Here is a 57671-nt window from a genome sequence, read left to right as displayed (position 1 = left end):
CACCGAGGTCTGGTTCATGAGCCGCATCGCGTGGGTGATGCCCTCGGGCTGCTGCAGGATGCGGCGGAAGGTGTCGCGGTTGACCGGGTCGCTGCGAAACTTGCTGTTCATCAGGCCGCGCACGTTGTAGAGCGCGCGCAGGGTGCGCGCCGACAGGCCCTTGATGCCGATGGTGGTCTCGTACAGCAAGAAGGTTTCGAGGATGGCGTGCGGCTCGCGCGTGTACAGGTCGTCGCTGGCCACTTCCAGCATGCCGGCCTTGTCGTAAAAGCGCTCGTTGATGGGCCGCAGCGGGTAGGTGTTGGGGTTCAGCCGCTCTTCGATGTTGAGCAGCAGGATCTGATTGAGCTGGGTCACGGCCTTGGCGGCCCAGTAATAGCGCTTCATCAGCGCCTCGCTGGCGCGAACAAGCGGCCGTTTCGCCGACGGGCCGCCCCTAGGCGAAACAGCCCCCTCGGGGGGCAGCGAGGACACGTCAGTGCCGAGCGTGGGGGCTCGTCTTTTGCCATCGTCGGCCTCGGCCGAATAGCCGAAGGACTCGGCCACCGCGGTCTGCAGGTCGAACACCAGGCGGTCTTCGCGGCGCCCGGCGATCAGGTGCAGGCGCGCGCGTATCAGGCTCAGCAAGGCCTCGTTGGCCTTGATCTGCCGCACTTCAAACGCCGTGGCCAGGCCGTTGCGGGCCAGGTCGTCCCAGGATTTGCCCAGGCCGGCGGCGCGCGCCACCCAGAGGATCACCTGCAGGTCGCGCAGGCCGCCCGGCGACTCCTTGCAGTTGGGCTCCAGCGAGTAGGGTGTGTTTTCGAATTTGTTGTGGCGCTGGCGCAGCTCCAGCGTTTTGGCGACATAGAAGGCTTGCGGGTCCAGCACGGCGGCCAATCGCTTTTGCAGCTGGAGGAAGTTCTTTTTGGCGCCGGCGACCAGGCGTGCCTCGAGCAGCGAGGTCTGCACCGTGACGTCCTTGGAGGCTTCCTCGACGCAGCCGGAGGCCGTGCGCACGCTGGAGCCGATTTCCAGGCCCACGTCCCAGCAGGCGCCGATAAAACGCTCGACCTTGGCTTTCAGGGTCGGGTCGGCGTCGACGTCGGCGTTGTCCGGCAGCAGCAGCAGCACGTCCACGTCCGAATGGGGAAACAGCTCGCCGCGGCCGAAGCCGCCCGCGGCCACCAGGCAGGCCGCGGCCGGAAAGCCCGCATGCTCCCACAGCGTTTGCAGCGTGGCGTCGGTGTGGCGGGCGAGTTTTTGCAGCAGGCTGTGGATGCCGCGCGAGGAGGCGCCGCTGGCGGCCAGCGAGGCGAGCAGGGCGGCTTTGCCGGCCTTGTAGTGCTCGCGCACCGGGGCCAGGTCGGTCATTGCGGTAGAGGCCGTATCAGGGGACGCGCGCGGCACGGGCACTGGGCGGGGCCGTTCAGGCGCTGACCGTGGCCTGGACCGGGCTTTGCTGCGGCACGAAGGCCGGAATCGCCGGGCTGCCGGCGGAGAGCGTCAGCACCTCGTAGCCGGTCTCGGTCACCAGGATGGTGTGTTCCCACTGGGCGGACAGCGAATGGTCGCGCGTCACGATGCTCCAGCCGTCTTTTTCCGGGCCGTCCTTGATGTCGCGCTTGCCGGCGTTGATCATGGGCTCGATGGTGAAGGTCATGCCGGGCGTCAGCTCTTCGAGCGTGCCGGGGCGGCCATAGTGCAGCACCTGGGGTTCTTCATGGAAGTTCTTGCCGATGCCATGGCCGCAGAACTCGCGCACCACGGAAAAGCCCTGTTTTTCGGCAAAGGTCTGGATCGCAAAGCCGATGTCGCCCAGCCGCACGCCGGGCTTGACGCGCATGATGCCCTGCCACATGGCTTCGTAGGTGATGTTGCACAGGCGCTTGGCGGCAATCGAGGCCTCGCCGACCAGGTACATGCGGCTGTTGTCGCCGTGCCAGCCGTCCTTGGTGATGACCGTCACGTCGATGTTGACGATGTCGCCTTTTTTCAGGGGTTTGTCGTTGGGGATGCCATGGCAGACCTGGTGGTTGACCGAGGTGCACAGGGACTTGGGGTAGGGCACATAACCGGGGGGGCCGTAGCCCAGGGTGGCGGGGATGGTGCCCTGCACCTGGGTCATGTAGTCGTGGGCCAGGCGGTCGATTTCATTGGTCGTCACACCCGGTTTCACGAAAGGGGCCAGGTAGTCCAGCACCTCGGAAGCGAGCCTGCCGGCCAGGCGCATGCCTTCGATCCCGGCCGCATCTTTGTAGGTAATACTCATACGCACGATTATCCCACCGCTCCCGGGCACGTGGATTTTCAGCACGGGGGCAAGGGGCTTTGGCCGGATGGGGCGTGAATCTGCCCGTGTTTGGCGGCACGGCCGCCCGCCGGCGTCCCAGTCACTGATAAAATTACGGGTTAACGCGTACCCCCCAAACAGCCATGAGCTGCCCACCTCCCACTACAAGGCCACCGCTACCGTGACCCTGCACCTGACGACTTTTGAGGGCGAACCCCACGGGATCAGCGCCCTCAGCGACTTCCGCGTCCAGCAACTCCTCCCCCGCCTGCAAGCCATCCACGACAAGATCGTGGGCATCAGCGCCCGCTTTGTGCACCTGGTGGCCACCGAATCGCCGCCCTCGGAAGCCGCTAAAGCCCAGCTCGCGGCATTGCTCACCTACGGAGACCCCTGCCCACCGGCCGCCGGCAAAGAGGCCGACGCCCTCGCGTTCATCGTATCCCCGCGCTTTGGCACCGTCTCGCCCTGGGCTTCCAAGGCCACGGACATCGCCCATAACTGCGGCCTGGCCGTCAAGCGCATTGAGCGCATCACCGAATACCGCGTCACGCTGAAGACCGGGTTTTTCAGCAAGACGGCCCTGAGCGCCGCCCAGCGCGAACAGGTCGCCGGCCTGCTGCATGACCGCATGACCGAAAGCGTGATGTTCGACCGCTCGGAAGCCGCGGGCCTCTTCACCGAACTGCAGGGCGCCGCCCTGCAGACCATCGACGTGCTGGCCGGCGGCAAGGCCGCACTCGAAAAAGCCAACACCGAGTTCGGCCTGGCGCTGGCCGCCGACGAGATCGACTACCTGGTCAACGCCTTCACGCAGCTCAAGCGCAACCCGACCGACGTCGAGCTGATGATGTTCGCCCAGGCCAACAGCGAACACTGCCGCCACAAGATTTTCAATGCCGACTTCACGATTGACGGTGTGGCGCAGGACAAAAGCCTGTTCGGCATGATCCGCAATACCGAAAAGCTTCACCCGCAGCACACGGTGGTGGCGTATTCGGACAACGCCTCCGTCATGGAAGGCTACAAAACCCAGCGTTTTTACGCCAAGCCAGGCTCAAGCGGCCAGCAGACCTACAGCGCTACCGACGACGTGCAGATGCACGTGCTCATGAAGGTCGAGACGCACAACCACCCGACGGCGATTTCGCCTTTCCCCGGCGCCTCCACCGGCGCCGGCGGCGAGATCCGCGACGAAGGCGCAACCGGCCGCGGCTCCAAGCCCAAGGCGGGTTTGACGGGCTTCACGGTGTCCAAACTGTTTGACGGCAGTTACGGCAAGCCCGAACACATCGCCAGCCCGCTGCAAATCATGACGGAAGGCCCGCTGGGCGGCGCAGCCTTCAACAACGAGTTCGGCCGCCCCAACCTGGCCGGCTACTTTCGCGAATATGAGCAAACTGTGGCCGGCCAGCGCTGGGGTTACCACAAGCCCATCATGATCGCGGGCGGCGTCGGCACGATTGACGCGGCTTTGACCAAAAAGATCCTGTTCCCGGCCGGCACGCTGCTGATCCAGCTGGGCGGCCCCGGCATGCGCATCGGCATGGGTGGCAGCGCGGCCAGCTCCATGGCCTCGGGCGCCAACGCGGCCCAGCTCGACTTCGACTCCGTGCAGCGCGGCAACCCCGAGATCGAGCGCCGTGCCCAGGAAGTCATCAACCAGTGCGCCCAGCTGGGCGCGGCCAACCCGATCCTGGCGATCCACGATGTGGGCGCCGGCGGCCTGTCCAACGCCTTCCCCGAACTCGTGAATGACGCCGGGCGGGGCGCGAAGTTCGACCTGCGCGCCGTGCCGCTCGAAGAAAGCGGCCTTTCGCCCAAGGAAATCTGGAGCAACGAGAGCCAGGAACGCTACGTGATGGCGATTGCGCCCGAATCGCTGCCGCAGTTCCAGGCTTTTTGCGAGCGTGAGCGTTGCCCGTTTGCCGTGATCGGTGTTGCCACGGAAGAAAAGCAGTTGGTGCTGTCCGACAAGGACGCCGCGCCGCCGGTCGACATGCCCATGAATGTGCTCTTGGGCAAACCACCCAAGATGCACCGCGACGTGAAAACCGTCCGCCACGACATCAAGCCCATCGACCTGACCGGTGTGGACCTGCAGAAAAGCGCGATTGCCGTGCTGAGCCACCCGACGGTCGCCTCCAAGCGCTTCCTGATCACCATTGGCGACCGCACCGTGAGCGGCCTCACGTACCGCGACCAGATGGTCGGCCCCTGGCAGGTGCCGGTGGCCGATTGTGCCGTCACGCTGGCCGACTACAGCGGCTTTGCCGGCGAGGCCATGAGCATGGGCGAACGCACCCCGCTGGCCACCGTCAACGCGGCAGCCTCCGGCCGCATGGCGGTTGCCGAGGCCATCACCAACCTGCTGGCCGCGCCTATCGAGTTGCCGCGCGTCAAGCTCTCGGCCAACTGGATGGCCGCCTGCGGCGAGCCCGGCCAGGACGCCGCACTGTACGAAACCGTGAAGGCCGTGGGCATGGAACTGTGCCCCGCGCTGGGCGTGTCGATTCCCGTCGGCAAGGATTCCCTGTCCATGCGAACGGTGTGGAGCGAAGGCGCTGCCGGCAAAAAAGTCACTTCACCGGTCTCGCTGATCGTGAGCGCTTTTGCCACGCTGCCCGACGTGCGCGGCACGCTGACGCCGCAACTCAACGCCACCGAGGCCGACAGCACGCTGGTCCTGGTCGACCTGGGCAAGGGCAAAAACCGCATGGGCGGCTCCATCCTCGCGCAGACGCTGGACAAAGAGGAGGGCGATGTGCCCGACCTCGACGATCCGAAAGACCTGGTCAACCTCGTCAACGCCGTCAACGCGCTGCGCAAGGAAGGCAAGCTCATGGCCTACCACGACCGCAGCGACGGCGGGCTGTTCGCCGCGGTCTGCGAGATGGGGTTTGCCGGCAACGTCGGCGTGTCGCTCAACATCGACATGCTGCTGGTCGAAGGCGACGGCATTTCCGACAGCCGCATGGACACCGGCGACAGCAAGAACTGGGCAAGCCAGGTCGGCGCGCGCCGCGAAGAACTCACGCTGAAAGCCTTGTTCAACGAAGAGCTGGGCGCTGTCATCCAGGTGGCCACCGCCGCCCGCAACGAGGTGATGCAAACCCTGCGCGAGCACGGCCTGTCCAAATTCAGCCATTTCATCGGCAAGACCCGCCCGCAGCACGCCTCGCTGGAAGTGGGCAAGGGCGAGATCCAGGTCTGGCGCGACACCAAGGCCGTGTTCTCGGCCAAGCTGCAGGACCTGCACCAGGTCTGGGACTCCATCAGCTGGAAGATCTGCCAGCAACGCGACAACCCCGACTGCGCCAACACCGAACACGCGGCCACCGGCAACCCCGCCGACCCGGGCCTGCATGTGCAACTGACGTTCGAGCCGGCCAAGGTGCCGTCGGCGCCCGCGCTCAACCTGTCGGCGCGTCCCCGCGTGGCGGTGCTGCGCGAGCAGGGCGTCAACTCGCACATCGAAATGGCTTACGTCTTCACCGAAGCCGGTTTTGAAGCCTGCGACGTGCACATGACCGACCTGCAGACCGGCCGCGCCAAACTGGCCGACTTCAAGGGCATCGTGGCCTGCGGCGGTTTCAGCTACGGCGACACCCTGGGCGCAGGTATAGGCTGGGCGCGTTCCGTCACCTTCAACCCGGTGCTGTCCGATGCGTTCAAGGCCTTCTTCGCGCGCCAGGACACCTTCGGCCTGGGCGTGTGCAATGGCTGCCAGATGTTTGCCGAGCTGGCCGACATCATCCCGGGCGCCGATGCCTGGCCGCGCTTCACCACCAACCGCAGCGAGCGCTTTGAAGCCCGCCTGAGCATGGTCGAGGTGCTGGAATCGCCCAGCATCTTCCTGCAGGGCATGGCCGGCAGCCGCCTGCCCATTGCGGTGGCGCACGGCGAGGGCTATGCCAATTTCGCCTTCCGGGGCGATGCGGCCAAGGCCATAGCCGCGATGCGGTTCACCGACAACCACGGCCAGCCCACGGAAGCCTACCCGGCCAACCCCAACGGCAGCGCCGGCGGCCTGACGGCAGTGACCACGGCCGACGGCCGCTTCACGGCCATGATGCCGCACCCCGAGCGCGTGTTTCGCAACATCCAGAAAAGCTGGACCTCAGGCGACGCCAGCGAGCGCAGCCCGTGGATGAGCCTGTGGCACAACGCGCGCAAGTGGGTGGGTTGATTGGATTGAGTCAAACCACTTGTTCGTCTTAATGCCAGGACTACAATTCGCAATATGAAATTTGATGACATTGTTCCGATTTTGCAGCGTCTGCAAGACCCCGGTCCGCTTGACCCCAACCCGGCTGACAGCAAAGCCGAGAGGGAATTCAAGGAGTTGTACATCAAGGATTTGCATTCGAGCCACGGCGACCTGGCAAAGAAGCTGGCGCTTGAAATTCAAACCTCTTCTGGCACCCGGCACGGCTACCTGTTTAGCGGAACCATTGGTTCCGGCAAGAGCACCGAGTTGCGTCGTTTGGCGCAAGAGTTGCGTTCATCCGGCAACTACGCCTTGGTCATCAATGCGCAGGATTACTTGAATCCGCAAATGCCCATCAGCATTGTTGATTTGCTGCTGGCCATGGCCATGGGCGTTTGGGAGGCTACCGCACAAGAACTCAGCATTGACCCGTGGCAAGGTGATCGCTGGAACTGGTTGAAATCAGGTTTGACAGCGGCGGTTGATCCTACAGATGTCGAAGTCGGTGGCGGCGTACTCAAACTCAAAATGTCGCTGCGCTCCAACCCCAATGTGCGCGAACGGCTACGGAAGTTTCACGAAGCGCGCCTGGACGAACTTATTTCAGAAATCAATGACTTTTTGTCTGACGCTGCGCAAAAAATCAAAACCAAACGGGGATTGGACGACAAAGCCAAAATGGTGCTCGTCGTCGATTCGCTGGAGCATTTTGGCGGGCAAGCTGCTGCCGGACAGCCAGATGAGGTGTTTTTGAGCCTGCAGCGCATGTTCAATACCTTTGCTTCCTACCTGCGGCTTGCGGGCTGGAGTGTGGTGTATTCGGTACCGCCATTGCTGAACAAGCTGGCCCCCGGTATCGCAAATGCATTCGGCGCAACCACGACTTATTTCCTTACCAGCGCCCACGTATTCCAGGATCGCAGCGACGCGATTGACGTTGACACCGTCAAGCAAAAACTCATGCCACTGGTGCGCAAGCGGATTGGTGAGACGCATGTTGCCGAGTTAATGCAAGATGCTGAAATTCGCAACATCATTGAGATGACTGGCGGTGACCTGCGTGACTTGATTCGCGCTGTTCGAGCCGCGTTACTCGCGGGTTTGGGCGACAAGAATACCTTTCCCGTCACGCAAGCCCACCTGAATCAGGTCTACAACGATATGCGCCGGCCCTACCTGCCATTGCCCGTCAACACTCAGGCGAGGCTTGCCTACGTAGCCAGTAACTTCACGCCCGAGCTAAGGGACCAGTCCGACTGGGCGCATGTGATCAGCGACCTGGCACAAAAGCGCATATTGCTGTACCTCAACGGCTCCGAGTGGTATGGCGTACATCCGCTGCTGCGCGATAGCGTAAGTCCGTCACCCTTGTCCCGTTGATAAGACGAGTAGTTTGGCTACTACCAGTCTTACCCTCACTGCAGCTCGCGGCCTTGAAGCCGCTGTGATTTTGCTGCGTGATACCACGGATTTCATGTTTTTACCGCTGTTTGTGGAATCAGAGCGCGCCGCATCGGTTGGGCTAGAGTTTCTTCAAGCCAGGCTGCATGCAAAACTGTACAAGATTGCCTGGCCGGTCAATGCGCAAGGCGCATTGAGTGATTTGCGGGCGGCCTTGTTACGCAATCTGGACGATGCCATCGCCAGACTGCCTCCCAACGCCGTTGTGGTGCTGGATGCGAGCAGCAACGTGCGCAAAGACCTGGCGCTGGAAGGTGTGGCCTACATCAACCATAGGCGCGAGCCCCTCCGAGTGGCAGGCCTACGCCTTGTGTTGTGCTGGCCCATAGCACTCAAAGACGAACTGCTATCCAACGCCCCTGATCTATGGTCCGTGCGGGCCGCCTCACCGTGGATTACCGAGTCCGATTTGGTGCTGCCGCTGCCAGGTGACTCTGAGAATGTGTCTATTGGCCTACCGAACAGCACATCGACTGGTGGTCAACTACCCCTTGCCGTGGACCAAAACTTTGCACGCTGGCTTACTTATCGCAATTTACAGGCGGCAGATTTGTCCGTGCGCGATGCACTGAGTTTGGCCAGTGCGCAATATAAGCGATTGCAATGGGCTGATGCTGCTGAGATCGCGGAGGCAATAGTCAGAGACCTGCGAGATGACAGTCGTGTTTCTGCGGCCGATGCAGCCACGATGGTGCAGGCCTTAAATCTGGTAAGCGATGCTCGCCATCGGCTTGGCAACCGCGATGGGGCGTTGCAGGCAATGCACGATGCGATCGAGCTTGCGCGGCAACTGGCGATGGATAATCCCGCCGCGCACGAGTCTGATTTGGCAAACACCCTCAATAACCTGGGCAACTGTTTGAGGGAAACCGGAGATCATGCGGGTGCGCTGCTCGCCGGGCACGAGGCGGTGGAGATTTACAAACGCCTAGCTAAAGCCAACCCCGCCGCAGTTGAGCCGAATTTAGCGATGAGCATCGACACCTTGTCCAATATTTTGAGCGACACGGGAGACCGTGCAGGTGCGCTACTGGCTGGGCGCGAGGCGGTGGAGATTTACAGACGCCTAGCCAAAGCCAATCCCGCTGCGTTTGAACCGAATTTGGCGATGAGCATCAACAACCTGGCCAATACTTTGAGTGAGACCGGAGACCGTGCGGGTGCGCTGCTGGCTGCGCGCGAGGCAGTGGAGATTTACAGGCACTTAGCCAGCGCCAATCCAGCCGCATATGAGCCGAGTTTAGCGACGAGCATCAATACGCTGGCCAATACTTTGAGTGACATCGGAGACCGTGCGGGTGCGCTGGTGGCTGCGCGCGAGGCGGTGGAGATTTACAAGCGCTTGGCCAAGGGCAACCCCGCCACCTATGAGCCTGATTTGGCAGGGGCCCTCAACAACCTGGGTAACCGTTTGAGTGAAACCGGAGACCATGCGGGTGCGCTGGTGGCTGCGCGCGAGGCGGTGGAGATTTACAAGCGCCTGGCCAAAGCCAATCCCGCAGCCTATGAGCCTGGTTTGGCAGTGAGCCTCAATAACCTGAGCAACCGTTCGGGGAGAATCGGAGACCATGGGCACGCGTTGCTGGCTGTGCGCGAGGCGTTGGAAATTGACAAGCGCTTGGCTAAAGCCAACCCGGCTGCCTATGACCTTAGTTTGGCAGGGAGTCTCAACAACCTGGGCAACCGTTTGAGTCAGACCGGGGATCATGCAGCTGCGGCACCTGCGGCGCGCGAGGCAGTGGAGATTTACAAGCGCCTAGCCAAAGCAAACCCCACCGCCTATGAGCCTGGTTTGGCGAGAAGCCTTGACAACCTAGGTCACCATTTGAGGGAAACCGGAGACCATGTGGGCGCGCTGCTGGCTGCGCGTGACGCGATAGAGATTCACAGACGATTGGTCAAAGCAAACCGTGCCGCCTATGAACCTAGTTTGGCGGGGAGCCTCAACAGCTTCGCCAACCGGTTGGATAAAACCGGAGACCGTGTAGGTGCGCTGCTGGCTGCGCGCGAGGCGGTAGAAATATACAAGCGCCTAGCTAAAGCCAACCCGGCTGCGTATGAGTCCGATGTAGCGATGAGCCTCACCAACCTCGCCAATATTTTGAGTGGCATCGGAGACCGTTCAGGCGCGCTGCTGGCTGCGCGTGAGGCGGTCGAGATTTACAGGCGTCTGGCCAAGACCATCCCCGCCGCGTATGAGCCGTATGTAGCGTTGAGTCTCAGCAACTTAGCTGATTTCTTAAGTGACACCGGAGACCGTGCCGGTGCGTTGGTGGCTGGGCGCGAGTCGGTAGAAATTCGCAGGCGCCTAGCCAAAGCCCTCCCCGCCGCGTATGAGCCTAAATTAGCGATCAGCCTCAACAACCTGGCCAACCGTTTGAGTGAAGCCGGAGACCATGCTGGCGCGATTGCGTCTTATAAGGAAGCGCTGGGTTTGTATGAAAGAGCCAATAGCCGACAGGCCGGGCTATTTGCCGCCGACATTGCCAAGATTCGCAAATCTTTGAGTTCACTAACTTCCGCGTAGTTTTTCTGAAAACGCTATTAATCAGCAACTAAAAAAGTGGAACTATGGCACAACGCCCGCAAGTGGGTGGGCTGATTCTTTAACGGGCGGGGGCCGGCGGTGCAACCGCCGCGCCTTCAATCCCATGGCGCGCCAGTGCCGCCGCCACAAAGCCTGAAGACTTCATCTCTTCGACAAAACCCGTCAGGTAGCGCGCGCCGGCGTCTCGGCCCTTGGGCAGGCCCATGGCCTGGTTGATCACCATGAAGCGACCCGGCAACAGGCGCACGCCCGGCACGCGTTTGGCGTCGGCTTCCAGCTGCTGCTTGACGCCGGCTGCGACCTCGACGTTTTGCGCGACCATGACGTCGGTGACCGCCGGTGAGGTCGGCGCCTTCACCAGCTTCGCGGCTTTCAGTTCACGGGTCAGGTAGAGGTCGTAGGCGCTGCCGTTGCCGACCACGACGCGATTCGCCGCCTGGTCCACCTCTTCATTGCGCTGTAGCGGCGAATCCTTGCGCACCAGGTAGGCGCCTTCGATGATGACGTAGGCGGGCGTCTGCAGCATCTCGGCGCCGCGCACCGGGTCTATCGCCACAAAGGCGATGTCGACCTGGGCATCGCGAACCGCTTCGACCACCTTTCCGGCCGAATTGAAGGTGACAAGCTCCACCGGCACGCCCAGGCGTTTGCCTAGCTCGTTGGACAAGTCCACCGAGACGCCGCGCGGCGAGCCGTCCGCCGTGCGAACCGCCAGGATGGGGTTGCCGAAGTTGATGGCGGCCCTGAGTTTGCCGGAAGGCGCCAGTTCGGCGACGGGCGCGGCGGGCCGGGTCGCGCAGGCGGCGAGAAAGGCGGTGGCTGCAAGCGCCGCCGCCCCGAGGACAAGAAGGCGCCGCATCAGAAGTCGAACTTCTGGCCGGGCTCAACGACCAGCATGCGCGCTGTGCCCGGTGCGGTGCCGAGTGCGGCATTGAACTCGGCCGGCGTGCCGCGCAGCTGGGGCGTGGTGCCGTAATGGATGGGCAGTGCGAAGCGGGGCCGGATCATGTCGCGCACCGCCATGGCCGCATCCACAGGGTTCATCACGAAATGGCCGCCAATGGGAATCAGCACCAGGTCGGGCCGGTACATGTCGCCGATCAGGCGCATGTCGCCGAAGACGGCGGTATCGCCCATGTGCCAGATCTTGAAGCCGTTTTCCATTTCAAGGATGAAGCCCACCGGCTCGCCGCCGGGCTGCACTTCGTCCTTGCCCGTGGTCGGGTTCTTGTAGGCCAGTTCGGAAGAGTGCTCGGCGTGCACGGCCGTGATCTTCACGCCGGTCGGGCCGAAGGGCATGATGGTGCCGCCCTTGCCGAAGCGGGGCGACAGCTCGGCGGGCAGTATGCCCAGCGTGGTCACGGTCTGGTTCAGGCCCGCGGGGCCGTACATCGGTGCGTTGTTCAGCTTGGCGAGTGCGGGCGCATCGGCGAAATGGTCGAAGTGCGCATGGGTCACCAGAATCAGGTCCACCTTGCCCAGCGCCTCGATGTTGCGAAAGTTGGCCGGCGTTTTGGGGTTGGACGTCAGCCACGGGTCGATCATGATGACCTTGCCCGTGGGCGTGGTGATGCGCGCGGCCGCCTGGCCCAGCCAGAGCACCTCGGTCTTGCCGTTCTGCGCCGATGCCAGCGTGGCGGTGAACAGGGCTGCACTGAGGAGCAGCCCTCGTAAAAGCATGGCGGGAAGTGAGAAAACAAAGCGGGAAGCAGGGCGAATGGACATGGAACCTCCTGTTGGATGTGAGCCATTGGAGCGGTCCGAACCGCCTTCGTCAATCAGCAATTTACGCAAATTACCGTCGGATTGAAGGCCTCAAACAAAAAAAGCAGCCGAAAGGCTGCCTTTTTGCTTGGCGGTGGGACAAGCCCGGCCGCGTCGAGGCGGTGCTTATTCCACCTTGGCTTTTTTGCGCAGGCCGTCCTGGAAGGCCGCCAGCTTTTGCTGCTGCATCTGCTGGGCGATCTGCGGTTTGACTTCCTCATACGAGGGCAACTGCGCCGTGCGGATGTCGTCCACGCGGATGACGTGGTAACCGAACTGGGTTTTCACCGGGGTTTCGGTGGTCTGGCCCTTGCTGAGCTTGCCCAGCGCTTCGCTGAATTCAGGCACGTAGCTGGAGGGGTTGGCCCAGTCCAGGTCGCCGCCCTTGGCGCCGGATCCGGGGTCCTTGGACTTCTTCTTGGCGATGTCGTCGAACTTGCCGCCTTTTTTCAGGCTGGCGATGATTTCCTTGGCTTCGCTTTCCTTTTCAACCAGGATGTGGCGCGCCTTGTATTCCTTGCCGCCGTTGGCCGCGGCGAACTTGTCGTATTCGGCCTTCATTTCTTCTTCGGTGACCGGGTTCTTCTTCTGGTAGTCGGAGAACAGCTCGCGGATCAGGATGGTCTGGCGTGCCAGTTCCATCTGGATTTTCACGTCCTCGCTGGTCGACAGGCCCAGCTTTTCGGCTTCCTGCATGAATACCTCGCGCGCGATGACTTCTTCGCGCAGTTGGACTTCCATGTCCGGCGTCACGGGCCGGCCCGATTTGGTGACTTGCAGCGCCAGGGAGTCCAGGCGCGTCTTGGGCACGGCCTTGCCGTTGACGATGGCGACGTTTTGCGCCATGACGCCTTGTGCGCCAAAGGCCAGGAGGCCTGCAACAGCGGTAGCCAGTAAAACTTGTTTCTTCATGATGTCTTGCAGTCCTTTTGATGAATGCTTGTTAGCGTCTTTGTGATGCTTGTCGGGAAAGTGGTTGTTTGTGGTGGTTTCCCACCCTTGGCGCCGGCTTTACGTACCGGCTGGGTTCAGGGCGATTCGATGATTTCAATCGCCAAGGCATGCAGGCCCTGGTCTATGAAATTTTGCAGTGCATCATACACAAGCCGGTGGCGCGCCACCCGGGTCTTGCCGGTAAAGAGCGGGCTGGCAATACGGATGCGAAAGTGGGTGCCGAAGCCTTCGGCGTTGGCGCCGGAATGGCCGGCGTGCGCCGCGCTTTCGTCCAGCACCTCCAGCCGGGTGGGCTGAAGCCGGGCTTTTAGCTGTTGCTCGATTTCCTGGGTGCGCACGGGCAGGGCGCTGGAAACGCCGGCAATCATGGCGTGGTGCCGGGTTTGATGTGCTTGTTGAGGTAGACCGCCTGCACCAGCACGAACACCAGCATCAGGCCCAGGCCGCCGAACAGCTTGAAGTTCACCCAGGTGGCGGTGGGAAAGTTGAAGGCCACCCACAGGTTGAGCACGCCCATGACGGCAAAAAAGCCGACCCAGCTGAAATTGACCATACGCCAGATCGAATCGGGCAGGGCCATCTGCGCGCCCATGATGGACTTGATGCCGTTTTTCTTGAAGACCAGCTGGCCGATCAGCAGGGCGCTGCCCATGACCCAGTAGAGCACGGTGGGCTTCCACTTGATGAAGGCTTCGCTGTGGAAATAAATCGTGGCGCCGCCGAGTACGGTGACCAGGCCCAGGCTGATCCACAGCATGGTGTCGACCTTTTTGCCGCGCGCCTTGAGCCAGAGGATTTGCGCCAGCGTGGCGACGATCACCACCACGGTGGCCAGCAAAACGGGTGCTTCGGAAGGGCCGACCACGCCGCCGGAGACCATAAAACCCAGCCAGTCGGTGGCGGTGGAAGCCGCCCATTCCTTGTGGCCCTCGGCGTACTTGAACATGCCGAAAAACAGGACGATGGGCAAAAAGTCGAAAAGAATTTTCATGTGTTGATTATCTGGCCTAAGCGCAGGCCTTTGAATGATCCCCAGCCGGGCGCGCGGCCCGGCCCCAACGCATTAGCGCGCCTCAGGCTTTTGGTTTGAAGTCGAGCGAGGCGGAATTCATGCAGTAACGCAAGCCCGTGGGAGTTGGGCCGTCCGGAAACACATGGCCCAGATGCGCGCCGCAACTGCCGCACACGGTCTCAGTGCGCACCATGCCGTGCTTGCGGTCCACGATTTCCTCGATTGCGCCCGGAACGGCTTCCTCGGAAAAGCTGGGCCAGCCGCAACCCGCGTCGAATTTGGTTTCCGACTCGAACAGCTTGGCGCCGCAGCAGATGCAGTGGTAGCTGCCGTCGGCCCAGACGGCTTCGTACTTGCCTGTGTAGGGGCGCTCGGTGGCGGCGTGGCGGGTGACTTCAAAGGCGGCCGGCTCAGCGCCTTTTTCGGCCAGCAGGGCTTTCCATTCGGCGTCGGTTTTCTGGATCTTGGCGCTCATGTTCTCGGTCCTGAGGTTGATGTTACGAACTGCAACTGATTTCGATCGATGAAGCCCAGTCGGGCGGGAAACCGGCAAAGCTGTCATGGCCGGGATGTTCTTCAAATGGGGCCTGCAGCAGGGTAAGCAAGGTATCGACTCCCGAAAAGTCTTTTAGTTTCGCGGCGCGTATGGCTTCTTCACCCAAATGGTTGCGCAGCACGAATTTCGGGTTGTTGTTTTGCATCAGGCCGGCCCGCAGCCCTTGGTCTACACCGGCAAGCCGCTGCGAATACTGCAGCGCCCAGGCGTTGAAGGATTCACGGTCGAAAAACAGGTCACGCCCCGGCTCATGGCCGCTTTGCGCCGTGAAACCGTTCAGGCGGCGCCAGAAGATGCTGTAGTCGACCTTGTTGGCGGCCAGCAGCTTGAAGGTGTTGTCGACCAGGATTTTGTCCTCTGCCTGCTCGTCCGCCAGGCCCAGCTTGCTTCGCATGCGGGCCTGCAGGGCATCGGGAAAGAGGGTTTTGTACGGCTCCAGCGCCGCCAGCGCCTGTTCCTGGTCTTCAATCAGCGGCAGCAAGGCCTGCCCCAGGCAAAACAGGTTCCAGTAGGCCATGTTGGGCTGCCGGTTGTAGGCATAACGGCCCTGGGTGTCCGAATGGTTGCAGACGTGGCCGGGGTCGAAGGCGTCCAGGAACTGGAAGGGGCCGTAGTCTATGGTCAGGCCCAGGATGCTCATGTTGTCGGTGTTCATCACACCGTGGCAAAAGCCCACGGCCTGCCAGCCCGCCATCAGCTGGGCGGTGCGCGCGCTGACGGCTTCCAGCAGCGCCGCATAAGGCTGCGGCGCCTCGCGGCACTCGGGATAGAAGCGGTCAATGACGTAGTCGGCCAGCGTTTTTAGCTGCTCATGCTGGCCGGTGTAGCTGAAGTGCTCGAAGTGGCCGAAGCGGATAAAGCTGGGCGCGGTGCGCGCCACCACCGCGGCGGTTTCGATCTCTTCGCGGCGCACCGGCGCGTCGGAGCCGGTGACGCACAGCGCCCGCGTGGTCGGGATGCCCAGGCCGTGCATGGCCTCGGAACACAAAAACTCGCGGATGGAGCTGCGCAGCACGGCCCGGCCGTCGCCCATGCGGGAGTAGGGCGTCTTGCCCGCGCCCTTGAGCTGGATTTCCTGCGGCCCGTTCGGGGTGTCTATCTCGCCCAGCAGCAGCGCGCGGCCGTCGCCCAGTTGCCCGGCCCAGACGCCGAACTGGTGGCCGCTGTACACGCTGGCCAGCGGGTCCGAGCCCGGCAGGACCTGGTTGCCCGTGAAGGCCTCCAGCGCGGCCTGGGATTCAAACCATTCGGCCTGCAAGCCCAGCTCGCGCGCCATGCCGCGGTTGCGGCCCACCCAGTAAGGATCGGGCAGGGCCTGCGCCTGCAGCCGCGTGAAAAAGCTCTCGCCCAGGCCGGCGAAGCTGTTGCGCCAGGGCAGGGCGTCACCGGTGCCGGCGGCGTCCGGTGCTGAAAGGTTTGCGGAGGTCATGGGCAAATTGTCCCCTACCTGACATGGGCCTGCGGATTCACGGGCAATCCCGCATGACCGTGCTGCCGCACTGCGGCATGATGGACCGCTTGCGGATGTTTACTTAAAAACAATGGAGACTCTTGATGCTCGGGTTAATGCAAAGCCAGCCACTGCTGATTTCCGGTTTGATCGAATTTTCGGAACGCCACCACAGCGACGCGGAAATCGTCTCCCGGCGGGTTGAAGGCGACATCCATCGCTATACCTACAAAGACCTGGGCCAGCGCGCCCGCCGCGTCGCCAGGGCGCTGGACGGCCTGAAGCTGGCCTTCAGCGACCGCGTGGCCACACTGGCCTGGAACGGCTATCGGCACCTGGAGCTGTATTACGGCGTGAGCGGTTCGGGCCGCGTGCTGCACACCATCAACCCGCGCCTGCATCCGGACCAGATTGCCTGGATCGCCAACCACGCCGAAGACCAGGTGCTGTGCTTTGACCTGAGTTTTTTGCCGCTGGTGCAGGCCGTGCACGCCAGGTGCCCGACCATCAAGCACTACATCGCGCTGTGCGACGCCGACAAGCTGCCGGCCGATTCGGGTGTGCCCAACCTGCAAAGTTATGAAAGCTGGATAGGCGCAAAAACGGCCGACTATGACTGGCCCAGTTTTGACGAGAACACGGCTTCGAGCATGTGCTACACCAGCGGCACCACGGGCAACCCCAAGGCCGCGCTGTACAGCCACCGCTCCAGCACGCTGCATGCCTATGCGGCCGCTTTGCCCGACGTGATGAGCATCTCCGCGCGCGACGCCATCCTGCCCGTCGTGCCCATGTTCCACGTCAATGCCTGGGGCATTCCGTATTCGGCCGCGCTCACCGGCGCCAAGCTGGTGTTTCCCGGCCCGGCGCTGGACGGCAAGTCGATTTATGAACTGATCGAAGCCGAAAAGGTGACCTACGCCGCCGGCGTGCCCACCGTCTGGCAGATGCTGCTGAGCCACATGAAGCCCACCGGCCTGAAATTCTCCACACTCAAGCGCACCGTCATAGGCGGCTCGGCCTGCCCGCCGGCCATGATCCATGCCTTCCGCGAAGACTACGGCGTGGAGGTGCTGCACGCCTGGGGCATGACCGAGATGAGCCCGCTGGGCACGCTGTGCACGCTCAAGAACAAACACGACGCGCTGCCCGAGGCCGAAAAAATGAAGATACGCCTCAAGCAGGGGCGCGCCATCTACGGCGTCGACATGAAGATCGTCGATGCGGACGGCAAGGAACTGCCCTGGGACGGCAAGGTCTTCGGCGACCTCTACGTCAAGGGGCCGTGGATCGTGCGCGAATACTTCAAGGGGGAGGGCGGCAACCCGCTGGTCGACGGCTGGTTCCCCACCGGCGACGTCGGCACCATAGATCCCGACGGCTACCTGCAGATCACCGACCGCAGCAAGGACGTCATCAAGTCCGGCGGCGAATGGATCAGCTCCATCGACGTCGAGAACATCGCCGTCGCGCACCCGGCCGTGGCCATGGCCGCCTGCATAGGCGTGGCCCATCCCAAATGGGACGAACGCCCCATCGTCGCGGTGGTCAAGAAGCCGGGCATGGAGGTCACGCGCGACGAACTGCTCAGCTTCTATGACGGCAAAACCGCGAAGTGGCAGATCCCCGACGACGTCGTCTTCGTCGACGCCATCCCCCTCGGCGCCACCGGCAAGATGCTCAAGACCAAGCTGCGCGAACTCTTGAAGGACTACAAACTGCCCCAGCAGTAAAACAAAAGTTCGAGACGCGTGGGATTTGGATTTCCCTTCCACCAGCATGAGCCGCGGGACTGGCTTTGCCAGACCGCAGGCGGGCGGCCCCCTCGGGGGGCAGGGAGTTACACGAAGTGAACGACCGTGGGGGCTCATCTTTGGTCACGTTCGTGACATCGGCTAGGGCATTCCCTGACGCAGTGCAGCATTTTTTACCCTAACCTTTGCCCGGTTCCCCCCGCGGATTTACCGCTCAATTCAAACAATTTTCAGGAGACAAGGGATGACAACCCAAAACCGATTTTTCGCACAGCACGCAGGCGTCGCCCTGGCGGTGTCTTCAATGCTTTACAGCGGCATGGCGCTGGCCCAGGCGCCCGCCAAGGCCGCCGCACCGGCCAAGGCCGCGGTTGCGGCGCCCGCCACCGGCGGCGCCGTCAACCTGAACCAGACCGTCAAGATTGCCTGGCTGGATCCGCTGTCCGGCCTGATGGCCGCCGTCGGCACCAACCAGCTCAAGGGCTTCCAGTTTCTGGCTGAACATTTCAGCAAGAAGAACAAGGCCGGCGTGAAGTTCGAGATCATCGGCATCGACAACAAGCTGAGCCCGCAGGAAACCACCAACGCGCTGAAATCCGCCATCGACCAGGGCGCGCGCTACGTGGTGCAGGGCAACGGCTCGGGCCCGGCGCTGGCCATCATGGACGCGCTGTCCAAGTACAACGAACGCAATCCCGGCAAGGAAGTCGTCTACCTCAACTACGCCGCGGTGGACCCTGACCTCACCAACAGCAAGTGCGAATACTGGCACTTCCGCCTGGACGCCGACACCTCCATGAAGATGGAAGCGCTGACCGCCTTCATGAAGGAGCAGCCAGACATCAAGAAGGTCTACCTGATCAACCAGAACTACTCGCACGGCCAGCAAGTCGCCAAGTACGCCAAGGCCAACCTGGCCAGCAAACGCCCCGACATCCAGATCGTCGGCGAAGACCTGCACCCGCTGGCGCAGGTGCGCGACTTCGCGCCCTACATCGCCAAGATCAAGCAGTCGGGCGCCGACACCGTGATCACCGGCAACTGGGGTTCCGACCTTTCGCTGCTGGTGAAGGCCGCCAACGAGGCCGGCCTGAACAACGTCAAGTTCTACACCTACTACGGCGGCGTCACCGGCACGCCGACGGCGCTGGGTGCGGCTTCGGCAGGCCGGGTCTATATGGTGTCCTACAACCACCTCAACATGGGCGGCGAGATCCAGCAGATCCAGGCCGAATACAAGAAGAAGTTCAACGATGACTTCTACACCGGCGCGATCTACCACGCCTTCACCATCCTGACCGAAGCCATGGCGCAGACCAAGTCGACCGAACCGGCCGTGGTGGCCAAGGCCATGGAAGGCATGCGCTTCAAGAGCTTCAACGGCGATGTCGAGATGCGCAAGACCGACCACCAGCTGCAGCAGGGCCTCTACATCGACAAATGGGAAAAAGCCGGCGGCAAATACCCTTACGATGCGGAGAACACGGGCTACACCTTTGTGCCGGTCAAATACTATGAGCCCTACGTGGCCAGCACGCCGACCTCGTGCCAGATGAAACGCCCCGGCTGATGCGCTGAGGCGCCCACCCGGCGAAGGCCCGACCAATCCTCGGGCCTTTTTCTTTATATCGGCAGCTTCCCTGCCTGTGTCCGTTTTTCTTCCAGCTTCAGGCGGTCATTGATGAATTTGGAATTTTTCACCATCTCCCTGCTCAACGGCCTGAGCTACGGCTTGCTGCTGTTCATGCTGAGTTCGGGCCTCACGCTGATCTTCAGCATGATGGGCGTGCTCAATTTCGCGCATGCGTCCTTCTACATGGTCGGGGCCTACATCGCCTACAGCACCTCGCAGGTGATCGGCTTCTGGTGGTCGCTGCTGGTGGCGCCGCTGCTGGTGTTCGTGATCGGCGCGGCCTTCGAGCGCTTTTGCCTGCGCAGGGTGCACAAGTTCGGCCACGTGCCCGAACTGCTGATCACCTTCGGGCTGTCCTACCTGCTGCTGGAGCTGGTGCAACTGGTGTGGGGCCGCTCGGCCGTCAACTACGTGCTGCCCGAAGGCCTGCAGGGCCCGCTGTTCACCGTGTTCGGCACCAACTTCCCCAAGTCGCGCGCCTTTATCATGTTCATCTCGCTGGCCATGCTGGCCGGCATCTGGTTGCTGCTCACGCGCACGCGCATAGGCCTGGTCATCCAGGCCGCGCTGACCCATCCTGAAACCGTGGAGGCGCTGGGCCACAACGTGCCGCGCGTCTTCATGCTGGTCTTCGGCGGCGGCGCGGCGCTCGCGGGCCTGGCCGGCGTCATAGGCGGCAACACCTTCGTCACCGAGCCCGCCATGGCCGGCTCGGTCGGCGCCATCATCTTTGTGGTCGTGGTGGTGGGCGGTATGGGTTCGCTGAGCGGCGCCTTCCTGGCTTCGCTGCTGATAGGCCTGGTCCAGACCTTCGCGGTTGCCATGGACCAGTCGCTGATGACGCTGCTGGCCAAATTCAGCTACACCGTGACGCCCGAGACCTTCGGCTACCCGCTGCTCAAGCTCACGATTTCACAGGTGGCGCCTATATTGCCCTTCCTGTTCCTGGTGCTGATCCTGATCTTCCGGCCCAAAGGCCTGCTTGGTACGCGGGAAGGATGAGGCCGGAAACAATGTCCACCACCTACTACCAATTCAAACCCTATAACGTCGGCCGCTGGCTGCTGTGGTCGCTGTACGCGCTGCTGCTGATCGTCGCGCCCATGATGTTCAAAAGCAGTCTGGCGCTCACCATGCTGTCGCAGGCCGGCTACCTGGTCATCATCTGCCTGAGCTACAACATCCTGCTGGGGCAGGGCGGCATGCTGAGTTTCGGCCATGCGGTGTATGCCGGGCTGGGCTCCTTCCTGGCCGTGCATGCGATGAACCTGGCCGCCAAAGGCACTTTTTATATCCCGCTGCCGCTGATCCCGCTGGTGGGCGGCCTGTCGGGCCTGTTCTTCGCGGTGCTGCTGGGTTATGTCACCACCAAAAAGGCCGGCACCACCTTTGCCATGATCACGCTGGGCGTGGGCGAGCTGGTGTTCGCCATGTCGCTGATGTTCCCGGAATTTTTCGGCGGGGAGGGCGGCATCACAACCAACCGGGCCTACGGCAAGCCGGTCTTCGGCATCAGTTTCGGCCCGCAGATCCAGGTGTATTACCTGATCGCCGTGTACTGCTTTGTCTGCACCGCCGCGATGTTCGCCTTCACGCGCACGCCGCTGGGGCGGATTTTGAACGCCGTGCGCGACAACCCCGAGCGCGTGGAGTTCATCGGCTACAACACCCAGCGCGTGCGCTATTACGCTTTCATCATCGCGGGCTTCTTCGCCGGCATAGGCGGCGGGCTGGCGGCCATCAACTCGGAAATCGTCACGGCCGAGGTGGTCAGCGGCGTGCGCTCGGGCAGCCTGCTGCTGTTCACCTTCCTGGGCGGGGCGACCTTTTTCTTCGGCCCCATCATCGGCGCCGGCCTGCTGGTGCTGGCGTTGATCCTGCTGTCGGAGCTTTCCATGGCCTGGCTGCTGTATGTGGGCCTGATCTTCCTCTTCATGGTGATGTACGCGCCCGGCGGCATCGCCAGCCTGATCATGATGAATCTGCGCGTGGCCTCCTTCGGCAAGCTCAGGGACTTGTGGGTGGGCTACCTGGGCATGGCGGTGACCGCGCTGACGGCGCTGGCCGGCGCGGCCGCCATGGTCGAGATGATTTACCACCTGCAGCTCAATGCGGCGCTGGGCCCCGAGCTCGGCTTCATGGGCGTGCGGCTCAATGCCACCAACCTCAACAGCTGGCTGGGCGCGGGGTTTGTGCTGCTGACCGGCCTGGGCCTTTTTGAGCTCACGCGGCGGCAATTCCTCACGCAATGGGGCGAAATCCAGAATGACATCGAGAAAGAAATCAAGCGGAGGGAACTGGCATGAGCGAGGCATCCTGCTCACTTGAGTTGAAGGATTTGCGCAAGAGCTTCGGCAAGACCGAAATCATCCGCGGTACCAACCTGAAGGTGCAGGCGGGCGAGCGCGTCGCCATCATCGGGCCCAACGGCGCGGGCAAGTCCACGCTGTTCAACCTCATCAGCGGGCGTTTTGAGCCCACGAGCGGCCAGGTGCTGCTCAACGGCCAGCGCATAGACGGCAAAAAACCGTTTGAAATCAACCGCCTGGGTTTGTCGCGCAGCTTCCAGATCACCAACATCTTTCCCAAGCTCAGCGTGTTTGAAAACCTGCGCTGCGGCGTGCTGTGGAGCCTGGGCTACAAGTACACCTTCTTCCGCTTCCTGGCCGACCTGGACGACGCCAACGAGCGGGCCGAAGAACTGATGGCCATGATCAAGCTCGACAAAAAGCGCGACGTGCTGGCCACCAACCTGACTTACGCCGAGCAGCGCGCGCTGGAAATCGGCATCACGATTGCCGGCGGCGCCAACGTCATCCTGCTGGACGAACCCACGGCCGGCATGAGCCGCTCGGAAACCAGCCGCTTTATCAGCCTGATCAAGGAAGTCACCGTGGGCAAGACCCTGTTGACGGTGGAGCACGACATGGGCGTGGTCTTCGGCCTGGCCGACAAGATCGCCGTCGTGGTTTACGGCGAAATCATTGCCTACGACACGCCCGAGGCCGTGCGCGCGGACCAGCGGGTGCAGGAGGCGTATCTCGGCTCCTCGGTAGCCGATGCACAGGCAGGGGGCCACTGATGTTGCACATACAAAACCTCCACGCCTTCTACGGCAAAAGCCACGTCTTGCATGGCGTGAATTTCGACGTGCAGCCCGGCCAGATCGTCGCCTTGCTGGGCCGCAACGGCTCGGGGCGCTCCACCACGGCCAAGGCCATCATGGGCCTGGTCGACTGCCAGGGTTCCATCCTCTGGAAGAAGCAGGAAATCGTCGGCAAGAAGGCCTACCAGATCGCTCACCTGGGAATCGGCTACGTGCCCGAGAACCGCGACATCTTCCCCAAGCTCACGGTGCACCAGAACCTGCTGCTGGGCCAGAAGGGCTCCGGCAAGGGCTCGCGCTGGTCCTTCGAGGACATGTACCAGATGTTCCCCCGGCTGCGCGAACGCCAGCACACCGAGGCCGGCGTGCTGTCGGGCGGCGAGCAGCAGATGCTCACGCTGTGCCGCACGCTGATGGGCGACCCCGACCTCATCATCATCGACGAACCCACCGAGGGCCTGGCGCCCAAGATCGTTGAACTCGTGGGGCAGTATTTGCAGACGCTGAAAGCCAAAGGCATTTCGGTGCTGCTGATCGAGCAGAAGCTGACGATTGCCATGGCGATTTCCGACCGCGCGCTGGTCATGGGCCACGGCAGCATCGTGTTTGACGGCACGCCCGACAGCCTGCGGGCCGATGCCTACATCCGCAAAGAGTGGCTTGAGGTGTAAAAAGCCTCTGGGGATGTCACCGCTGGGACAAAAAATAGACTGAACAGCCCATGCCGGGCCTTGTGCCGTCACAAACGCCCCCTACAATGGAAAAAGAACGGTCGTACTTTTTTGACGGCCCTCCGAACCCGGGCCGCAGCGCCAGCCGAGACAAGCAAAAACCTGAACCTCCCATCCAAGGAAAGAAGCACCGCAATGACCACCCTTTATGAAGTCCACGGCCCCGTCGCGCTCATCACGCTGAGCAACCCGCCCGTCAACGGCCTGGGCCATGCCACGCGCCTGAGCCTGACCGACAACATCCAGAAGGCCAATGCCGATGCGGCCGTCAAGGCCATCGTGATCACCGGCGCCGGCAAGGCTTTTTCGGGCGGCGCCGACATCAAGGAATTCGGCACGCCCAAAGCGCTGTCCGAGCCGAATCTGCACAGCGTGATCCGCGTGGTTGAGAACTCCGGCAAGCCCATCGTTGCGGCCATCCATTCCGTCTGCATGGGCGGCGGCCTGGAACTGGCGCTGGGTTGCCACTACCGCATTGCCGCCCCCGGCACCAGCGTGGCCTTGCCTGAAGTCAAGCTGGGCCTGCTGCCCGGCGCCGGCGGCACGCAGCGCCTGCCGCGCGTGGTCGGCGTCGAGCCGGCCCTGAACATGATCGTCAGCGGTGAACCCGTCAAGAGCGAGCTGCTGGCGCAAATCCCCGGCCAGAAGCTGTTCGACAAGCTCGCCGCCTCGCCCGAATCGCTGGCCCAGGAGGCCCTGGCCTTCGCGCAGTCGATTTCCGACACCCGGCCGCTGCCGCTGGTGCGCGACCTGCGCGCCAAACACCCCAACGGCGACGCCTACTTCCAGTTCGCCCGCAACATGGTCAAGGGCATGGCCAAGAACTTCCCCGCGCCGCTCAAGTGCGTGGACGCCGTGGAAGCCGCCACCAAGAAGAAGTTCGAGGACGGCCTGGCCTTCGAGCGCGAGCTCTTCATCAACCTGATGTGGACGCCTGAAAGCCGCGCGCTGCGCCACATCTTCATGGCCGAGCGCGCCGCCTCCAAGATTCCCGACGTGCCGGAAGACACGCCCAAGCGCGAGATCAAATCCGTCGCCGTCATAGGCGCCGGCACCATGGGCGGCGGTATCGCCATGAACTTCCTGAACGCCGGCATCCCCGTCAAGATCCTGGAGATGAAGCAGGAGGCGCTGGACAAGGGCTTGGGCATCATCAGCAAGAACTACGAAGCCCAGGTCAAAAAGGGCAAGCTCAAGCAGGACAAGTTTGAGCAGCGCATGGGCCTGCTCAGCACCACACTGAGCTACGACGACCTCAAAGACGCCGACCTCGTGATCGAGGCGGTGTTTGAAGAGATGGGCGTCAAGGAAAAGGTCTTCAAGGAACTGGACCGCGTGATGAAACCGGGCGCCATCCTGGCCTCCAACACCTCGACGCTGGACGTCGACAAGATCGCCGCCTTCACCCAACGCCCGCAGGACGTGGTCGGCCTGCATTTCTTCAGCCCCGCCAATGTGATGAAGCTGCTGGAAGTGGTGCGTGGCGCCAAGACCGGCAAGGACGTGCTGGCCACCGTGATGGCAATGGGCAAGAAGATCAAGAAGACGGCCGTGGTCTCCGGCGTCTGCGACGGCTTTATCGGCAACCGCATGATCGAACAATACGGCCGCCAGGGCGGTTTCCTGCTCGACGAGGGCTGCACGCCCGAGCAGGTCGACAAGGCCATCGAGAAATTCGGTTTTGCCATGGGTCCTTTCCGCATGGGCGACCTGGCCGGCAACGACATCGGCTGGGCCATCCGCAAGCGCCGCTACACCGAAAAGCCGGACATGAAATACAGCAAGACGGCCGACCTGCTCTGCGAAAAAGGCCGCTTCGGCCAGAAAACCGGCGCCGGCTGGTACGACTATGTGCCCGGCAAGCGCGACGCGATCCCGAACGCCGAGGTCGTCAAGATGATCGAGGACCACCGCAAGACCCTGGGCATCACGCCGCGCAAGATTTCCGACGAGGAAATCGTGCAGCGCCTGGTGTATTCGCTGGTCAACGAGGCCGCGCACATCCTGGAGGAGGGCATTGCCTCCAAGGCCAGCGACATCGACATGGTCTACATCATGGGTTACGGCTTCCCGGTCTACCGCGGCGGCCCCATGCTGTACGCCGACCAGGTCGGCCTCTTCAACGTGGTGCAGAGCATGAACCGCTTCGCGCAGAACCCGCTGGACGACGCCAAATTCTGGAAGCCCGCGCCGCTGCTGGCCAAGCTGGCCGCCGAAGGCAAAACCTTCAACCAGTCCACCTGAACCTCTCAGGCCCGTACAGATCAACGTCCCAGATTCCGGAGAATTTCATGAGCTCAGCAGTCATTGTTTCCACCGCACGCACCCCCCTGGCCAAAAGCTGGAAGGGCTCCTTCAACATGACGCACGGCGCCACCCTGGGCGGCCACGCTGTCGAGCACGCCATCCAGCGCGCCGGCATCGAGGCCGCTGAAGTCGATGACGTGATCATGGGCTGTGCCACACCCGAAGGCGCCACCGGCGCCAACATCGCGCGCCAGATCGCGCTGCGCGCCGGCTGCCCGGTCACCGTTTCGGGCATGACCATCAACCGTTTCTGCTCGTCCGGCCTGCAGACGATTGCCACCGCGGCACAGCGCGTGATCGCCGGCGAAGCCGACATCTACGTGGCCGGCGGCGTCGAAAGCATCTCCTGCGTGCAGCAGGAAATGAACACCCACATGCTGCAGGAAAGCTGGCTGATGAAGAACAAGCCGGAAATCTACTGGAACATGCTGCAGACGGCCGAGCAGGTCGCCAAGCGCTACAACATCTCGCGCGACCGTATGGACGAATACGGCGCACTGAGCCAGCAAAAAGCCACGGCCGCGCTGGCAGCAGGCCTGTTTGAGGCCGAAATCGCGCCCATCACCGTGACAGCCGGTGTGGCCGACAAGGTCATGGGCCTCTCCACCAAACAGGTCACCGTCAGCAAGGACGAAGGCATCCGCGAAGGCACGACCAAGGAAGGCATCAGCGGCATCAAGCCGGCCATTCCCGGCGGCGTGATTGCGGCCGGCAATGCCAGCCAGTTCTCCGACGGCGGCGGCGCCGTGGTCGTCATGAACGAAACCGTGGCGGAAAAGAAGGGCCTCAAGCCGCTGGGCCGCTTCCTCGGCTTCGCCGTCGCCGGCTGCGAACCCGATGAAATGGGCATTGGCCCGGTCTTCGCCATTCCAAAGGTTCTCGCCAAGCTGGGCCTGAAGATCAGTGACATCGATTTGTGGGAGCTCAACGAAGCCTTCGCCGTGCAGGTGCTGTACTGCGCCGACAAGCTGGGCATTCCCATGGACAAACTCAACGTCAACGGCGGCGCGATCGCCGTCGGCCACCCCTACGGCGTGACCGGCCAGCGCCTGACGGGCCATGCGCTCATCGAAGGCAAGCGCCGCGGCGCCAAGCGCGTCTGCGTGACCATGTGCATTGGCGGCGGCATGGGCGCGGCCGGTATTTTCGAAGTCCTGTAACCGGGCAAGCACCATGCATGAAACCCTGCTCCTTCAGAAAGGGCAGGTGTTTCCTGCCTTTGCGCCTTGCCATGCGACCAGGAGGCCGTCATGAGCCTTCGGCCCACCCTCGATTTCCTGCTTTACCACTGGCTGGACGCCGAATCGCTGAACCAGCGCGAACGTTTCGCCGACCATTCGCGCGAAACCTTTGACGCGGTCTTCGACACCTGCGAACGCATCGCGCGCGAGAAATACGCGCCGTTCAACCGCACGGTGGACACGCAGGAGCCGCATTTCGACGGCGAAAAAGTGATCCTTCCGCAGGCCACGCACGATGCGCAAAAAGCCTATGCGGCCTCCGGCATGCTCAGCGCCGCGCAGGACTATGAAGTCGGCGGCATGCAGCTGCCCTACACGGTGGAGGCGGCGGCCAACGCCTTCTTCGCGATGGCTTCGGTCAGCATAGGCTCGGGCCTGCTCACCACCGGCAATGCCAACCTGTTGATGGTGCACGGCACTGACGCGCAAAAAGAGGTGTTCGCCAAGAACGAGTTCTCGGGCCGCTTTTCCGGCACTATGTGTTTGTCCGAGCCGCAGGCCGGCTCCTCGCTCAGCGACGTGACCACGCGCGCGGTGCCCGACGGCGAAGGCTTTGAGGCCGACCCGCTGGGTGCGCGCTACCGCCTCAAGGGCAACAAGATGTGGATTTCGGCCGGCGAGCATGAGCTGGCCGACAACATCATCCACCTGGTGCTGGCCAAGATACCGGGGCCGGACGGCAAGCTGATCGCCGGCACGCGCGGGATTTCGCTGTTCATCGTGCCCAAGAAGATGGTCAACCCCCAGGGCGAACTCACCGGCGTGCGCAACGACGTGGCGCTGGCGGGCCTCAACCACAAGCTGGGCTGGCGCGGCACCACCAATACCTTGCTCAACTTCGGCGAAGGCAAATACCCGGTGGACGGCCAGGCCGGCGCCGTGGGCTACCTGGTCGGCAAGCCGCATGAAGGCCTGCGCTGCATGTTCCACATGATGAACGAGGCGCGCATAGGCGTGGGCATGGCGGCCACCATGCTGGGCATGGCGGGTTATTACGCCAGCCTCGATTACGCCAAAAACCGGCCGCAAGGCCGGCCCGTCGGTGTGGGCGGCAAGGATGCCGCCCAGCCGCAAATCCGCATCATCGAACACGCCGACGTCAAACGCATGCTGCTGGCGCAAAAAGCCTACTGCGAAGGCGCGCTGGCGCTGGAGCTGTACTGCGCGCGCCTGGTCGACGAACACCACACGGCGGGCGGGCAGGCCGCCGACGACGCCCGCCTGCTGCTCGAGGTGCTGACGCCCATCGCCAAAAGCTGGCCCAGCGAATGGTGCCTGGAGGCCAACTCCCTGGCCATCCAGGTGCACGGCGGCTATGGCTACACGCGCGACTTCCCGGTGGAGCAGTACTGGCGCGACAACCGCCTGAACATGATCCATGAAGGTACGCACGGCATCCAGGCCATGGATTTGCTGGGCCGCAAGGTGTTGATGGAAGGGGGCAGGGGGCTGCAGCTGCTGGCCGCGCGCATCAATGCCACGATTGAAAAAGCCATACAGCAGCCCGAGCTGGCGGAACACGCCAACGCGCTGGGCAAGGCGCTGCAGCACGTGGGTAGCGCCACCAAGGCGGCCTGGGCCACCGGCGAGCCGGGCGAGGCCCTGGCCAATGCGGTACCCTATATGCAGGCCTTCGGCCACACCGTGCTGGCGTGGACCTGGCTGGACGTGGCGCTGGCCGGTCTTTCATTGCCGCAGGATGCACCGCAGGCGGGAAGAATGGGGGCCATGCGCTACTTTTACCATTACGAATTACCGAAGATCGACGCCTGGCTCAAAGTGGTTGAAACCCGCGACCTGACCTGCGCCGACCTGCCCGAGGAGGCTTTTTAGTGTCATTTTTCAAACCGTCCGCCGACCCTGTTTCCAACAAGAACGTGGCGCGCCTGCAGGCCCTGATCTGGGTGCTGATCTACGGCGGGCTGCTGACTTTGGTGCTGGGCCTGTCGATGGAACGCCTGGACGACGCCATCGGCTGGTCCATGGTGGTTATTGGCGGCATCATTGCGGTGATAGGTTTTGTGCTGATTTACGTGCGGTCCCGCATCAACGTGGGGCCGTGATCCGGCCCCGGTTCGAAGTCGCCACGACGACAGCCGGGCCGAAAAGCCGCAGGATCTTGTGCCAATATGGCGAGGCCTTACGCATCCAGAGCAAGTGAACATCGCAGCCGCGGCTGCCTGACCACCCCTCAAATTCCCCTCATTCCCACCCCATCATCCCCGCCCACGCTGCATGCGCAGTGCAAGGCGGGCACCATGACAACACACCAGGAGACAGCCCATGACCCGTACCATCCAGCAACTGTTTGACCTCAAAGGCAAGACCGCCCTCGTGACCGGCGGCTCGCGCGGCCTTGGCCTGCAACTGGCCCAGGCGCTGGGCGAGGCCGGCGCCAAAATCATCCTGAGCTCGCGCAAGGCCGAAGACCTGATCGAGTCCGCCGCCGAACTCAAGGCCGCCGGCATCGACGTCGACTGGATCGCCGCCGACTGCTCAAAAGAAGAAGACATACGCGCGCTGGCCGACGAAGCCATCAAGCGCCTGGGCCACGTCGACATCCTGGTCAACAACGCCGGCGCCGCCTGGGGCGCGCCCGCCGAAGACCACCCGGTGGAAGCCTGGGACAAGGTCATGAACCTCAACATCCGCGGCTACTTCATCCTGAGCCAGCACATCGCCAAGCACAGCATGATCGCCCGCAAGTCCGGCCGCATCATCAACGTGGCCTCCATCGCCGGCCTGGGCGGCAACCCGCGCGAGATGACCACCGTGGCCTACAACACCTCCAAGGGCGCCGTCGTCAACTTCACGCGCGCACTGGGCTGCGAATGGGGCAAGTACAACATCACCGTCAACGCCATCTGCCCGGGCTTTTTCCCGAGCCGCATGACGGTCGGCACGCTCAAAGCGCTGGGCGAGGAAAAACTCGCCTCGCACGCGCCGCTGGGCCGCCTGGGCGACGACGAGGATCTGAAGGGCCTGTGCGTGCTTTATGCGTCGGACGCCGGCAAGCACATCACCGGCCAGTGGCTGGCGGTGGACGGCGGTGTTTCCGTCGTCACAGGTGGCTAATCAATTGAAAGGTTGGGAACAGTTAATGGACTTCGGCGCCGACATCCCTTTCGTCAACCACCTTGGCTTTACGCTGGAGCTGTTCGAGGGCGGCGCCTCGGCCATCGGCTATGCGCCCAAGCCCGAGCACCTCAATTCCTTCGCCGTCACGCACGGCGGCGCCATCATGACGCTGCTGGATGTGACCATGGCGACGGCCGCGCGCAGCGTCGAAAAAGACATGGGCGTGGTCACCATCGAGATGAAAACCAGCTTCATGCGGCCGGCGCCGGGCGACGGCAGCCGGCTGACGGCCAAGGGCCGGCTCATTCATCGCACCACCAGCATGGCGTTCACCGAAGCCACGCTCTACGACGCGCTGGGCCAGGCCTGCGCGCATTCGACCGGCACCTTCAAATACGTCAAACGCAAGCCCGCCGCCGGCACACCGGATGCCCCGGGCGGCGCGATTTCAACGGACTAGCGTCCGCAACACACAACAGGAGACCACCGTGTCCATCAACCAGCAAATCCTCCTCGACAACCGGCCCACCGGCGAGGCCACCGCAAGCAACTTCATGCTGGTCTCCAGCGACACGCCGGCCCTGCAGGACGGCCAGGTGCTGGTGCGCCACCACTACCTGAGCCTGGACCCGTATATGCGCGGCCGCATGAACGACGCCAAAAGCTACGCCGCGCCGCAGCCCTTGGGCCAGGTGATGATTGGCGGCACGGCAGGCGAGGTGGTGGAAAGCCGCTCGCCCAAATTCCAGCCCGGCGACAAGGTGGTCGGCATGGGCGGCTGGCAGGAGTTCAGCGTGGTCAACGCCGACCAGCCCGGCGCGCTGCGCAAGGTCGACACCACGCACGTGCCGCTGTCGCACTACCTGGGCGCGGTCGGCATGCCCGGAGTTACCGCCTGGTACGGCCTGGTGAAAATCATCGAACCGAAAGCCGGCCAGATGATGGTGGTCAGCGCCGCCACCGGCGCCGTGGGCAGTGCTTTTGCCGCGCTGTCGAAAGCGCGCGGCTGCCGCACCGTGGGCATCGCGGGCGGGCCCGACAAATGTAAATACGCGGTCGATGAACTGGGCTTCGACGCCTGCATCGACTACAAGCTGCACGCCGACGCCGCTTCGCTGTCCAAGGCGGTGCGCGACGCCTGCCCCGATGGCGTGGACGGCTATTTCGAAAATGTAGGCGGCATGGTGCTGGACGCCGTGCTGCCGCGCATGAACGCCTTCGGCCGCATCGCGCTGTGCGGCATGATCGCCGGCTACGACGGCCGGCCCATGCCGCTGGCCTGGCCGGCGCTCATCCTCACCAACCGCCTCAAGTTGCAGGGTTTTATCGTGAGCGAGCACATGGAAGTCTGGCCCGAAGCGCTCAAGGAGCTCGGCACGCTGGTGGGCACCGGCAAGCTGCGTCCGCGTGAAACCGTGGCGCAGGGGATTGAAGCGGCGCCCGAGGCGTTTCTGGGATTGCTCAAAGGCAAAAACTTCGGCAAGCAGTTGGTCAAACTCATCTAGTCTGGCGGAACAGGAGGTTGTCATGAACCCCACCCATGAAGTCTTCAACCAGCCCGCGCCGCTCGCGGACTACAACCTGTTTGAGACCAACCGGCCGCTGCGCGATGCGCTGAAGTTCAACGCGCCGGCGCTGGATACGGCCGAACTGAGCCGGTTCGGCGCCACGCTGGGCAGCAGCGCGATGCAAACCCACGCGCGGCTGGCCAATGTGCACGGGCCGGTGCTGCACAGCCATGACCGCTTTGGCCTGCGTGTGGATCGGGTGGAGTTTCATCCCGGTTATCACGAGCTCATGACGCTGGCGACGGGTGCGGGCCTGCATGGTTCACCCTGGAGTGATGAGGGCGCCAGCCCGCACGTCCGGCGCGCCGCCGGCTTCATGCTCTTCACCGAACTCGAACCCTCCACCCTGTGCCCCATCTCCATGAGCTACGCGGCCACGCCCGCGCTGCGCGGCAACACCGCCATCTATGCCGACTGGGGCCCCAAGCTGGCCAGCCGCGCCTACGACCCCGAACTCAAGCCCTGGCAGGCCAAGGCCGGCCTCACCATGGGCATGGGCATGACCGAAAAGCAGGGCGGCTCCGACGTGCGGGCCAACACCACGCGGGCCGAGCCCGTGGGCCGCGACGGCTGGGGCGAACGTTATGCCATCACCGGCCACAAATGGTTTTTCTCGGCGCCCATGTGCGACGCCTTCCTGGTGCTGGCCCAGGCGAAGAGCGGCCTCTCCTGCTTTTTCCTGCCACGCGTGCTGCCTGACGGCAGCCTCAACGCCATCCGCATCCAGCGCCTTAAAGACAAACTGGGCAACAAGGCCAACGCCAGTTCCGAAGTCGAGTTTGAGAACGCCCCGGCCTGGCTGGTCGGCGAAGAAGGCCGGGGCATTCCGCAAATTCTCGAGATGGGCACCATGACGCGGCTGGACTGCGCCCTGGGCACCAGCGGCCTGATGCGCCAGGCGCTGGCACTGGCGCTGAACCACACCTCGCAGCGCAAGGCCTTCGGCAAGCTGCTGATGGAGCAGCCGCTGATGCGCAATGTGCTGGCCGACCTGGCGCTCGAATCCGAAGCCGCCACCGCGCTGGCGATCCGCCTGGCCCGCGCTTTTGACCGCCCGGGCCAGGCGCATGAAGCCGCCATGGCGCGCCTGTTGACGCCGGTCGCCAAGTTCTGGATCTGCAAGCGCGGCAGCCACTTCGCGCAGGAGGCCATGGAATGCCTGGGCGGCAACGGTTATGTGGAGGAGGGCGGCGAAGGCGTCATGGCCCGCATCTACCGCGAGATGCCGCTCAACTCCATCTGGGAAGGCGCGGGCAACATCATGGCGCTGGATTTGCTGCGCGCCCTGCGCAAGGCCGACGCCGTGGCCGCGCTGGCGCAGGAGCTGTCCGCCGCCAAAGGCGCGCACCCGGCGCTGGACAAACTGGCCGCCGCCTTGCCCACGCGGATTGAAGAGATGGCGAGCGAAATCGAGGCGCGGCGCCTCGCGCAGGACGTGGCGCTCGCGGTGCAGGCCGCGCTGCTGCAGCAGACGGCGCCCGCGGCGGTCTTCAGCGCCTTCTGCGATTCGCGCCTGGCCGGCAACTGGGGCCAGTCCTTCGGCACGCTGGGCGCGGGCACGGATTTCGACGCCATCATCACCCGGGCCATGCCGCGCTGAATCGACATTGCACAAGAACAATCGGAGACACCCCATGAGCGAGCTGATTCTTCACCACTACCCCACGTCGCCCTTCGCCGAGAAAACGCGGCTGATGCTGGGCTACAAAAACCTGCCCTGGAAGTCCGTGATCATCCCGATGATCATGCCCAAGCCCGACGTGGTCGCGCTCACCGGCGGCTACCGCAAGACGCCCATCCTGCAAATCGGCGCCGACATTTACTGCGACACCGCGCTGATCAGCGACGTGCTCGAGCATTTGCAGCCCGCGCCCTCGGTCTACCCGGAGCCCAGCAAGGGCCTGGCGCGCACGTTGGCGCACTGGGCCGACAACACGTTGTTCTGGACTTCGATGGCCTACAACACCCAGCCCAAAGGCATCGCCCAGATCTTTGAGAAAAAACCGCCCGAAGCCGCGCGCGCCTTTGGCGAAGACCGCAAGGCCATGAGTTTCGGCATGGCGCGCATCCGCTCCACAGATGCCGCGGCCGCCTACAAGTCCTACCTGCGCCGCATCTCCGACATGCTGGACGACCGGCCTTTCCTGCTGGGCGAGGTGCCTTGCATCGCCGATTTCGCGATGTACCACCCGCTGTGGTTCACGCGGGTGCAGACCCCGGTGCTTGCGGGCATCCTCAAGCTCACGCCCGCCGTGCTGGACTGGATGGACCGCATGGCCGCGATAGGCCACGGCAGTGTCGGGGAGTCGAGTCCGGCCGACGCCATCGCGGCCGCCGCCGCCAACGCCCCCGCGCCGTTGCCGGGCGACATCTTCCAGGACGAGCACGGCATTCCGCTGGGCAGCCAGGTGCTGGTCACCAGCGAAAGCTTCGGCCCCGAACCCACCGAAGGCGAACTGATCGCCGCCACCCGCATGCACTACACGCTGCGCCGCACCGATCCGCGCGCCGGCACGGTGCACGTGCATTTCCCACGCATCGGCTATTCCTTGAAAGCGGCCAACCCGGCATGAGCGGCATCATCACCTGGCGTTTTGTCCCTTTCAGCGCGCTCACCACGCCGGAGCTGTATGAATTGCTGCAACTGCGCAGCGAAGTCTTTGTGCTCGAACAGGCCTGCGCCTTCCAGGACCTGGACGGCGCGGACACCGAGGCCATGCATTTGCTGGGCGAGCGGGACGGCCGGCTCGCCGCCTATGCGCGCTGTTTTGCCGCCGGCGTGAAGTTTGCCGAGGCCAGCATAGGCCGCGTCGTCACCCATGCCTCGGCACGCGGTGGCGGCATAGGCCACGTGCTGATGAAAGAGGCCATTGAGCGCCTGCAGGCGCACTGGGGCCCGCAAGCGATACGCATAGGCGCCCAGGCGCGGCTGCAGAAGTTTTACGAACAGCACGGCTTTTTGCAGAACGGCGAGCCCTACATCGAAGACGGCATACCGCACATCGAAATGCTGCGAGTTGCCTGAATTCCTGAGTTGCCTGGGTGACACGCGCAAGGGCCTCTCTCAGGGACAATTTTGCTATTCAAGCCATCAAGAAAGACACGCAATGATCACGGACTTCAAAGGCAAAACGGCGGTGCTGACCGGCGCGGGATCCGGCTTCGGCCTGGAATGCGCGCGGCTGGGCGCCAAGCTCGGCATGAACCTGGTGCTGGTCGACGTGCAGCAAGACGCGCTCGACAAAGCCGAAGCGGAAATGAAGGCCGCCGGCGCCCAGGTGCTGTCCTTCAAGCTCGACGTGTCCAGCGCCGCGCAGATGGAAGCCATGGGCAAAGCCGTGTTCGAGCGCTTCGGCGCGCCGCACTTCGTCTTCAACAATGCCGGCGTGGGCGCGGGCGGCCTGATCTGGGAAAACAGCCTGAAGGACTGGGAATGGGTGATGGGCGTCAACGTCATGGGTGTGGTGCACGGCGTGCGCATCTTCACCCCCATGATGCTGGAGGCCGCCGCCAAAGACCCGGCCTGGCAAGGCCACATCGTCAACACCGCCAGCATGGCCGGACTGCTGAACCCGCCCAATATGGGCGTCTACAACGTCAGCAAGCACGCCGTGGTGGCCTTGAGCGAAACCCTGTACCAGGACCTGGGCCTGGTCACCGACCAGGTCGGCGCCTCAGTGCTGTGCCCCTTCTTTGTGGCCACCGGCATAGGCATGAGCCACCGCAACCGCCCGGCCGAGCTGGGCGCGGACAAGCCCACCAAAAGCCAGATGATCCAGCAGGCCATGACCGGCAAGGCCGTGGGCTCCGGCAAGGTCACGGCCGAAGACGTGGCCAAGCTGGTGTTCGACGCCATCGCAAACAACAAGTTTTATATCTACAGCCATCCCAAGGCCATCAACTCCGTGCAGACGCGGCTGGAAGACGTGCTGCAGGCGCGCAACCCGACCGACCCCTTTGCCGACAAGCCCGAAATCGGCCAGCAACTGAAAGCCGCCTTGCGCGGTGCCTGATGCGGCGCGTTTGCCTGGCTTTGGCCGGCCTGCTGCTGGCAGGTTTGCCTTGGGCCGCTTTGGCCCAGCAGGCCACATGCCCTGACGGCAAAAAGGCCGACGGCGTGGAACGGGCAGGGAACAGCCGGCATTGCCTGGTCATTCGCACGCTGCCGCCCGCGCAGGCCTCGGCCCGCGTCACGCCCAGGGTGCTGGTCGTCTTCCTGCACGGCGACAACGGCGGGCGCACGGAACTGAAGGCCGACAGCGGCGCGGCCGCCATGCTCGCGGAAAAACTCCAGGCCGTCACGGTTGCGGTGCAGCGCCCCGGCTACCGCAGCGACCTTGGCACGTCGGACGGCCAGTCCGGCCCGGGCGATGACGACTACACGCCGCAAAACGTCGGCGTCGTCGCCGATGCACTGGCCCAACTGCGCACCCTTAATCCCGGCAAAAAAATCCTGCTGGTCGGCCATTCGGGCGGCGCGGCCACGGCGGCCCTGCTGGCCAGCCGCTTCCCCGGCAGCGCCGATGCCTATTTGCTGGCGGCCTGCCCCTGCGACGTGCCCGCCTGGCGCCAGTGGCGCGGCAACTCGGCCGGCAAGACAGGCGCCTGGACCAGCCTCTCGCCGCTGGCCGAGGCCGGCAAGATGCCGCCCGCGACGCTGATCAGCCTGGTCGTCGGCAACAAGGACGAAAACACCTTGCCCCTGTTCAGCGAAAGCTATGCCAGGGCGCTGCAAGCCCGCGGCGTCAAGACCCGCGTGACCTATGCCATGAATGCCACCCATGTGTCGGTGCTGCGCTCACCCGAGTTCTTCATGCTGGCGGGGGAATTGGCGGACGCGCTGTCGAAGTAAGCGGCCTCAGTTATTCTTGCGCTTTCGTTCACTGACGGCCGCCACCATGCCCAAACTCTTGCCCTCACTCCTTGCTGCCGTGCTCACGGCCTGCGCCTTGCTGCTCGCCGGCTGCAACGATGCGCCAGACGCCGCCGCGCAAAAAGCCGCTGCCGCCGCGCCCATCTCGGTCGAGGCCATCGCGGCCGAAGCCAAGGGTTTTGTCGCCGGCGCCCAGATGAGCCGGCGCACCGTTTACGTGTTTTTTGACGCCCAATGCCCGCACTGCGCCGTGCTGTGGCAGTCCGCCAAACCGCTCAGGTCCCAGGCCAAGTTCGTGTGGATTCCGGTCGGCCTCCTGAACGGCGCCAGCACCTCCCAGGGCGCGACGCTGCTGGCCGCTGGCGACCCGGTAGCCGCCATGGATGAGCACGAGGCCTCCATGCGGGCTGGTCGCGGCGGCATCAGCGCGGGCAGCAATCTGGATGCGCAAAAAGACGCCGTGGCGAAAAATACGGCGCTGATGAACAAGCTCGGCTTCAGCGCAATCCCGGTCATCGTCGGCACCCATGCTCAGACCGGCGCGGTGGTGTCGCGTGAAGGCTCCCTGTCGACGGCTGCGCTGGCGGACCTGCTGGGTTTGCAGGTGCCGGCTCAGTAGGCCTAGAACAACACCCGGCTGCGAATCGTCCCCGGCACTTCTGCCAGCTTCGCCAGGGCCATGTCGGAGTGCGCGGCGTCGATGTCGATCACGACGTAGCCGACGGCTTCATTCGTCTGCAGGTACTGCGAGGCGATGTTGATGCCGTTGCTGGCGAAGACCTTGTTGATCTCCGACAGTACCCCGGGCACGTTGCGGTGGATGTGCAGCAGGCGGTGTTTGCCGGGGTGGGCCGGCAGGGCGACTTCGGGGAAGTTGACGGACGAGGTGGAGGTGCCGTTGTCGCTGTACTTCACGAGTTTTTCGGCGACCTCGATGCCGATGTTTTCCTGGGCTTCCATGGTCGAGCCGCCCACGTGCGGGGTCAGGATCACGTTGTCCAGGCCGCGCAGGGGCGATTCGAAGATGTCCTTGTTGCTGCGCGGCTCGACGGGGAAGACGTCGATGGCGGCGCCCAGCAATTTCTTGTTTTTCAGGGCCTCGGCCAGCGGTTCAATCTCAACCACGGTGCCGCGCGAGGCATTGATCAGCACACTGCCGGGTTTCATCGCCGCGATCTCGGCCGCGCCCACCATCCATTGCGTGGCTTGGGTCTCCGGCACGTGCAGGCTCACCACATCGGCCTGGGCCAGCAAATCCTTGAGCAGGCCGACCTGGCGGGCATTGCCCAGCGGCAGCTTGGTGACGACGTCGAAAAACACGACGTGCATGCCCAGCGCCTCGGCCAGCACCGACAGCTGCGTGCCGATGGAGCCGTAGCCGACGATGCCCAGGGTCTTGCCGCGGATTTCGTAGGCGTTGTCGGCGGACTTGAGCCAGCCGCCGCGGTGCGCGACCGCGCTTTTTTCAGGCACACCGCGCAACAACAGGATGGCCTCGGCCAGAACCAGTTCGGCCACCGAACGTGTGTTGGAAAAGGGCGCGTTGAAAACCGCGATGCCGCGTTCACGCGCCGCGTTGAGGTCGACCTGGTTGGTGCCTATGCAAAAGCAGCCGACGGCGGCGAGCTTGCCGGCCTGGGCAAACACCTCGGCCGTGAGCTGGGTGCGCGAGCGTATGCCGACAAAATGCACGTCGGCGATCTTCGCCTTCAACTCGTCGTCGGGCAGGGCGCCGGACAGGCTTTCGATGTTGGAATAACCTGCGGCCTTGAGGACTTCCACGGCGGAGGGGTGAATGCCCTCCAGCAACAGGAATTTGATTTTGTGCTTGTCGACCGAGGTTTTAGTCATGGGAGGCGGGCGGGCAGGGAGTGGATGGGAGGGCCAGTATGACGCATGCCCAATACCCATACCGGCCCACGGTTTGGGCCGATCCGGCTAGCAATTTCCGATCAGGCCCGCTCGCACACCACCGCATCGCCCACCCGCAGCAGGCCGCCCTGCAGCACGCGCGCCGTCAGCCCGCCATGGCCGCGCATGGCGTTGTAGCCGCCGGCGCCCAGCACTTCGTCCATGCGCGAGCAGGGCTCGCAGGGGCCGGTGATCTCCAGCACCACGGGGCCCAAACGCAGCACCATGGGCTGGTCCTTGAACAGCGATTTGGCGGCCAGCAGGTTCAGGCCCGCCACCACAAGGTTGCGGCGAAGCTCCGCGGCGTCCACCGCATCGCGCCGGGCCAGGTAGGCCAGGACAGGCAGGTGTTCGGCCTGCATCAGCGTAACCTGGCGTTTGCCGCCTGGCGCGCCGGTGGCGTAACGATCGCCTTCAAGGCCCTGGCCCGCAATCGCCAGCACGCTCTCCACGGCCAGTACCGGAGCGCGGCGCGCGGGCCTCAGAAAAATCCGTTCCAGCCGGCCCGCATGCGGGAACGCGCGCGTCAGCGCGCGCAGGTCGCCCTCCGCCTTCATTCGAGCACCCGGCCCGTGGGCGGGTAGTCGCGCGACAGCACCTGCTCGTCGGTCAGGTCCTGCCCCTGCCAGATGGTGACCTCCGAGGCGCCCGCGCCCAGGGCCATTTCATGGAAGGCTCGCACCTCCACCTGCGTGAAGCCGCCGGCGGGATCGCCCTGCAGGTGGAAGAGCACGCGGGGCGCCACAGCCAGGGCACGGCCTTTGGGCAGCTTTTTGACAAAGGCCTTGAGTACCTGCTGGCCCAGCGCGAAGTCGGACATCAGCGAGCGCGGGTGGCTGAAAGGGTTGGTCACCAGCGCTGACTTGCTGGATTTGTACAGGGTCGCTTCGTCGCCCGCGCCCAGCACCTTGGGCTTGGGCCCGCGCGAGATGGCGATTTCGGGCACTTCGGAGACGTAGGCGCCTGTTTTGGCGTTGCGCACCGTCAGGCGCACAGGCGACAGGCGTATGTACAAAGGGGGTTTGAAGAGATTGAACATGACGTGAAAAATCCGGTGAACTTCGGCCTTACGAAAAGACGGCTTTGAGCGCCGCCAGCAGCCTTGTGCCCGCCAGCTTGACCCGCGTCTTCAAGCGGCGCGCCATGCGCCAGGGCCAGGAGGCGCGGGCCTGCGCGATGATCTTGTCTTTCCAGGCCTTCCAGGGCGTGTAAAGCCGCGCAAACCAGGCCATGCGCATCAGCGCGGGCTGCGTCAGCTGGAAAAGGCGGGCCGCCATTGCCGTTCCCGCCAGCTTTGCAGCAAGAATCAAGCCCAGGCCTATGGTGATGTGGCCTTCGCCGAAGAGGTAAAGCGCCAGCAGTTTGACGGGAATCAGCGCGACCACCGGCACGCCAAAGGCCAGCAGTGCGGCCCAGGGCGGCAGGCCGGTGATGAAGCGCTCCAGCCGGCTCCACCACGGCAATCTGCCCAGCGCTGCGAAGGCGGCCGCCAGCGGCTCCCAGCCCCACTCTTCAAACAGCAGGAAGAGGGCCACGGGGGCCAGCAGCAGCCCTCGCAGGATTTTTTTGAGCCTGTTCACGTGGCTTTCAGTTCAAAGCGCGGGGGGATAAGCACGGCTCCAGCCCAGCACCAGCGCGCAGCAGGCATTTGAGGAACAGGGAAATCATGGAAGGGGAGAGGGCGCGAAGGGAAACAGGATGGGCATGCGCCACAGTTTAGCGAACACTACCGGTCGCCCTGAGCCTGTCGAAGGGCTTCGACAAGCTCAGCCCGAACGGTTTCGTGCCCTGTGTGACGAAAATATCAATAGCCTTCTTTGCGCATCGAAAAAATCCGCTCATCCGACAGGCCCGGCACCACCGCAAAGCCCAGGCGCTCGTAAATGGCCAGGGCCGCATCGTTGTCGCGGTACACACGCAAAGTGAAGGCGCCGGCGCCCGTGCTGCGCGCGGCCTCGGCCATCAACAGTCCACACAGCGTGGTGCCCAGGCCCTGGCCGCGCGCTTCGGGCGCCAGGATGATGCGCGCCAGGTGGGCGACGCCGGGATCGCGCACCCAGAACTGGCAAAAGCCCAGCGCCGGGCCAGGCCCGCGGCTCATCACAAAGCTGTTGGCGCCCGGCTCGGCCAGCAACTGCGGCAGGCGTGCCGGTTTGAACGGGAATTTGAGGCGGGGGCCGGCCCAGCGAATGCAGGTGTCCGCATCGGTGATCCATTTGCCGAGTGCCGCATAGTCGGCGGCTTCGGGCGGGCGCAGCCCAAGGGGCGCTAAATCAGGGGCGGCGTCAGGTGGGGAATCCATTCAGCCATTGTGCGGCAAGCCTGAAACGGGCTCAGGCCGCGCATTGCAGGCTCAGTGCCTGCAGCGTCCGGCCGGTTTTGAGGTCAAACACCACCAGGTTGATTTGCCGTTCATGGCCGGGCGTCGCCGCGATGCTGCGAAAGACCAGCTTTTGCGGCGCAGCCCCTTCGCTTTTGTAGTCGCCCGCCTGGGTGTACTGGCGCACCACAAAATCATGCTTGAGGAACTCGCCGGCGTTCTCGCCGGCCTGCACCTTTGAGTTGTGGCCGTGCTCGGTGACTGTCCAGTAGGCCGACCAGGAGGGCGCCAATTGCAGCGCGGCCACCGGCGTGACGACGGCTTCAAACTGGTCGGGCGCCAGTTGTGTGAGCACGATGCCTGCGCGCGCCGGCTCCTTGCCGCCGGGAGGCCTGGGGCCCCAGGCGGGCAGGTCTTTGCCGTTGAGCACGGCCTGCGGGGTATAGACGCTGCGCAGCTTGTTGCGCTCGGCAACTTCATGCTGGCGTTTGGTATAGGCCGGCGCGGCAAAGCGGTCGACCCAGCCGATGTAGTCCCAATAACCAACGTGAAAGGCCTGCACCACCATGCCGGAGCCCTTGAGTGAAGACAGCCACTTGTCGGCGGGCGGGCAGGAACTGCAGCCTTCGGAGGTGTAAAGCTCCATGACGGGGGTGACGGCCGGCCCCGATGCGGCGGTGCAGGCGGCTGGCGCCGCCAAGGCATTGCAGGCAAGCGACAGCAGGGCGGCTGCGGTGATCCAGGTGGACCGGGTGATCCCGGTGTTTGCGGGGAGTGGCATGGCGTTTCCAATGGCGTTAAAACAGGCGCCGCACCCGAAAAGGTGCGCACGCCTGGATGGCCGTTGGTCGCCGGGCGCCGCGGTTTCTTACACCAGCGGCATGGTCAGGTGGTCTTTTTGCAGGCTGCTGATGCCGTTGCGCCGCTCCAGCCTGTCTTCCAGCTGGCCCATATAGGCGGCCATGCTGTTGTCGGACTGCTCCAGCCGCGCCAGCAGGGCTTGCTGCTGCTGGGCGAAACGTTCGGCCAGCACGGTGGCGGCCGCGGCTTCGCGGTGCTGGGCGGCCAGCGCCTGCACTTCAAGGTAGCTGCGCAGCTCGGTGAAGCGCGAGGCTTCGGCCTTGTCGGCGAGTTCGCGCTGGGTATTGAGTTCACGCGCGTATTTGCGGGTTTCGATGAGGTTGGCGCTTTGCATGTACAGCGTGGTGGCCAGGAAAATCACCGTCGCGATGACCAGCAGCATCAGCATCACCAGGCCCAGCGGCACCTGGATGGTGGTAAAGCCCAGGCTCAGCATGCTGGTGCGCGTGAACTCATCCATGTTGAGGGCCGCAAAGCCGGCCAGCAGAAGAATAGCCACCACCAAAAAAATTGTGCGAGTTCGCATAGCCGTCTCCCGGAAAAATGTAAGAAATTGCTTTTCAGCCCAGTCCATTATGGGAAGCAAACCCGTGTTTTGCCTGTGGGACAATGCCGACCCTTGGCGTCAGTTTGTGGGGTTCGCGGTGTGGACCCCAAGGCCTGCGACACTGAGCCCTGTTCCTTTCTTTCAGCCTTCCAGACCTTCATAGCACCTTTTCCCGATATGCAAAAAATCATCCGCCAGATCGCGGCAGAAATCAAAGTCCAGGAACACCAGATCAAGACGGCCGTGGAGCTGCTCGACGGCGGCGCCACCGTGCCCTTTATCGCGCGCTACCGCAAGGAAGCCACCGGCGGGCTGGACGACATCCAGCTGCGCGAACTCGAATACCGGCTGGGTTACCTGCGCGAACTCGAAGAGCGCCGCGAAGCCGTGCTCAAAAGCATTGAAGAGCAGGGCAAGCTCACGCCCGAATTGCGCGCGGCCATTGAATTCGCCGCCACCAAACAGGACCTGGAAGACCTGTACCTGCCTTTCAAGCCCAGGCGCCGGACCAAGGGCCAGATCGCGCGCGAAGCCGGCATCGAGACGCTGGCCGACAAGCTGTTCGCCGACCCGTCGCTGGTGCCGGCCGACGAGGCCGCGGCCTTTGTGAAAACCGAAAAGAACGAGAGCGGCGACGACTTCACGACCGTGCAGGCCGTGCTGGACGGCGTGCGCGACATCCTCAGCGAGCGCTGGGCCGAAGATGCGGGCCTGGTGCAGTCGCTGCGCAACTGGCTGTGGAGCGAAGGGCTGTTCAGTTCCAAGCTGGTCACCGGCAAGGACGAGAACAACGCCGACAACAGCAAGTTCCGCGACTATTTCGATTACGACGAACCTATCGGCCGCGTGCCTTCGCATCGCGCGCTGGCCGTGTTCCGCGGCCGCGGCCTGGAGATCCTGGACGCCAAGCTGGTGCTGCCCGAGCAGGCCGAGCCCGGCAAACCGAGCATCGCCGAAGGCAAGATTGCGCTGCACCTGGGCTGGAGCCACAAGGCGCGCCCTGCCGATGATTTGCTTCGCAAGGCCGTGGCCTGGACCTGGCGCGTCAAGCTCAGCCTCTCGCTGGAGCGCGACCTCTTCACCCGCCTGCGCGAAGAGGCCGAAAAAGTCGCCATCAAGGTGTTCGCCGACAACCTGCGCGACCTGCTGCTGGCGGCGCCCGCCGGCCCGCGCGTGGTGATGGGCCTGGATCCGGGCATTCGCACCGGCGTGAAGGTGGCGGTGGTCGACGCCACCGGCAAGCTGGTGGAGACCTCCACCGTCTTCCCGCACGAGCCGCGCAAGGACTGGGACGGCTCGCTGCACACGCTGGCCAAACTCTGCGAAAAGCACGGCGTCAACCTGATCGCCATCGGCAACGGCACGGCCAGCCGCGAAACCGACAAGCTGGCCGCCGACCTGATCAAGGGTATGGCCAAGGTCGAGCAGGTGATGGAGAAAGTCGTGGTCAGCGAGGCCGGCGCCTCGGTGTATTCGGCCAGCGAATTCGCCTCACAGGAAATGCCGGACGTGGACGTGAGCCTGCGCGGCGCGGCCAGCATCGCGCGCCGCCTGCAGGACCCGCTTGCCGAACTCGTCAAGATCGACCCGAAATCGATAGGCGTGGGCCAGTACCAGCACGACGTGAACCAGAGCGACCTGGCGCGCAGCCTGGACACCGTGGTCGAGGATTGCGTGAACAGCGTGGGCGTGGACCTGAACACCGCCAGCGTGCCGCTGCTGGCGCGCGTCTCGGGCCTGTCGCAAACCGTCGCCAAGTCGGTGGTGCGCTGGCGCGATGCCAACGGCGCCTTCGCTTCCCGCGCCGATTTGCTGAAAGTGACCGGCCTGGGCGCCAAGACCTTTGAGCAGAGCGCGGGCTTTTTGCGCCTGCGCAGCAGCAGCAACCCGCTGGACATGACGGGCGTGCACCCCGAAACCTACCCGGTGGTCGAAAAAATCATGGCCCACACCGGCAAGCCGGTGGCCGAACTGATGGGCCGGGCCGAGATGCTCAAGACCCTGAAGCCCGAGCTCTTCGCCAATGAGCAGTTCGGCGTGATCACCGTGAAGGACATCATCACCGAGCTCGAAAAACCCGGCCGCGACCCGCGCCCCGACTTCAAGGTGGCGCGCTTCAACGAAGGCGTGGAAGACATCAAGGACCTCAAGGAAGGCATGACGCTGGAAGGCACGGTCAGCAACGTCGCGGCCTTCGGCGCTTTTGTCGACATCGGCGTGCACCAGGACGGCCTGGTCCACGTGAGCCAGCTGGCCAACAAGTTCGTGACCGACGCGCGCGAAGTCGTCAAGACCGGCGACATCGTGAAGGTGCGTGTGACCGAGGTGGACGTGGCGCGCAAGCGCATCGGCCTCACGATGAAGCTGGACGCCGCGCCGGCGCGCCGTGACGGCCCGCGCGACAACCGCTTTGAGAGCGCGCGGCCGCCCGGCGGGCAGAACCGCGGCGGCGGCAGTTACGGCGGTGGGCGTTCAGGCGCACCGCAGCCCGCGGCCGCCACGGCCATGGAATCGGCCTTCAGCAAGCTGGCGGCGCTCAAGAAATAGGCGGGGAGGGCGCGTCCCGCAAAGGACAGCGCTGCGTCCAGCCTGATGCTCCAATATGCCTGCATCCATCGACCTCCCATGAAAGCCCTCCGCATCTACGCCAGCCCCCAGGCGCACCGGCACATCGAACAGAACGGCCTGCAGCCCCGCGACATCGGTGTGGTGCCGGGTGCAGCCGGCGGGCCCAAAGGACTGGTACTGGGCGCGCTGGACCGTTTTATCTTTGGCGACTGGCTCGCTAAAACCGACCATCCGGTTCACCTGGTGGGCGCCTCGATAGGCGCCTGGCGCATGGCCACGGCCTGCCTGAACGACCCGGCGGCCGGCTTCTCGCGGCTGGAGCACGACTACATCCACCAGCATTACGAACTGCAGCCCGGCCAGAAACGGCCGACCGCCGATTTCGTCAGCGAGCAGTTTGGGCAAAGCCTGAAAGACTTTTACGGCGGCCGCGTGCACGAGGTGCTGCAGCACCCGCGCTACAAGCTGCACATCGTGACCTCGCGCGGGCGCCACCTGCTGGGCCGCGAACACAAGCTGGCCACGCCGCTGGGCTACCTGGGCGCTTTCCTGACCAACAGCCTGCACCGCAAGGCCATGGGCGCCTGGCTGGAGCGCGTGGTGTTTTCCACGCCCGGCGCCAAACTGCCATTCGCCACCAGCGACTACCGCACGCGCCAGGTCGACCTCAGCGACGACAACTTCAAGCTCGCGCTGCAGGCCAGCTGCTCGATTCCCTTTGTGCTGCGATCGGTGCACAACGTGCCCGGCGGCCCGCCCGGCGCCTACTGGGACGGCGGCATCACCGACTACCACCTGCACCTGAACTACGCGAATGACCTGAGCGCGGGCGGCGCGGGCCTGGTGCTCTACCCGCACTTCCAGAAATCCGTGGTGCCCGGCTGGCTGGACAAAGGCCTCAAGTGGCGCCACAAGGCCACCCACTTCCTCGACAACATGGTGCTGCTGGCGCCCGACCCGGACTGGATCAAGCAACAACTGCCCAACGGCAAACTGCCGGATCGCACGGACTTTGTGCGTTATGGGCCGGACCTACAGGCCAGGGTGAAGGCCTGGAGCGCGGCGACCGCGGCGAGCGCGCAGCTGGCGGACGAATGGCAGGAATGGCTCACGCGGCCCGACCTGGGACAGCTGGGCGCGCTTTGAGCGCGCCGCCATGCACGCTTAGAAGACGTGCGCAATCCCCGCATACACCGACTTCGGGCTCTGGCCGACGGCTGAGAGCGCCAGGCCCGGCGAGCTTCCGCCGCCGCCGCTGATGGTGTAGCCGGCGTTGGCCTGGTTGCTGATTTTGGTCGCGCCGGCGTAGAGCGTGGTGCGCTTGGACAGCGCGTAGTCGTAGCGCACGCCGAAAGCCTTGGAGTCGGCGTTGGCCGTGGTCTTGTTTTTGAGCTGGCCGTAGGTGGCGATCAGCTTGCCGGAGCCCAGCGGCGCGGAGGCGGCGACCTGGTAGGCGTCCAGCGCGGGCGCCCCGGCCACATCGCCGCGGCGGCGCACGAAGATCGCCGACGGCTTGATCACCCCGAAATCATAGGAAATCGCAAAGTCGGTGTACTTGTCGGTGTTGCCGATCAGGTAAACGGTTTTTTCCGTGAGGTAGCTGATTTGCGCCGACAGCGTGTTGCTGCTGTAGCCGCCCGCGATATTGAGCGTGTTGCCGGTGGATTTGGGCTGGCCGGCGCCGGTCGATTCACCCAGCGCATAAAACACCTGGCCCTTGAAGCCGCTCCAGGTCGGCGTGGTGTACAGGATGGAATTGTCGCGGCGTGTGGTGGCGTCGGCGGGTGAGCCGCCGTTGATGCCCACGCCGGGGCCGGCGTAATAGTTCAAGGCCCCCGACATGGTGAAACCGGTCGGGTCAAACGCCGCCATGGTGCCGAAATGCGGCGTGTACTGCCGGCCCAGGTTGATGGCGCCGAAATCGCCGCTCAGGCCCACAAACGCCATGCGCTGGAACATGTAGGTGCCGCCGGTCGGCACGGTGCTGGTCGGGCTGAAGGCCGTGCCCGTGGTGGCGCCCGTGTCCAGCAACACACCGGCTTCCAGTACGAAATTCGCCTTCAGGCCGCCGCCCAGGTCTTCCATGCCGCGAAAACCGAAGCGCGAGCCCATGGCGCCGCCGCTGGAGATACGCGTCACGTTGCCGTTTCCGGCGGACGCGACCTCAAGGAAAGAGTCGAGCACGCCGTATACCGTGACGGAACTCTGGGCGTTGGCCGCGCAACTGGCGGCCGCCAGCACGGAGAGTGCAAACAATTGGGTTTTCATGAGGTCTCCTGAGGTGTTATTGATCTGGCGTGCTCAACGACCCCGCATTCCCCCCTTGGGCGATGCACCCGCGACCCGCCGCCGGGCGGTTGCACGGAAATCGTCAATCACGGACCAGAGCGTAACGGTAATTTGGTTATAAATAATAAGTAAATAGACTCTTGCCAAGTTGCCTGTTTATGGTTATGAAAAGTAACCATATTTGGTATTTAGAACCCTGCCGCCCCTGATCAGCGACGCGCCCCGGCGGCAAGCGGGGAATGGGGTGCGCCGGTGCGCGGGGTTGATTCAATCCTGCGTCAGCGGCAGCCTCCTGAGGCGAGGCCGCCAGCATTTTTTCGTATTTCCCGTTGGCGATGCGCGGGTTCGTCTTGTGGCAATGGTGTGCCAGTGCTCCGGTGATGATTTGCCCGAACTGCTCGCGCCAAGTCGACCTCAGCGAAGACAGCTTCAAGCCCGCGCCGCAGGCCGGGTACTCGATCCCGTTTGTGCGGCGCTCGGTGCACAACGTGCCCGGCGGGCCGCCTGGCGCGGGGCCCCGGCAAGTAGCCCTAAGCATGCTGGCGCCGAAATATGAACAATGCGGCATCCCGGATTGGGTGTGAGCCTTGTTGTTTAACAGCGACCTTGTAATTTTTTCCTGAACACAAGCGGTGACAAGGGGCACGCCTCTTATTAGACTGCGTGCACATTGGTTTGGCCGAAGCGCAACCAAAACAAGAAGAAATCAAAGAGGGAATCCATGAACTTGTTTCAATGGCTCGCACCGAGGTTGGTGCGAGCGAATCGAGCGCGGCTGTGCAAGGGGTTGGTCGCATCCCTGGGAATGCCCTGGCCTTCTTCCTGCTCAGTAGCTGCGGTATGCGGTCACCTGGAGGCGGCGTTGACAACGGCCGGCAAGGCAACCTGAGCGGAAAGTTGATAATCCCGGTCGTACTAAAAACCCCAATCCAATTGACTTCATTCCTGCGCGCAGCTAAATCAATTATCAATTCTGGCAATGTAAACGCGCCCGGTTTATCCCAATCAACTTCACGCACGAGGTCATTGGTCTACCGGCCAGACATTGATGGGCTTCGAGCCTTCGCCATACTTTCAGTTCTGGTATTTCACGCTTTCCCCCATTTTCTTCCTGGCGGATTTATTGGCGTCGATATCTTCTTCGTCATTTCGGGATATCTCATTTCAGACATCATTGTTCGAAGGCTGGAGTTGGGGTCTTTTAACTTTGGCGAGTTTTATGCTCATCGGGTAAGGCGAATATTTCCCAGTCTCATAGTTGTCCTGGGCACAACCTTAATTCTTGGCTTTATCTTCCTGCCGCCCAGTCAGCTCGTGAGACTGGGTAATCACACAGTCGCCAGCGCTGGATTTTTAGAGAACTATGTTCTTCTATGGGAATCAGGCTATTTTGATGTATCTTCGGATCTAAAGTCGCTAAAGCACATCTGGTCACTGGCAATCGAAGAGCAGTTCTATTTGATATATCCACTGCTTCTTTGGATGGCATGGAAACGAGGAAGCAGGCTAGCCATTGGTTTTATGGTGCTACTCGGCGCTTTATCCTTCGGCATGAATATTTTGGGTGTCACCGAAAGTCCCATAAAAACCTTTCTAAATCTGCCAACCCGATTTTGGGAGTTTTTGGGTGGAGCCGCGCTCTCTTATGCGCGCCTATCCAATAAAAATGAAATGTGGGGTGCCCGTGTTAGGGCTTTAGTAGCGAATTACTGTTCAGTGGCAGTTCAGAAAAATGCCCGATCTTTATTGTCGTGGGTTGGTGTACTTGTACTTTGTATCTCTGCACTGTTGATGCACCAAACACTGCTTTATCCGGGGTGGTGGGCATTAGTTGTGGTGCTTGGAGCCTTCGCGGTTTTGGCTGCGGGTCCGAATGTGTGGGTTAATCGGGTAGTCCTTGGAAACCGGTTCATGGTGTTCATTGGACTTATAAGCTATCCGCTTTATCTCTGGCATTGGCCCCTCTTGACCTTTGCACGGATACTGGATCCGGCAACACCATCGCTTGAATCCAGATTGTTTGCGCTTCTTTTAAGCGTGTTGCTCGCGATACTGACTTATTCGCTGGTTGAGAAGCCGGTCCGGTCAAGAAGAGGCGCGTCTTGGCTGCTCACATTCATGCTTTGCGTGGCACTGTTCTTGATCGGAAGTTTCGGGTATGTGGCCGCATATCGAGCAAAATTGCAACTCCAAGCTCAAGCTGAAAGCAGCGATGCATTTAACTGGGGATGGATATCCCCGGATCCAGCTTGCACGAAAGCCTACCCCGCCTTTTCCAAGCACTTCTGCTCGCTATCCAACCCCATAAAGAAGCCGACGGTCATGTTGCTGGGTGATTCGCACTCGAATCACCTTTATCCCGGCCTCGTAACCGCGTTGAAGTCCACTGAAGAAGTTGTCTTGAATCTTGGAGTTGGTGGCTGCCCTCCCTTTTCAGGACTTGCATCCTTTGAAAAAGGATTGAGAGACAACATCTGTGTTGATACTGTGAAGGAGGCTCTCCAAGTTGCGATAACCAGCAATCAAATAAAAATGATCATCTTGTCATCACGCGGGCCGCTATATCTCACAGGCCGAGGCTTTGGTGTTGGTGGAAGTGAGCTGATATCGAACAGGCAACTATCCTTGATTGATTCGCCGCAAGTAACCGATTTTCGAATGATGTATGAGATTGCAATGCGGCAAACGCTTTCCGACTTAGCGAAAAGTGGAAAAGAAGTTGTCTTTGTCTTGGATATACCAGAGCTTGGGTTTGATCCGGAATCTTGCGTGAATAGCAGGATAGTTTGGTTTACAAAGTCAGTGCGGGAACTTTGTGCAGTTTCCAGAAAGGAATTCGATCATCGAAACCGTGAATACCGGGAAATTGTCGCTAAGGTCTTGATGGATTTTCCGCGCGTGAAGATTTTTGATGCAAGTGGGCGGCTGTGTGACAGTTCTTGGTGCTGGGGAATGAAGGATGGCCAGATGTTTTATCGTGACAACAATCACCTTTCTGTAATCGGTTCTGAGTATGTGGCGAAAGGTCTTTCGCTTCTCATAAAAGATTAACGGTCACTACTGAATTCGTCGAAGACTGAAGTGGTTCATTCCCATAACGGGATCAGATTCAATTTAGTTACTTCTCCGGCGACTCAATCAACGTCAAAGCGACGCGGCCAGCATCTCTTCGTATTCCCCCGCGCTGGCGATGCGCGGATTCGTCTTGTGGCAATGGTCGGCCAGCGCGCCGGTGATGATCTGGCCGAACTGCTCCCGCTGAACACCCATCGCGGCCAGGCCGGTCGGCAAGCCCAGCCGGGCATTCATGTCGCGGATCGCCTCCGCGATGTCGCCGCCTGAAGCCAGGCCCATGGCGCGGGCCATGCGGTCCAGGCGCTTGTCTTTTTGCACCGATTCGGCCTCGGCGTTAAAGCGCACCACCGCCGGCAGGAACATCGCGTTCAGCGTGCCGTGGTGCAGGCGCGGGTCCACGCCGCCCAGGCTGTGGCTCAGGCTGTGCACGCAGCCCAGGCCTTTCTGGAAGGCCATGGCGCCTTGCATGGAGGCGCTCATCAAATTGAAACGCGCGTCGCGGTCGCTGCCGTCGCGGGTGGCGCGTTCGATGTGGGCCCAGCCGCGCTCCAGGCCGTCCAGCGCGATGCCGTCAGCCGGCGGGTTGAAGGCGGCCGACATAAAGGTTTCCATGCAGTGCGCGATGGCGTCCATGCCGGTGGCGGCCGTGAGTTTTGCGGGCAGGCCCAGCGTGAGTTCGGGGTCGCAGATGGCTGTCTTGGGCACCAGGTGCCAGGAATGAAACCCGAGCTTGCGGTGGTCGTCCACGATGAGGATGGCGCCGCGCGCGACCTCGCTGCCGGTGCCGCTGGTGGTGGGCACAGCGATCAGCGGTGCGGCGCGGTCGGTGATCTTGGGGGAACCGCCTTCAATGGTGGCATAGGTGGTGAGCGGCCCTTCGTGCGTGGCGGCAATCGCCACGCCCTTGGCACAGTCGATCGCCGAACCGCCGCCCACGGCGATCAGGCCGTCGCAGCCGCTGGACTTATAGAGTTCGGCGGCGGCGCGCACGGCGGCCTCGGTCGGGTTGGAGGGCGTCTGGTCGAACACCGCGACCTTCATGCCCGGCAGGGCGTCCAGCGCCTTTTGCAAAATGCCGGCCGCCTTGACGCCGGGGTCGGTCACGATGAGCGGACGCGTGATGCCCACGCGCTCGCATTCCTGCTTGAGCAGTTTCACGGCGCCGAATTCGAACTGGACCTGGGTGACGTAGTAGATGAAGGCCATACGGGCTGTCTTTCTGCGTTGTACGATGTGGGGCGATGCGGGTTCTTGCTGTGACTTTATCGGCTTTCAAGGCCTGAGTCCCGAATCTCCCGCCCGCCAACCCCGTTTCCCGTCACCTGGGTGATAGCACCCGCGCTGCCGCCCCCGCCGTTTACCGATGCCGCCCAACCCGCAAACCCTGCTGACCCCCACCATGCGCGATGTGCTGAGCCGCATCGCCCGCGCCAATCGCCCGCCGTTCCACACCCTGACCGCGGACCAGGCCCGCGCCGCCTACGAGGCCGGCGCCGGTGTGCTGGAAATCCCCAAGCCCGCGCTGGACCGCGTGGAAGAGCTGCAAATTCCCGCGCGCGACGGCCAGTTGCTGGGCGCGCGGCTCTATGCGCCGTCGGCCGATGTCCTGCCGGTGCTGCTGTTTTTTCACGGCGGCGGCTTCACGGTGGGCAGCGTCGCCACGCATGACATCCTGTGCCGGCAACTGAGCCTGCTGGCCGGCATTGCCGTGGTGTCGCTGGACTACCGGCTGGCGCCTGCGCACAAGTTTCCGATGGCGGCCAACGATGCCTGGGACGCGCTGCAATGGCTGGCCGCCAATGCCGCCTTGCATGGACTGGACGCTTCCCGCCTGGCAGTCGGCGGCGACAGCGCGGGCGGCACGCTGGCCGCCATGTGCGCGGTGCTGGCGCGTGACGCCGGCCTGCCGCTGGCCTTGCAGCTGCTGATCTACCCGGGTTGCGCCGCGCACCAGGACACGCCTTCGCACAAAACCTTTGCCGAGGGTTTTGTGCTGGACGAGGCCGACATCAGCTGGTTCTTCGGGCAGTACGTGCGCAGCCCGGCGGACCGCGACGACTGGCGTTTCGCGCCGCTCAACGCGCCCGACGTGGACGGCGTGGCGCCGGCCTGGGTGGGCCTGGCCGAATGCGACCCGCTGGTCGACGAGGGCGTGATGTATGCCGACAAGCTTCGCGCGGCCGGCGTGGCGGTGGACCTGGAAATTTACCGCGGCGTCACGCACGAGTTCATCAAGATGGGCCGCATCATTCCCGAGGCCAGGCGCGCCCATGCCGATGCGGCGGCGGCGCTGCGCGGCGCCTTTGGGCTGGATCAATGAGGGGACGACATACATGAAACGACAAGACTTCCGTTTTTTCCACCGCCTGCGCGTTCGCTGGGCCGAGGTGGACATGCAAAAAATCGTGTTCAACGCGCACTACCTGATGTACTTCGACACGGCCATCACCGACTACTGGCGCGCGCTGGCCCTGCCGTACGAAGAAACCATGGTGCAACTGGGCGGCGACCTCTACGTGAAGAAAGCCGGCGTGGAATACCACGGCTCGGCGCGGTTTGACGACAGGCTGGACGTGGCGCTCAAGTGCGCGCGCATCGGCACTTCGTCGATGACCTTTGCGGGCGCGATCTTTCGCGGGGATGAACTGCTGATCACCTGCGAGCTGATCTATGTGTTTGCCGACCCGGCCTCGCAGACCTCGAGGCCGGTGCCCGATGCGCTGCGCCGCCTGTTGACGGGCTATGAAGCCGGTGAGCCCATGCTGCACGTCAAGGCCGGCGGCTGGGCCGCGCTGGGCGCCGACGCCGGCAAGGTGCGCACCGCCGTGTTTGTGGAGGAGCAGCGCATTCCCATGCAGATGGTATGGGACGAGGCCGACAACACGGCCCTGCATGCCGTGGCCTATAACGGGCTGGGGCAGGGCATTGCCACGGGGCGGCTGGTCCAGCATGCGGAAGGCGTGGGCAAGATTGGCCGCATGGCGGTGCACCGCGCGCTGCGGGGTTCACGCGTAGGGGCGGACATCCTGCACACGCTGATGGGCGCGGCGCGTGAGCGCGGCGACCGTGAAGTCATGCTGCATGCGCAGCGCAGCGCGGAAGGTTTCTACCAGCGCCTCGGATTTACGCCGCGCGGCGAGCCGTTTGAGGAAGTCGGCATCCCGCACATTGAGATGGTCAAGGCGCCCTGAAGCTGAGTTGTTCGCGGTGGACCGGGCCCGCAGTGTCCGCAAGCGCGTCGCGCGCATGCGTGCGCTCTTCCAGCTGGATGTCCCAGTCATGGCCGGAGGCCGTTGCCAGCAGCACCGTGCTGCAGCGCGTGCCATAAGCACGTCCCGGCACTTCCACAAAGGCGCTTGAGAGCGCTTCTTCAAGTTCGGGCGGCACGCCGGTATGCGGAAGGTCGGCGGGCAAAGCGCGCTGGCGGTTTCCCAGCGCCGTCCACAGCAGCTTTTTCAAGCCCTCGTTGCCATCGCCGGTTTGCAAGGCAGCCGCCAGCACGCGTTTCAGTTCAAGCGTTTTGGGCCAGGGTGTGTCGAGTCCGGCGTTGGACAGGCCATAGAGGCCGGGCGGCAAAGCCTGGGCACGCAGCGATGGCGCGCCGGCGTATTTGTTCGTCACCCAGGTCCAGGCCTTTTGCCGCAGGTCGCCCAGCACCAGGTTAAAGCCGCCAAAGGCCGCGCCATTGCCCTCAAGCGCCGCCACAAAACCCGCTGCGTCGCCCTTGCTTTCCAGCCAGCGCGTGACCAGTTCCCCGCGCGAACGCGGCGCCGCGTCGGGCTGGGCTTGCCGCACATTGGTCAAAAACGCGATGCGGCCGGCAGGCGTGATGCCCATCCAGGTGCCGCCGGCGCGCAGGTCGCGGCCGGAGAGGATTTCCTGGCTCGAAGCGGTTTGCCAGCGCGCGAGCGGCAGCGTGGGCCGCTCCAGGAACTCATCGCGGTTGGCCGCGATCACCAGCGGCCAGCGAGCTGAGGCGCCGATGGCAAACGCAACCAGGCACATCAGATGTCTTCGAGCAGCGCGTAGGGCAGGGGGAGCAGTGACAAGGTGTCGCCTGAAGCGCTTCCCAAAGTCAGGCGCCCATCGGCGGCATCGGCCGCCGCGGAGGTCTGCATGGACACGATGGCATCAAAGCCGCCTGCCGGGTTGGGCGCCGCCGCCGCGACCAGGCCGCAAGGCTGGCCGGCGTCCGAAGCATGAAACACCTCTTGCCCGACCGACGGCGTGCCGACGGTGTGGGCCACGTAGGCGCGGCGTTTGAGCGTGCCGCGGAACTGGCTGCGCGCCACGATCTCCTGGCCGGGGTAGCAGCCTTTCTTGAAGTTGACCCCGCCCACGGATTCGTAATTGAGCATCTGCGGCACAAAGGCCTCGAAGATGGGCTGGGTGATCATCGCGATGCCGGACTGCACGCCCAGCCATTGCCAGTCGGCCAGGCTGATGGGCGAGGCCTGGGGCGCGGGCGATCCGGCCGGCGCGCACCACAAGGCGCGGGCCTGGCCGGCGCCGGTATGCAGGAACACCAGGCCGGCGTCGCCCAGGCCCATCTTTTCCCAAAGCGCACCGGCGCGGCCCGCGACCTGCGCCACGGCGGCCCCGGCAATGCCGTACAAGGCAAATTCCGCGCTGGCGTCGCTGAGTTTGGCTTTGGCGCGCAGCACAAACATGGACAGGCGCTTGAGCGTGGCGGGCAGGATGTCGCGGTTGCAGACCAAAAGCACGTCCGCGCCATGTTTGAAGACCACAAAGCTGGCCTGCATGCGGCCCTTGGCATTGCAAAAAGCCGCCAGGCGCGCTTCCTTGTCGCCCATCAGCGCCACGTCCTGCGTCAGCTGCCCCTGCAGGAAAGTAACGGCATCGTCGCCCGCCGCGCGGATCACGCCCAGGTGCGTCAGTTCGGTGATGCCGGAGATCAAGGGGAGGGTCATGGAAGTCTTCACAGTCTGTGGGGAGATGGGCTGAATTATCATAGGCCTGAGCTTTTGCGTTCTGTACAGAAAAGGTAGCTGGGTTGTGCGTCGTGTCTTTACAAGTCTGTTGATCCTGGTATTTACCGGCGCCCTGCTGTTGTTCGGTGCGGGATTGTGGTGGCTGCACGAGCCGATTCCCCTGCGCCTGGCGCCCGGCAGCCAGGTGGTGGACCTGGAAATCGAGCCCGGCACGCCCGCCAGCGGCGTGGCCGAGGTCATCGTGGCCAGCGGCGCCGACGTGCCGGCGATTTTTCTCCATGCCTGGTTCCGCTTTTCGGGCCAGGGTCGGCTGATCAAGGCCGGCAGCTATGAACTGGCGCCCGGCACCACGCCGCAAAAGCTGCTCAGCATGCTGGTGCGGGGTGATCAAGCCCTCAAAAGCGTCACACTGGTAGAAGGCTGGAACTTCAACCAGGTGCGCGCGGCCCTGCAAAAGGCCGAGCAACTGTCGCCCGACACGCTCAACCTGGCGCCCGAAGCCATCATGCAAAAGCTGGGCAAGCCCGGCGTGCACCCCGAGGGCCGCTTCTTCCCCGACACCTATACCTACGCCAAGGGCTCCAGCGACCTGGCCGTGCTCAAGCGCGCGGCGCGGGCCATGGACAAACGCCTGGACGCCGCCTGGGCCCTGCGCAACCCGGACACCCCGCTCAAGACGCCTGACGAAGCCCTGATCCTGGCCAGCATTGTCGAAAAAGAAACCGGCAAGCCCTCGGACCGGGCGCAGATAGGCGGCGTTTTCACCAACCGGCTGCGCCAGGGCATGCTGCTGCAGACCGACCCCACCGTGATCTACGGCCTGGGCGATAAATTCGACGGCAACCTGCGCAAGCGCGACCTGCTGGCCGACACCCCTTACAACACCTACACCCGCGCCGGCCTGCCGCCCACGCCGATTGCCATGCCGGGCCGGGCGGCGCTGCTGGCCGCGGTGCAGCCGGCGCCCACCAAGGCGATCTACTTTGTGGCGCGCGGCGATGGCAGCAGCCATTTCAGCAGCAGCCTGGACGAGCACAACCGCGCCGTGAACAAATACATCCGGGGCCAGTAAATATGGCCCCCACGCTTTTCACTGCGTCTTCGACTTCGTGTAATGCGCTTCCCCCCGAGGGGGCGCTGCGCCTGCGGCCCGGCAAAGCCGGTTCCGCGGCCCCTGCTTGCACCACAGTTCGGCAAGCGTTTGAGCGAATGAGATCATGACCAATAGACCTCTGAGTGGCTTGTTCATCAGCTTCGAAGGCATAGACGGCGCCGGCAAGTCCACGCACATCGCCGGCTTGGCCGACGCCTTCGAGGCCGAGGGCAGGGCGGTGACGCTGACGCGCGAGCCCGGCGGCACGCCGCTGGCCGAGAAGCTGCGCGCCATGGTGCTCAACGACGCCATGGACCCGCTGACCGAAGCGCTGCTGATCTTCGCCGCCCGGCGCGACCACATCGTCAACGTGATTGCCCCGGCGTTGCGGCGCGGCGACGTGGTGCTGTGCGACCGTTTCACCGACGCCACCTTTGCCTACCAGGGGGCGGGGCGCGGTTTTGACCTGAATCTGCTGGCCACGCTGGAACAATGGGTGCAGTCCGACGAAGGCCTGCTGGGCGACCCGGCCGGCAATTCGCCGATGAAGCCCGAGGTGGAAACCGTGATCGAGCCGCATTTGACCGTCTGGTTCGACCTGGCGCCCGAAGAAGCCGCGCTGCGCCTGGCCGGTGCCCGCGTGCCCGACAAGTTCGAGGCGCAGCCGCTGGAATTCTTCCGCCGCGTGGCGCAAGGTTATGCCGACCGGCAGAAAAACCATCCCGAACGTTTTGCCCGTATCGACGCCGCCAAAAGCCGCGACGAGGTCTGGCAGGCGGTGCGCCAGGTGTTCGAGGCCAAAGGCTGGCTGCCATGAGCGACATCAACGACACCGAATCCAGCAACCCGCCGCTGGCACCCTGGCTGCAAACCCAGCTTGAAGGCCTGCTGGTCCAGCGCGGCCACGCCTGGCTGCTGAGCGGGCCTTCCGGCCTGGGGCAGTTTGAACTTGCGCTGGCGCTGGCCCGCGCCTGGCTTTGTGAAGAAGCCACGCCCCAGGGCGCCTGCGGCCATTGCGGCAGCTGCCATGCGGTGGACGTCCACACCCATGCCGACCTCTGCATGCTGATGCCCGAGACCCTGTCGCTGGCGCTCGGCTGGCCGCTGGACGAAAAAACCCAGGACGATCTCGACGCCAAAAAACGCAAGCCCAGCAAGGAAATCAAGGTCGACGCCGCGCGCGAGGCCGTGTCCTTCACCCAGTTCACGCGTTCGCGCGGCACCACCAAGGTCGTGCTGGTGTTCCCGGCCGAGCGCATGAACAACGTCACGGCCAACACCTTGCTCAAGACGCTGGAAGAACCGCCGGGGGCCGTGAAGTTCATCCTGGCCACCGAGGCGGCGCACCAGCTGTTGCCCACCATACGCAGCCGCTGCCTGGGCCACACCATGGTCTGGCCGGATTTTGAACTGGCGCTGGGCTGGCTGCAGCAAGAGATTTCCAACGCCGGCGAGGGTGCCGCCACCGGCAAAAAAGCCGCCCCGGCGCCCAAGCCCGCCGACCTGCAAACCCTGTTGGTCGCCGCGGGCGGCCGCC

At 63.5% G+C, this 57671-nt stretch carries 51 protein-coding genes (1 of these 51 running past the window's edge); 30 read left to right on the top strand and 21 right to left on the bottom strand.

Features of this window, described 5'->3' with window-relative positions; all coding sequences use genetic code 11:
• Window positions 1–1353: the 5' portion of a [protein-PII] uridylyltransferase gene (locus tag ACLV8F_RS00255; RefSeq protein WP_411882243.1), read on the bottom strand. 1323 nt of this gene lie to the left of the window's left edge; 1353 of the gene's 2676 nt are visible here — the first part of the coding sequence; its start codon is at window positions 1351–1353; its stop codon lies off the left edge, out of view.
• A 55-nt stretch (window positions 1354–1408) separates the two neighbouring features.
• Entirely contained in the window at window positions 1409–2251 is an 843-nt protein-coding gene (gene map, locus ACLV8F_RS00250; protein ID WP_411882242.1) for a type I methionyl aminopeptidase, read from the bottom strand.
• 202 nt (window positions 2252–2453) lie between these two features.
• Here map and purL point away from each other — a divergent pair, with 202 nt between their 5' ends.
• Genes purL through ACLV8F_RS00235 form a run of 3 tightly spaced genes read left to right on the top strand, consistent with a single transcriptional unit; the run spans window position 2454 to window position 10470 of the window.
• On the top strand, window positions 2454–6461 hold the full coding sequence (gene purL / locus ACLV8F_RS00245) for a phosphoribosylformylglycinamidine synthase (protein WP_411882241.1): 4008 nt from the start codon (window positions 2454–2456) through the stop codon (window positions 6459–6461).
• A gap of 54 nt (window positions 6462–6515) precedes the next feature.
• Window positions 6516–7862, top strand: coding sequence for a hypothetical protein (locus tag ACLV8F_RS00240; RefSeq protein WP_411882240.1), 1347 nt, complete (start codon window positions 6516–6518; stop codon window positions 7860–7862).
• Window positions 7863–7875: 13 nt separating this feature from the next.
• Window positions 7876–10470 (top strand): tetratricopeptide repeat protein, encoded by a 2595-nt coding sequence (locus tag ACLV8F_RS00235; RefSeq protein WP_411882239.1) that lies wholly within the window; start codon window positions 7876–7878, stop codon window positions 10468–10470.
• A 79-nt stretch (window positions 10471–10549) separates the two neighbouring features.
• On the opposite strand, the gene ACLV8F_RS00230 is transcribed toward ACLV8F_RS00235, so the two are convergent.
• The 7 genes from ACLV8F_RS00230 to ACLV8F_RS00200 all read right to left on the bottom strand — a co-directional run bounded on the left by ACLV8F_RS00230 (window position 10550) and on the right by ACLV8F_RS00200 (window position 16206).
• Complete coding sequence (locus ACLV8F_RS00230; RefSeq protein WP_411882238.1) at window positions 10550–11350, bottom strand: ABC transporter substrate-binding protein; 801 nt, start codon at window positions 11348–11350, stop codon at window positions 10550–10552.
• The gene (locus ACLV8F_RS00225) at window positions 11350–12171 is read right to left on the bottom strand and encodes a metal-dependent hydrolase (protein WP_411882395.1); all 822 of its coding nucleotides are present in this window, start codon (window positions 12169–12171) and stop codon (window positions 11350–11352) included. The genes ACLV8F_RS00230 and ACLV8F_RS00225 overlap by 1 nt, the downstream gene beginning before the upstream one ends.
• 210 nt (window positions 12172–12381) lie before the next feature.
• The gene (locus ACLV8F_RS00220) at window positions 12382–13167 is read right to left on the bottom strand and encodes a peptidyl-prolyl cis-trans isomerase (protein WP_411882237.1); all 786 of its coding nucleotides are present in this window, start codon (window positions 13165–13167) and stop codon (window positions 12382–12384) included.
• A gap of 116 nt (window positions 13168–13283) precedes the next feature.
• A complete protein-coding gene (locus ACLV8F_RS00215) occupies window positions 13284–13577 on the bottom strand; it encodes a BolA family protein (protein ID WP_411882236.1) in 294 nt (97 codons plus the stop codon).
• Window positions 13574–14200, bottom strand: a complete 627-nt coding sequence (locus ACLV8F_RS00210) for a septation protein A (RefSeq protein ID WP_411882235.1) — start codon at window positions 14198–14200, stop codon at window positions 13574–13576. Before ACLV8F_RS00210 ends, ACLV8F_RS00215 begins: the two co-directional genes overlap by 4 nt.
• A gap of 82 nt (window positions 14201–14282) precedes the next feature.
• Entirely contained in the window at window positions 14283–14696 is a 414-nt protein-coding gene (gene msrB, locus ACLV8F_RS00205) for a peptide-methionine (R)-S-oxide reductase MsrB (protein ID WP_411882234.1), read from the bottom strand.
• 22 nt (window positions 14697–14718) lie between these two features.
• Window positions 14719–16206, bottom strand: coding sequence for a protein adenylyltransferase SelO (locus ACLV8F_RS00200; protein ID WP_411882233.1), 1488 nt, complete (start codon window positions 16204–16206; stop codon window positions 14719–14721).
• Between the two features lie 125 nt (window positions 16207–16331).
• Here ACLV8F_RS00200 and ACLV8F_RS00195 point away from each other — a divergent pair, with 125 nt between their 5' ends.
• The 19 genes from ACLV8F_RS00195 (at window position 16332) to ACLV8F_RS00105 (ending at window position 37137) form a co-directional block, all read left to right on the top strand.
• Window positions 16332–17960 (top strand): 3-(methylthio)propionyl-CoA ligase, encoded by a 1629-nt coding sequence (locus ACLV8F_RS00195; RefSeq protein ID WP_411882232.1) that lies wholly within the window; start codon window positions 16332–16334, stop codon window positions 17958–17960.
• 265 nt (window positions 17961–18225) lie between these two features.
• A complete protein-coding gene (locus ACLV8F_RS00190) occupies window positions 18226–19551 on the top strand; it encodes a branched-chain amino acid ABC transporter substrate-binding protein (RefSeq protein ID WP_411882231.1) in 1326 nt (441 codons plus the stop codon).
• Window positions 19552–19662: 111 nt separating this feature from the next.
• A complete protein-coding gene (locus ACLV8F_RS00185; RefSeq protein WP_411882230.1) occupies window positions 19663–20616 on the top strand; it encodes a branched-chain amino acid ABC transporter permease in 954 nt (317 codons plus the stop codon).
• Between the two features lie 11 nt (window positions 20617–20627).
• Entirely contained in the window at window positions 20628–21920 is a 1293-nt protein-coding gene (locus tag ACLV8F_RS00180) for a branched-chain amino acid ABC transporter permease (protein ID WP_411882229.1), read from the top strand.
• A complete protein-coding gene (locus tag ACLV8F_RS00175) occupies window positions 21917–22696 on the top strand; it encodes an ABC transporter ATP-binding protein (RefSeq protein ID WP_411882228.1) in 780 nt (259 codons plus the stop codon). Before ACLV8F_RS00180 ends, ACLV8F_RS00175 begins: the two co-directional genes overlap by 4 nt.
• Window positions 22696–23391, top strand: a complete 696-nt coding sequence (locus tag ACLV8F_RS00170) for an ABC transporter ATP-binding protein (RefSeq protein ID WP_411882227.1) — start codon at window positions 22696–22698, stop codon at window positions 23389–23391. Before ACLV8F_RS00175 ends, ACLV8F_RS00170 begins: the two co-directional genes overlap by 1 nt.
• 195 nt (window positions 23392–23586) lie before the next feature.
• Window positions 23587–25695: a 3-hydroxyacyl-CoA dehydrogenase NAD-binding domain-containing protein gene (locus ACLV8F_RS00165; RefSeq protein WP_411882226.1), complete on the top strand. Its 2109-nt coding sequence runs from the start codon at window positions 23587–23589 to the stop codon at window positions 25693–25695.
• Window positions 25696–25742: 47 nt separating this feature from the next.
• Entirely contained in the window at window positions 25743–26918 is a 1176-nt protein-coding gene (locus tag ACLV8F_RS00160) for an acetyl-CoA C-acyltransferase (RefSeq protein ID WP_411882225.1), read from the top strand.
• A 90-nt stretch (window positions 26919–27008) separates the two neighbouring features.
• Entirely contained in the window at window positions 27009–28832 is a 1824-nt protein-coding gene (locus ACLV8F_RS00155; protein ID WP_411882224.1) for an acyl-CoA dehydrogenase, read from the top strand.
• On the top strand, window positions 28832–29062 hold the full coding sequence (locus ACLV8F_RS00150; RefSeq protein WP_411882223.1) for a hypothetical protein: 231 nt from the start codon (window positions 28832–28834) through the stop codon (window positions 29060–29062). The genes ACLV8F_RS00155 and ACLV8F_RS00150 overlap by 1 nt, the downstream gene beginning before the upstream one ends.
• Before the next feature lie 220 nt (window positions 29063–29282).
• Window positions 29283–30074: an SDR family oxidoreductase gene (locus ACLV8F_RS00145; RefSeq protein ID WP_411882222.1), complete on the top strand. Its 792-nt coding sequence runs from the start codon at window positions 29283–29285 to the stop codon at window positions 30072–30074.
• Window positions 30075–30099: 25 nt separating this feature from the next.
• Window positions 30100–30537 carry a PaaI family thioesterase gene (locus tag ACLV8F_RS00140; RefSeq protein ID WP_411882221.1) on the top strand — a complete coding sequence of 146 codons (438 nt, stop codon included), beginning with the start codon at window positions 30100–30102 and terminating at the stop codon, window positions 30535–30537.
• Window positions 30538–30565: 28 nt separating this feature from the next.
• Window positions 30566–31582, top strand: a complete 1017-nt coding sequence (locus tag ACLV8F_RS00135) for an NADP-dependent oxidoreductase (RefSeq protein ID WP_411882220.1) — start codon at window positions 30566–30568, stop codon at window positions 31580–31582.
• A gap of 22 nt (window positions 31583–31604) precedes the next feature.
• Window positions 31605–33245 (top strand): isovaleryl-CoA dehydrogenase, encoded by a 1641-nt coding sequence (locus tag ACLV8F_RS00130; RefSeq protein ID WP_411882219.1) that lies wholly within the window; start codon window positions 31605–31607, stop codon window positions 33243–33245.
• Window positions 33246–33279: 34 nt separating this feature from the next.
• Entirely contained in the window at window positions 33280–34218 is a 939-nt protein-coding gene (locus tag ACLV8F_RS00125; protein ID WP_411882218.1) for a glutathione S-transferase family protein, read from the top strand.
• Window positions 34215–34670, top strand: coding sequence for a GNAT family N-acetyltransferase (locus tag ACLV8F_RS00120; RefSeq protein WP_411882217.1), 456 nt, complete (start codon window positions 34215–34217; stop codon window positions 34668–34670). The genes ACLV8F_RS00125 and ACLV8F_RS00120 overlap by 4 nt, the downstream gene beginning before the upstream one ends.
• An 82-nt stretch (window positions 34671–34752) precedes the next feature.
• Entirely contained in the window at window positions 34753–35658 is a 906-nt protein-coding gene (locus tag ACLV8F_RS00115; protein ID WP_411882216.1) for an SDR family oxidoreductase, read from the top strand.
• Window positions 35658–36497, top strand: a complete 840-nt coding sequence (locus tag ACLV8F_RS00110) for an alpha/beta hydrolase family protein (protein WP_411882215.1) — start codon at window positions 35658–35660, stop codon at window positions 36495–36497. The genes ACLV8F_RS00115 and ACLV8F_RS00110 overlap by 1 nt, the downstream gene beginning before the upstream one ends.
• Window positions 36498–36543: 46 nt before the next feature.
• Window positions 36544–37137 carry a thioredoxin fold domain-containing protein gene (locus tag ACLV8F_RS00105; RefSeq protein WP_411882214.1) on the top strand — a complete coding sequence of 198 codons (594 nt, stop codon included), beginning with the start codon at window positions 36544–36546 and terminating at the stop codon, window positions 37135–37137.
• 2 nt (window positions 37138–37139) lie between these two features.
• On the opposite strand, the gene serA is transcribed toward ACLV8F_RS00105, so the two are convergent.
• The 7 genes from serA to ACLV8F_RS00070 all read right to left on the bottom strand — a co-directional run bounded on the left by serA (window position 37140) and on the right by ACLV8F_RS00070 (window position 42136).
• The gene (serA, locus tag ACLV8F_RS00100) at window positions 37140–38369 is read right to left on the bottom strand and encodes a phosphoglycerate dehydrogenase (RefSeq protein ID WP_411882213.1); all 1230 of its coding nucleotides are present in this window, start codon (window positions 38367–38369) and stop codon (window positions 37140–37142) included.
• Between the two features lie 101 nt (window positions 38370–38470).
• Window positions 38471–38986 (bottom strand): MOSC domain-containing protein, encoded by a 516-nt coding sequence (locus ACLV8F_RS00095; RefSeq protein WP_411882212.1) that lies wholly within the window; start codon window positions 38984–38986, stop codon window positions 38471–38473.
• Complete coding sequence (locus tag ACLV8F_RS00090) at window positions 38983–39468, bottom strand: rod shape-determining protein MreB (RefSeq protein ID WP_411882211.1); 486 nt, start codon at window positions 39466–39468, stop codon at window positions 38983–38985. The genes ACLV8F_RS00095 and ACLV8F_RS00090 overlap by 4 nt, the downstream gene beginning before the upstream one ends.
• 28 nt (window positions 39469–39496) lie before the next feature.
• A complete protein-coding gene (locus ACLV8F_RS00085; RefSeq protein ID WP_411882210.1) occupies window positions 39497–40009 on the bottom strand; it encodes a hypothetical protein in 513 nt (170 codons plus the stop codon).
• Between the two features lie 224 nt (window positions 40010–40233).
• Window positions 40234–40731 carry a GNAT family N-acetyltransferase gene (locus ACLV8F_RS00080; RefSeq protein ID WP_411882209.1) on the bottom strand — a complete coding sequence of 166 codons (498 nt, stop codon included), beginning with the start codon at window positions 40729–40731 and terminating at the stop codon, window positions 40234–40236.
• A gap of 31 nt (window positions 40732–40762) precedes the next feature.
• On the bottom strand, window positions 40763–41530 hold the full coding sequence (locus ACLV8F_RS00075) for a DUF1223 domain-containing protein (protein ID WP_411882208.1): 768 nt from the start codon (window positions 41528–41530) through the stop codon (window positions 40763–40765).
• Between the two features lie 87 nt (window positions 41531–41617).
• The gene (locus ACLV8F_RS00070) at window positions 41618–42136 is read right to left on the bottom strand and encodes a hypothetical protein (RefSeq protein WP_411882207.1); all 519 of its coding nucleotides are present in this window, start codon (window positions 42134–42136) and stop codon (window positions 41618–41620) included.
• A 198-nt stretch (window positions 42137–42334) separates the two neighbouring features.
• Here ACLV8F_RS00070 and ACLV8F_RS00065 point away from each other — a divergent pair, with 198 nt between their 5' ends.
• Both ACLV8F_RS00065 and ACLV8F_RS00060 read left to right on the top strand, forming a co-directional pair.
• Window positions 42335–44704: a Tex family protein gene (locus ACLV8F_RS00065; RefSeq protein ID WP_411882206.1), complete on the top strand. Its 2370-nt coding sequence runs from the start codon at window positions 42335–42337 to the stop codon at window positions 44702–44704.
• 78 nt (window positions 44705–44782) lie between these two features.
• Window positions 44783–45871, top strand: coding sequence for a patatin-like phospholipase family protein (locus ACLV8F_RS00060; protein WP_411882205.1), 1089 nt, complete (start codon window positions 44783–44785; stop codon window positions 45869–45871).
• An 18-nt stretch (window positions 45872–45889) separates the two neighbouring features.
• Here ACLV8F_RS00060 and ACLV8F_RS00055 read toward each other — a convergent pair whose 3' ends face one another.
• A complete protein-coding gene (locus tag ACLV8F_RS00055) occupies window positions 45890–46993 on the bottom strand; it encodes a porin (RefSeq protein ID WP_411882204.1) in 1104 nt (367 codons plus the stop codon).
• 136 nt (window positions 46994–47129) lie between these two features.
• Window positions 47130–47447, bottom strand: coding sequence for a hypothetical protein (locus ACLV8F_RS00050; RefSeq protein WP_411882203.1), 318 nt, complete (start codon window positions 47445–47447; stop codon window positions 47130–47132).
• 230 nt (window positions 47448–47677) lie between these two features.
• Here ACLV8F_RS00050 and ACLV8F_RS00045 point away from each other — a divergent pair, with 230 nt between their 5' ends.
• Window positions 47678–50065: an acyltransferase family protein gene (locus tag ACLV8F_RS00045; protein WP_411882202.1), complete on the top strand. Its 2388-nt coding sequence runs from the start codon at window positions 47678–47680 to the stop codon at window positions 50063–50065.
• A 93-nt stretch (window positions 50066–50158) separates the two neighbouring features.
• Here ACLV8F_RS00045 and ACLV8F_RS00040 read toward each other — a convergent pair whose 3' ends face one another.
• On the bottom strand, window positions 50159–51295 hold the full coding sequence (locus ACLV8F_RS00040) for an iron-containing alcohol dehydrogenase (RefSeq protein WP_411882201.1): 1137 nt from the start codon (window positions 51293–51295) through the stop codon (window positions 50159–50161).
• Window positions 51296–51452: 157 nt separating this feature from the next.
• Here ACLV8F_RS00040 and ACLV8F_RS00035 point away from each other — a divergent pair, with 157 nt between their 5' ends.
• A complete protein-coding gene (locus ACLV8F_RS00035; protein WP_411882200.1) occupies window positions 51453–52409 on the top strand; it encodes an alpha/beta hydrolase in 957 nt (318 codons plus the stop codon).
• 13 nt (window positions 52410–52422) lie between these two features.
• A complete protein-coding gene (locus tag ACLV8F_RS00030; protein WP_411882199.1) occupies window positions 52423–53280 on the top strand; it encodes a YbgC/FadM family acyl-CoA thioesterase in 858 nt (285 codons plus the stop codon).
• Here the strand turns inward: ACLV8F_RS00030 and ACLV8F_RS00025 are convergent.
• Together ACLV8F_RS00025 and ACLV8F_RS00020 are read right to left on the bottom strand one after the other, a co-directional pair.
• Window positions 53267–54094, bottom strand: a complete 828-nt coding sequence (locus ACLV8F_RS00025) for an NRDE family protein (RefSeq protein WP_411882198.1) — start codon at window positions 54092–54094, stop codon at window positions 53267–53269. The genes ACLV8F_RS00030 and ACLV8F_RS00025 overlap by 14 nt on opposite strands.
• Window positions 54094–55020, bottom strand: a complete 927-nt coding sequence (locus tag ACLV8F_RS00020; protein ID WP_411882197.1) for a YgfZ/GcvT domain-containing protein — start codon at window positions 55018–55020, stop codon at window positions 54094–54096. Before ACLV8F_RS00020 ends, ACLV8F_RS00025 begins: the two co-directional genes overlap by 1 nt.
• Window positions 55021–55105: 85 nt before the next feature.
• Here ACLV8F_RS00020 and mltG point away from each other — a divergent pair, with 85 nt between their 5' ends.
• The 3 genes from mltG to ACLV8F_RS00005 form a co-directional block, all read left to right on the top strand.
• Window positions 55106–56113 (top strand): endolytic transglycosylase MltG, encoded by a 1008-nt coding sequence (mltG, locus tag ACLV8F_RS00015; protein WP_411882196.1) that lies wholly within the window; start codon window positions 55106–55108, stop codon window positions 56111–56113.
• Window positions 56114–56258: 145 nt separating this feature from the next.
• A complete protein-coding gene (gene tmk / locus ACLV8F_RS00010) occupies window positions 56259–56951 on the top strand; it encodes a dTMP kinase (protein WP_411882195.1) in 693 nt (230 codons plus the stop codon).
• A partial coding sequence (locus ACLV8F_RS00005; protein WP_411882194.1) for a DNA polymerase III subunit delta' occupies window positions 56948–57671 on the top strand: 724 nt, incomplete at its 3' end. The genes tmk and ACLV8F_RS00005, both read left to right, overlap by 4 nt.

The organism is Polaromonas sp. YR568 (assembly GCF_943369675.1).
GTDB lineage: Bacteria > Pseudomonadota > Gammaproteobacteria > Burkholderiales > Burkholderiaceae_C > Polaromonas.
This window is presented reverse-complemented; position numbering and strand designations above follow the sequence as displayed.

Bases quoted from the DNA above. Each gene is read 5' to 3' on its own strand.
- map (WP_411882242.1), bottom strand. From the start codon at position 2,251: ATGAGTATTACCTACAAAGATGCGGCCGGGATCGAAGGCATGCGCCTG.
- ACLV8F_RS00240 (WP_411882240.1), top strand. From the start codon at position 6,516: ATGAAATTTGATGACATTGTTCCGATTTTGCAGCGTCTGCAAGACCCC.
- ACLV8F_RS00230 (WP_411882238.1), bottom strand. From the start codon at position 11,350: ATGCGGCGCCTTCTTGTCCTCGGGGCGGCGGCGCTTGCAGCCACCGCC.
- ACLV8F_RS00225 (WP_411882395.1), bottom strand. From the start codon at position 12,171: ATGCTTTTACGAGGGCTGCTCCTCAGTGCAGCCCTGTTCACCGCCACG.
- ACLV8F_RS00220 (WP_411882237.1), bottom strand. From the start codon at position 13,167: ATGAAGAAACAAGTTTTACTGGCTACCGCTGTTGCAGGCCTCCTGGCC.
- ACLV8F_RS00215 (WP_411882236.1), bottom strand. From the start codon at position 13,577: ATGATTGCCGGCGTTTCCAGCGCCCTGCCCGTGCGCACCCAGGAAATC.
- ACLV8F_RS00210 (WP_411882235.1), bottom strand. From the start codon at position 14,200: ATGAAAATTCTTTTCGACTTTTTGCCCATCGTCCTGTTTTTCGGCATG.
- msrB (WP_411882234.1), bottom strand. From the start codon at position 14,696: ATGAGCGCCAAGATCCAGAAAACCGACGCCGAATGGAAAGCCCTGCTG.
- ACLV8F_RS00200 (WP_411882233.1), bottom strand. From the start codon at position 16,206: ATGACCTCCGCAAACCTTTCAGCACCGGACGCCGCCGGCACCGGTGAC.
- ACLV8F_RS00195 (WP_411882232.1), top strand. From the start codon at position 16,332: ATGCTCGGGTTAATGCAAAGCCAGCCACTGCTGATTTCCGGTTTGATC.
- ACLV8F_RS00190 (WP_411882231.1), top strand. From the start codon at position 18,226: ATGACAACCCAAAACCGATTTTTCGCACAGCACGCAGGCGTCGCCCTG.
- ACLV8F_RS00185 (WP_411882230.1), top strand. From the start codon at position 19,663: ATGAATTTGGAATTTTTCACCATCTCCCTGCTCAACGGCCTGAGCTAC.
- ACLV8F_RS00180 (WP_411882229.1), top strand. From the start codon at position 20,628: ATGTCCACCACCTACTACCAATTCAAACCCTATAACGTCGGCCGCTGG.
- ACLV8F_RS00175 (WP_411882228.1), top strand. From the start codon at position 21,917: ATGAGCGAGGCATCCTGCTCACTTGAGTTGAAGGATTTGCGCAAGAGC.
- ACLV8F_RS00170 (WP_411882227.1), top strand. From the start codon at position 22,696: ATGTTGCACATACAAAACCTCCACGCCTTCTACGGCAAAAGCCACGTC.
- ACLV8F_RS00165 (WP_411882226.1), top strand. From the start codon at position 23,587: ATGACCACCCTTTATGAAGTCCACGGCCCCGTCGCGCTCATCACGCTG.
- ACLV8F_RS00160 (WP_411882225.1), top strand. From the start codon at position 25,743: ATGAGCTCAGCAGTCATTGTTTCCACCGCACGCACCCCCCTGGCCAAA.
- ACLV8F_RS00155 (WP_411882224.1), top strand. From the start codon at position 27,009: ATGAGCCTTCGGCCCACCCTCGATTTCCTGCTTTACCACTGGCTGGAC.
- ACLV8F_RS00145 (WP_411882222.1), top strand. From the start codon at position 29,283: ATGACCCGTACCATCCAGCAACTGTTTGACCTCAAAGGCAAGACCGCC.
- ACLV8F_RS00140 (WP_411882221.1), top strand. From the start codon at position 30,100: ATGGACTTCGGCGCCGACATCCCTTTCGTCAACCACCTTGGCTTTACG.
- ACLV8F_RS00130 (WP_411882219.1), top strand. From the start codon at position 31,605: ATGAACCCCACCCATGAAGTCTTCAACCAGCCCGCGCCGCTCGCGGAC.
- ACLV8F_RS00125 (WP_411882218.1), top strand. From the start codon at position 33,280: ATGAGCGAGCTGATTCTTCACCACTACCCCACGTCGCCCTTCGCCGAG.
- ACLV8F_RS00120 (WP_411882217.1), top strand. From the start codon at position 34,215: ATGAGCGGCATCATCACCTGGCGTTTTGTCCCTTTCAGCGCGCTCACC.
- ACLV8F_RS00115 (WP_411882216.1), top strand. From the start codon at position 34,753: ATGATCACGGACTTCAAAGGCAAAACGGCGGTGCTGACCGGCGCGGGA.
- ACLV8F_RS00110 (WP_411882215.1), top strand. From the start codon at position 35,658: ATGCGGCGCGTTTGCCTGGCTTTGGCCGGCCTGCTGCTGGCAGGTTTG.
- ACLV8F_RS00105 (WP_411882214.1), top strand. From the start codon at position 36,544: ATGCCCAAACTCTTGCCCTCACTCCTTGCTGCCGTGCTCACGGCCTGC.
- serA (WP_411882213.1), bottom strand. From the start codon at position 38,369: ATGACTAAAACCTCGGTCGACAAGCACAAAATCAAATTCCTGTTGCTG.
- ACLV8F_RS00095 (WP_411882212.1), bottom strand. From the start codon at position 38,986: ATGAAGGCGGAGGGCGACCTGCGCGCGCTGACGCGCGCGTTCCCGCAT.
- ACLV8F_RS00090 (WP_411882211.1), bottom strand. From the start codon at position 39,468: ATGTTCAATCTCTTCAAACCCCCTTTGTACATACGCCTGTCGCCTGTG.
- ACLV8F_RS00080 (WP_411882209.1), bottom strand. From the start codon at position 40,731: ATGGATTCCCCACCTGACGCCGCCCCTGATTTAGCGCCCCTTGGGCTG.
- ACLV8F_RS00075 (WP_411882208.1), bottom strand. From the start codon at position 41,530: ATGCCACTCCCCGCAAACACCGGGATCACCCGGTCCACCTGGATCACC.
- ACLV8F_RS00070 (WP_411882207.1), bottom strand. From the start codon at position 42,136: ATGCGAACTCGCACAATTTTTTTGGTGGTGGCTATTCTTCTGCTGGCC.
- ACLV8F_RS00065 (WP_411882206.1), top strand. From the start codon at position 42,335: ATGCAAAAAATCATCCGCCAGATCGCGGCAGAAATCAAAGTCCAGGAA.
- ACLV8F_RS00060 (WP_411882205.1), top strand. From the start codon at position 44,783: ATGAAAGCCCTCCGCATCTACGCCAGCCCCCAGGCGCACCGGCACATC.
- ACLV8F_RS00055 (WP_411882204.1), bottom strand. From the start codon at position 46,993: ATGAAAACCCAATTGTTTGCACTCTCCGTGCTGGCGGCCGCCAGTTGC.
- ACLV8F_RS00040 (WP_411882201.1), bottom strand. From the start codon at position 51,295: ATGGCCTTCATCTACTACGTCACCCAGGTCCAGTTCGAATTCGGCGCC.
- ACLV8F_RS00035 (WP_411882200.1), top strand. From the start codon at position 51,453: ATGCCGCCCAACCCGCAAACCCTGCTGACCCCCACCATGCGCGATGTG.
- ACLV8F_RS00030 (WP_411882199.1), top strand. From the start codon at position 52,423: ATGAAACGACAAGACTTCCGTTTTTTCCACCGCCTGCGCGTTCGCTGG.
- ACLV8F_RS00025 (WP_411882198.1), bottom strand. From the start codon at position 54,094: ATGTGCCTGGTTGCGTTTGCCATCGGCGCCTCAGCTCGCTGGCCGCTG.
- ACLV8F_RS00020 (WP_411882197.1), bottom strand. From the start codon at position 55,020: ATGACCCTCCCCTTGATCTCCGGCATCACCGAACTGACGCACCTGGGC.
- tmk (WP_411882195.1), top strand. From the start codon at position 56,259: ATGACCAATAGACCTCTGAGTGGCTTGTTCATCAGCTTCGAAGGCATA.